This window comes from Colwellia sp. C2M11 (genome assembly GCF_018860915.1).
Taxonomy (GTDB): Bacteria; Pseudomonadota; Gammaproteobacteria; order Enterobacterales; family Alteromonadaceae; genus Colwellia.
Window position 1 is genome coordinate 1 of sequence record NZ_JAHKQD010000027.1, and the last position, 56868, is coordinate 56868.

Below are 56868 nucleotides of genomic sequence, written 5' to 3' on the forward strand. Positions count from 1 at the left end.
CGTGGCTTAGGCATAATAATCACCAAACTTAATCAAGGTAAATTAAGCTTAGTTTATGGATTGAATTTCATCCACGTTATTATGGGTGGCCTAATAAGTTCCATACCCTTGCTTTAATGCGTAGTAATATCACATAATTTCAATCTATTACAAACTAAAAGCTTTTTCATTAGAAAATATATGGCAAAAAAATAAATGATAAAGTCAGCAATGCGCACAAAGTGATCGTTAATATTTCAAAAGTGAATGACCGCTTTGGTGACATAGTTGTCTATCAGGATGAGGATCGGTTTACATCTTCTAAATAGCTGAAATAGTTATTTAAAAACTTTGCACTATCACGTTTTGGGGCACAAAGCGTGATAGTGTTTATATCTTACTTTAATCAAGAATTTGAATTTATAACGGCTGCTTGATCTGCAACTAAATCATTAAATTATCATCTTTTACTTTTGATAATTTGCTCGGCAATACCTTCCATAGTAGACGCTATTATGTCTGGTGTTATATATAAAGGATTATACGGTGCTCCAAACCTGTCAATAAAAGCAGCTTTTAAGCCAGCACTTAATGCCCCATGCGTATCCCAATCATGTGCGGCAACTAATCTAATATCCTTAGCAGGAACAGCCAGTTTATTTACAGCATACTGGTAAGCGTTATTAGACGGTTTGAACGTGCCAGCACTTTCAACAGAAATGGCATCATCAAAATATTCATTTAAGCCCGCATTGGTTAGTTGAGACGAAAGTAAACTTGATGAAGAGTTTGAAAAAGCAATAAGAGTAAAGCCAGCCGCACGTAATTTTACCAACGCTGGTTTTATATCACTATGTGCTGGCAGGCTCGCTAATGTATTAAGTATGTTAGCGTACTCTTCATCAGACAATGTTAGTGCTAATCGACCCGCTATCGATTTTAATGCGGCTAATGCCAAACTTTTAAAGTCTGTTTTAACATCAGTGACTAAACATACTGTTGAAGAATGCAGTAGCATTGAAAACCATCTATCCATATGGTTTTCATCACCAAAATATTGTTTAAATGTAGGTTTTAAAATACTTAGGTTTAATACAGTCTCGTTTATATCAAATAAAATCACTTGATGATTCATACCAACTCCACAAATTAGCTAAAGGAAAAATGACAACGGGTAGTGATTAAAAATATCGTCAATTTTGACCTTAAATAGGCGTTCAACACTACTCATTTTGGTAAAGATACGCAAGCCTGTAATTTGAATTTGTACATTAATCGTTAGGTATTTCGCGTTTTTATCTTTGTCTATAACACCTAATCTTTGAACTGCTTGTATTAATAACACAAACTCATTAGCAATCTCGCTTAAATGGTCTTTGGTGACATCGATTAGATCGTGAACATCTTAATAAGTCCTCAATAAGAGATGAGCAACAAACGCGATTTTTTAACATCTCGTGAAATAAAAAATGAGAATCAATAGCGATTTAACACGTTATTTACGGTTAAAGCCGGTATAAGCAATATGAAACTAACTCGTATATTAAATTTTATATCGACGCTAAAGAAATTAAATTTCCTTATTCAAATAGCCAATAATAGCCGTAAGCAGCGGTTAATGCAGGAATGGTAGAGTAAAGAGTTGCAACCAATGCAACTTGTGGTGATAACGCAATAGCAGGAAATAAGGCATCGCCATCGTTGCTAATAGCATTACCTATTTGTGCTGATAATGGGATAGCACCAGATAAATACAAAGAAGTTGTTATAATTTGAGGGCCACAACCAGGGATCACGCCAACTAAAACGCCAATTAATGGCGAGAGCGCACTGTATTCAATGAATATAGCGGCTAATTGCAAATCGCCATAGCGCATTGCCAATTCAAAAACGATAAACGCCACGACAACCCAACAAACAACAAAATTAGTATCTAAAGCGACTTTTTGAAAGACTTTATCATGCCTTGATTTTTTATCCTCAGCGACAATTGATTCAAAATTAGTGACTTCACTAGTAATAGCCCACAATATAATTAACACTAAGCATAAAGCTGCCCCTATCATTTGCAATGTTACATTATTCAGGCCAATTAACGAGGCAACATCAACCTGACCTGCAAATAAAAAACTAATGACGACACAAGGTATTAACAACCATTGCCATAAGAGGCCTTGTATTTTTAAGGCTTTAGGTAACTCTTTTCCTATAGGAGTGGCTTTTTCGGAAATTGTTAGTTCCTTTACCGTTTGACGTAAAAAGCTAGGAGCATGTATTGCATTAACAATAACACCAGATAAAATACCAACACATAAACATATAGCAACGACCATTAAACCTGTTACAGGCTTTGTTGCTAGTATAAGAAATGCGGCATCCCCCATTGTGGCAGTTAAAACCGCAACAACAGATCCAAAGCCCATTTGACCTTTTACAAATTGAGTAATGACAATAATGGCACCACCGCACCCAGGTAACACTCCCATGGCACTTGCGGTTAGCACTTCATAAATAGGCTTACGTTCACCCTTTTTACTAACGTATAAACAGCTAAGCTTATTGGCAAATAAATGATAAATAGCTAATGTAAAGGCGACAAAAACAGCTACTTGCCAAAAAGCATCAGCAAGTACGGTAAGCATAAGATCATGCGTTTTTGGCTGAAATAGCAGAATACAAAGAAAAACCGGTAATAGCATTCTACGATAACAAGGTAGCGATACCTTATTTGTTAAATTATAAGCTTTAGCTAATACAAAATTGAGTGAATGATTCATCATTGACTCTTTTTAAGTTTAGACATCCCTATAACTAGCCCAAAACATTGGGTTTTATTATCTGGTTTTAATTTTTCAGCAGATAAACTGCCACTCTTTTTATTTTTTACAGTTAACAATTTAAGCACAACCATTAAATCGACTTTAGTACTGGGTAGCTTAAAGATTCTGCTGGTGGATAAGGGCAAATAGCACGATAAACTTCAACGCCTTTAGTTTCCCAAAAGATTTCAACAAACTGATTTACTTTATCTAATAGTTTTACACTAGCTTCACGATTTATGCTTTGTTTCGCCTTAGAAGCTGCCAACATAATTTCATGTGTTAGTGCGTGCAAATTTTGATGACTATCTAATTGAGGTTGCTTTATATAATCTCCCCAAATAATAAGTATCTCTTCTTTTACTTTATTTCCATGTGCTTCTTTTTCATTAACTAAACGAATAAATGTCGCTTGTTGCTCGAGAGTTAACGATTCACAGTCTTTTAATTCATTTAACAAATCAACCATTCTGATCATTGTAAGCACTGCTAGTTGTGCTGTAATAGGATCATAAATTTTACAAGGTATATCACAATGCGCGACAGCTTGATCGAAGGGATATTTAGTATCAATTTTAGCTAATAGATCAAAAATCATTATAAGTACCTTACTTTTTCTTGTTAAAAAAACGGTGCTTTTTTGTAAATTGATAAATAATTAAACCAATACCAATAACGAGAGGAGCAACCCAGAGTAAATGAATGAGCCCTGCCATAGGATCACTATGATCATGACCTGAATGCGAAAAGCTTGGAGCAGAAACTGATAACAATAAAATGACGATATATAACCTAAACATCTAATTTTCCTTTTTAGTATTAATGAATAACGTTTTCTTGTTGCTGTAGTAATAATTTTAATGAGTCAAACCTGCCAATGCAGTTATCACAAATGACGTGCTTTTTGTTGAACAGTAGTATGGGAGATAGTGTTAATGAAAGGCCTTTAAAAGCAATTAACTTAATGTCTTCATCATCTACTTTAGCGTTAGTTACTTCTAACAGGTATTCGTGGGGAACCATCAAAAACCTTAATGCTAAACTGATGTTTCCTTGATGTTCATAAAGCGCAGACAAGTTATTACATGAACAAACCCAAGCCATTAACGTGTCAGCACACATAGGATTATTACGATAAGAAAAAGCTAATAAGTCATATGCTTCGCTATAAAAATATTCAGTTTTACTCCATTCCTTCTCATGAAAGCAATGATTACCAAGCTTTAGCAGCGACTGCCATTGTTGATGTTCCATTTATGCTACCTCACTGATTTATTATTTTTAAATGATCGCAGATCATTCGAAGCAATACTTTATTGCCCTATTTAATAGGAATATTTCACCCCTTAAAAAACAAATGATAATCACTCTCATTTGTATTTGCAAGTTTAATTTGATCTTTTATAACAAAATGGTAAATAAAAGCGTGCGCCAATAAAAGAATTGTTACTCAGTTAGACTGTTTGATTTAGTGATATTTATTTAATGGTTGTAGTATTAATCTCTATACACAAACTTTTCTTCATAATAAATTGAAGACCGGTAATCTTTAAAAGCCTAGTATTAATAATGTACACAGACAGTTGATTCAATAACCATTATTAATGATATTCATACTACTTGACTATATTAGGTACAACATTTAAATTAAAAATACGAATAATAAAAATATAACTATATTCATATAAAGAATACTAAATATGATATTAATAATAATAAATTGGGGTTAGTGGGGAGATTTAATGAAAATAGATTTAAACTTATTTGTGGTATTTGAAGCCATATATTGCGAAGGAAATATTACTAAGGCGGGCTCAGCACTTAACTTATCACAACCAGCAATTAGTCATTCATTAAGTAAACTGCGTGATCATTTTGGTGATCCTTTGTTTGTTCGCCAAGGTAATAAGATGCGCCCAACCGCAGTAGCCAATAATGTGATTGCTGATGTTCGAGAAGCCTTACGACAATTACAAGTATGTTTAGCACAATCTCGTCAATTTGAGCCTTCAATATCGCGTAAAAGTTTTAATATTTCATTACATGGCACCCTAGAAGCGTCTTATCTTCCGCCATTGATGCAGCGTTTAAAAAAAGAAGCACCATTAATTAAGCTTCAGAGTAGTAGACGGGTAAATCGTAGTAATATAGAAAATAAACTTGTTAGTGGTGATATTGACTTGGCGATAGATACACTTTTACCTGTTAGCGAAAACATTTCACATACCAAGTTAGAACAAAGTGAGCTAGTGGTTCTTGCTCGAAAAAATCACCCCGATATACAATCGACTCTAAGTTTGGACGAATATCTTGCCCAAGATCACGTGTTAGTATCATCTCGTTCAGTGGGTACAAGTATTGAAGACTTTGAACTCGCTCGATTAGGGCTCCAACGAAAAATAGGCTTAAGGTGTCAACATTCATTCTCAGCTTGCAGAGTTATTACAAATAACAATATGCTATTTACCATAACAAAAGTTACCGCAATGATGTACGCTCAATTACTTGATTTAGTTATTTTTCCTTTACCGGTGAGTTTACCTGATGTTGATGTTCATTTGTATTGGCACAATAAAGTAGATTTAGATCCTGCAAATAAATGGTTAAGAAATAAAATAATTTTATCTGTTTCCGAACTCTAAAATAATCTAGAGACAAGAAAGAGGCCTGCTATCGGCCTCTTTTTTACGTTTGTATTGCCTTTATCCATTAAATGAACAACGATTAACTTTATACTTTCTCTAATGAAATAGGAATAGATTTATAGGTTGGCGTGCCACAATCATCGGCAATACTTTCAAGGGGCACCAAAGGATTCGTTTCAGGGTAGTAAGCGGCTACGCAACCTTGTGGTATAGTATACTCAACCACTTTAAAGCTTTCGACTGAACGTTCAATATCATCGTTTGAAATTGTGGTAAGTTTAACATAATCCCCCTGCTCTAACGATAATGCTTTCATATCGTCAGCATTGACAAAAATAACTTTACGCTCGCCATAAACACCTCGGTAACGATCATCCATACCATAAATGGTTGTATTATATTGATCATGAGAACGTAGCGTTTGTAATGTCAGCACCATATTATCAGTTCTATCTTTCACCTTTTCATGCGCTAACTCTTCGGGTAATGAGGCTGTTGAGAACATCGCTTTTTTAGTTGGCGTGTTCCATTGACGCTTCGCTGCGGGGTTGGTTAAATAAAAACCTCGTCTCGCTTTTATTTGCTCATTATATTGTTCAAATCCAGGAATAACCTCGCTAATATCTTCACGGATATAAGCATAATCACTGGCTAACTTATGCCAATTCACGACTTTATCGCCCACAGAAGCTGCTGCTATTCCTGCAATAATTGCTGTTTCTGAACGTAAGTGCACAGAGGCTGGTTCATTTTGCCCTCGTGAACTATGTACCATACTCATAGAATCTTCTACGGTAATACATTGTTCACCGCTTTGTTGAGTATCTATTTCAGTTCGACCTAAACAAGGGAGAATCAGTGCTTTTTTTCCTGTCATCAGATGACTACGATTAAGTTTAGTACTAATTTGAACCGTTAAATCACATTGCGATAATGCCGTATATATACGTTTAGTATCAGGAGTAGCAGCAGCAAAATTGCCACCTAATGCAATAAAAACTTTAGCTTTATTGGCTAACATTGCGTGAATTGATTCAACGGTGTTAAAACCATCATCACGAGGAACGCTAAACGAATATTTTTGTGCTAATGCATCAAGAAAGTCCATAGACGGTTTTTCATTAATACCAACTGTACGGTTACCTTGTACATTTGAATGTCCACGCACAGGACATGCACCAGCTCCTGTTTTACCAATATTGCCTCTTAACATCAGTACATTAACAATTTCTCTTACTGTCGCCACTGAGTGACTATGTTGAGTAATTCCCATTGCCCATGTAAAAATTGCTTTCTTACTACTTACATAGATATCGGTTATTTGATCAATATCTTCTCTTGTTAAGCTACATTGGCTAATTATTTTATCCCATGAGCTTAATTCAACACTGCGTTTATATGCTTCAAAGTCTTGACAATGTTCATTAATAAATTCCATATCGAGTACTGATTTATCTTGTTCAAATCTTTCAAATAAACTTTTTGCTACACCACGTAATAAGGCCATATCACCACCTAATCGCGGTGTAAAATAATATTGGCTAATTTTAGTGCCTGTAAAAAGAATCATTTCTTTTGCACTTTGTGGATCTGAGAACTTTTCTAAGCCGCGCTCTTTTAAATTATTAATCGAAACAATCGTAGCACCGCGCTTACTTGCTTTACGTAATGTGCCCAACATACGCGGGTGATTAGTTCCTGGGTTTTGACCAAAAACAAAAATAGCATCCGCTTTATTAAAGTCTTCCATGGTAACGGTACCTTTACCAGTACCAAGGCTATTTGTCATGCCTACTCCCGATGCCTCATGACACATGTTAGAGCAATCAGGAAAATTATTAGTGCCAAGTACTCGACCAAATAATTGATACATATAGGCAACTTCATTACTTGCTCGACCCGATGTATATAATAATGCTTCATTAGGCGAAGACAAATCAGCAAGGCTATCGGCAACTATACTAAAGGCTTTATTCCAACTAACTGGTTGATAATGATCGCTCTCGCCATCATAAAACATTGGTTCAGTTAAGCGGCCACTTTTTTCAAGTGAGTGATCATCCCAGCTTTTTAATTCTGTTATTGAATGTTGCTTAAAAAAAGTAGCATCAACACGTTTACTAGTTGCTTCCCACGCAATTGCTTTTACACCGTTTTCACAAAAATCTATTTTGCCAGCCGTTGATGAATCCCCCCAAGCACAACCAGGGCAATCAAAGCCTCCTGGTTGATTTGCTCGAAGTAAGGCTTTTACGCCCTTCATAGCATTTTCACTTTGAATAATATGTTTAGCTGAACTTTTCAGTGCGCCCCAACCACCGGCAGCAGGAGAATAGGCTGGGTTATTTGAATTTGTTTTAGACATGTAATATCTCTTTTAAACGAATCGTGTTATTTCCCAGATTGAAAAAATAGCAGTTCGCTTGCGAGCAGAGCTAACAGTTAAATCAATTGGGTTTTCATAATGAAACTAAGGCTGATAAGCATACACAAGCGACGGTAGAAATTAAATAATGGCTGCATTGATTTGTAATAAGACGATAAATCAATTAACGATATAGTGCTGCTTATTGGTATCTTAGCTAAGTAATTTTAGTCGAATTTAATTGTGTTATATTTTAAAAAATAACTCAATTAAATTCGACTTTTGCTGCTTTAATTTAAACATTGATTTAATAAATTTTACTTATTAAATTTTTTATTGTTTAATTAGCTTTTGGAAATATATAAATGCAATAAGAACTGTACCTTTGTCAAGCATAAACTGGTATACACAGTGCTATTTTAGTATGAGGTTGTATCAATAATTTATTTTGTCGGTAACTCAGCAGTGAGTACCCAATAATAATTTAACTCCTTCATTTTCTTTGTAAAGTCTTCAAACTTTAACGGTTTAGTAACAAAACCACTAGCGCCTAAACCATAACATTCTTTTATTTCTGGTGACGTGTTTGACGTACTAATCATCACCACAGGAATATCTTTGAGCAGAGCGTCTTCTTTCATTATTTTTAAGGTAGCAATACCACTTTGTTTAGGCATTCTAATATCTAAAAATACAATATCAGGGCGAGTAAATTTATGAAGATCTTCAAATGGAGCTTCGTTTCTTAGGTAAGCAATAGCCTCCTCACCATCCATTACATGCGTTATTGAATTTTTAATATTAAATTCATTGAAAGCATCCATCATCAATTCTGCATGATCAATATTGTCTTCTACCATTAATGCCGACATTAGCTTAAGATTATCCACGTTACGTCCTCTAGTGGTTTAATTAATTTTAAAACAACCTTTTAATTACTAAAATGTGTAATCATTCTTTGTTAAATTTTAGGATAAATTGACTACCAACACCTAACTCTGAATGTGCCTCAATACTGCCATTATGATGCTCAATAATACGCTTAACGATACTTAACCCTAAACCTGAACCGCCAAATTTCATGCCATTGGCAAGGCGATTAAATGGTGAAAATATTTTTTGTACATGTTTTTGCTCGAAACCAATACCATTATCTTTCAAAATAACATCAACATGATTGCCATGCGCTCGCACAGATATATCAATAATAGGGTAACCATTATTAAACTTTATACTATTAACAATTAAATTTTGGAACAATATTTGAAGTAAAGTACTATTGCCTTGAATAGTCGTTAATTCATTAGGTATATTTAATTCGAAATCTACTTGCAGAGCACCTTTAAGGGAAGAAGTTACATTTTCAATCACTGACTTTACGCAAACGGACTCAAAAACCTGATCGGTATAACCTACAGACAGGTAACTATGCAAATTAGATACTAATTTATGTACTTCTGTTGTACTTTTTTCAATATACTCAAACCACTTCAATTCCGTTGGTGTGCAGCTAGTTCGTTCCATTAAGTCTGATTTTAATGATCTTGATACGCCCATTATACGGGTAATATGCCCGTTAAAATCATGAGATAAGCTAGCACAAAATACTTGCATATCTTGGTTGTATCCCGCCACTATTTTTTGATGACGGAATCGCTCAATAGCATATAAACATGTTTTATAAAGTAAAGCAGGAGTTAAAGAGTCTTTTGGTAAATAGTCTTGTATCCCTTTTTTCAGCAAATTTCGTGCAACATCACTACTGTTTAATGATGTTAATGTCACTATAGGTAATGGATTAGTTTGTGAACTTAGCCATTCTACGGTTTCAATTATAGTTGAATCGGGAAGTTGTAAATCACACAAGCATATATCAAAATTTTCTGATAATAGTAAACGCTTCCCTTTAGTTAAGGTATCAGCCCGAACTACCTCCACATCTATTTCCGTAATCGACATAAATGCATCGTCAATAATATCAAAATGATCAGTGTTATCTTCTATAATTATCACTCGCATGCTTTATGTAATCCGTTGTTATTTTTTTAAGAGTACATTTAATAGTTCAAAATTAGACAATATTAATATGTGCTGCTAGTGTAAAGGTACATAATAAAATGTATATTTATTAAGCATAGTCATATATTAATTTAAAGTACAAACTCTTAGTAAATAAAAACACTTTAGGGTGATTAAAATATTTTCGTGTATATATTTTTAACTTTTCCAACGACAGTTTTTTCATTTTTACTTAGAAAATAATTACTTAAAACGTCTAAAAGTTATGCTTAAAAGGATTTATTCTGCAATGAAAATACTGATTGTTGATGATAATGAAATTGATATCGCACTTGCAAAAAGAGCGCTAGGAACATCTTTAGAAAATAATTATGAAATCAAAGGAACTGATTGTGTAGCAAAAGCGCTTGTATTAATCGATGAAGAAGTATTCGATATTATATTACTTGACTATCATATGCCTGAAATTAATGGTATTGAAATGATTATTGAGATGCGTTCACGTCCCAATTTAGGTAATACAGCAATTATTGTTATTAGTGCCGCAGAAGATATATCAATCGCCCTCAATTGTATTGAAGCTGGTGCACAAGACTTTATTCCTAAAAGCGACATTTCACATATTAAGCTATCTCAAGCAATTATTCACTCTAAAAAGCGCTTTGAAATGGAACAAAGAATGCAGGAAAGTTATTTGGCCTTAAAGAATATGGCTGAAACTGATCAATTAACTGGCTTACATAATCGTCATTATTTCGATGAAACGTTAAACATTATGATTGCTAATAGTGATCGTTTAAAGCTTTCTGTTGGCATGCTCATTTTAGATCTAGATGATTTTAAGCATATTAATGATTCATTAGGTCATCACGCTGGAGACATACTTCTAGTTGAGTTAGTCGCTAGAGTCAAAAATTGCCTAAGAATCAACGATGGCTTTGCCCGACTAGGCGGTGACGAATTTGCAATAACCTTAGCGAATATAAACTCTGCAGAAGAAGTTAATATGATTGCTAGTCGTATTTTACAATCATTTCAACAGCCTTTCTTAATCGATGGTCAGAGAATGGACTGTACAGTGAGCATTGGTGCGGCGTTATACCCAGATGATGCAAATAGCCATGATCAACTAATGAAATATGCCGACGTCGCCATGTATAGAGCAAAAAAGAATGGTAAAAACACACTATGCTTTTATGAATTACATTATCAAAATGAATTTAACCGTCGTTTCTTTATCAGAAATGAAATGAATGAAATAATTAAGAACTCATCCTTTCGCTTATTTTATCAACCTATTTTTTGTGCCAACAGTGAAAACATTAAAGGCGTTGAAGCTCTTATTAGGTGGCCTGACACCCCAAACTCATATACCCCAGATGAGTTTATCCCTATTGCAGAAGAAACACGTTTAATTCATGACTTAGGCCAATGGGTCATCGACACAGCCTTAGCTAATTTAGCATCATGGCAGACTAAGTATGATAACAATTTTACCTTAGCAATTAACATTTCAGCAATCCAATTACAAAATGCTCAACTGACTCAAAAAATTAAATATGCAGCACAAAAATATGGAGTTAAACCTGACACTATCATATTAGAAATCACTGAAACCGCTTTACTTGACAACGATAATATTACTCGACAAACACTCAATTCCCTTTCATCTGCAGGCTTTAAAATTGCCTTGGATGATTTTGGTATGGGATTTTCCTCAATATCACATTTAAACAATTATCCCATTGATATCGTTAAATTAGATAAAACATTGCAAGAAGATGAATTAAATACTGATAAAAAGAATAGCTTATTAGAAGCCGTAACTCTTATGTTAAAGTTACTAAACTTTACCGTAGTTGCCGAAGGCATTGAAACGAAAAACCAGCTAAAGGTTTGCCGTAAACTTAAAATTGATAAATTTCAAGGATACCTCCTTGGCATGCCCATGCCTGCCGATTTATTAGAAGTAAAATTACAGGAACAAAGATAAATAGAAAAGTATTCTTTGTTATCAGATTTATAACAATCTATATAATTGATAAAGGAGCGTTTAGCAATGAAATCTGCACCAATTCTTGACAACGAATCCTCTCGACTGGCGGCTTTAAATGAATATCAGATATTAGATACGCTACCTGAACAAAACTATGACCAACTTACTGAGTTAGCATCAAGTGTTTGTAATATGCCTATTGCCCTTATCTCGTTAATTGATGAGAAACGGCAATGGTTCAAATCTCACCTCGGTGTTACAGTACAAGAAACCCCTCGAGATATTGCGTTTTGTGCGCACGCTATTCACCATGAACAAGTATTCGAAGTAAAAAATGCCGACAAAGATGAGAGATTTCACGATAACCCTTTAGTAACGGGGCCAACTAATATCAAGTTCTATGCTGGAGCACCACTAATAACACCTAACGGTCTTCGGTTAGGTACACTCTGTGTGCTCAACAATAAGCCATCAATATTAACTGATATTCAAAAAAAACAGCTGACAATAATCGCCCAGCAAGTTGTTTTGCAATTAGAGTTGAGAAAAGCTGTGCAAGTTCAAGATAACCTTTTATCTAAATCCAAGGCATTAGCAAAAACACTAAAATCAAAAAATAAAGAGCTAGAACAATTTGTATACGCTGTATCCCATGATTTAAAGTCGCCTTTAGTGACTATTAACGGTTTTACTTCAACATTAGCTAACGAGTTATCAACCTATACATCAGAAAAGCAAAAACATCGCTTCAAAAGAATTATTGAAAATGTAACACATATGGGGACATTACTGAGCAACTTGTTACAACTTTCAAAGATTATGAATACAGAAATAACGAAAACCTCACTTAATGTAACAAAACTCATTGAAAAAAATTGGCAAAGAGTACTGCCTGAATATAAAAAAACGGAATTTACATTAATTATATCCGAGCCTTTACACCTCTTATGGGCAAATAAAACCCTCCTGTCTCAATGTATTGATAATATCTTTAAAAATTCAATTAGATATCAAAGCCATAAACGAGATCTACAAGTAAAAGTATATACTAAAGAATGTAATACTTCTGTTTCACTATTTATCTGTGATAATGGTATTGGTATAGATAAATCAAACCATGAACGAGTGTTTCATATCTTTGAACAAATGAATAAAGATGCGAATACAGGTACAGGGGTTGGCTTGAATATCGTTAAAGCCGCAATGGAAAAGCAAAACGGTACGGTAACACTAATATCTGAATTGCATAAAGGAACGTGTATAGAGCTATGTTTTCCAAAAGCAGAATAACGAACAATTACAATAAGACAAAATAGGAATATAAATACATGAATTCAATAAAATATACACCTATAAAATTTAATAATCTTTCAACAGTTATATTGTTGGTTAGAGAGTTACGTTGTGATCACCCATGAAATCCAACAATATTATACTCGCGACACTACTACTTTTTTTTATTTCACTTGAAATATTTATAGCGTTAAATTTCGTTGCTAAACAAAAAGACATCAGACAGAGCAGAACTGAAATATATGCTTCTCTCATTGAACTTCAAAATCAAATTGGTTATGTCGGCCTAATACATAATTTTAAAAATGCTATTTTACGACCGAATGAGCCTAGCTATCGAGAAAATGCTTTTGAGAATTATCGTATTGCAAAACTTCTATTAAGTAAATTTGAGCGACAAGGCGCTTTAATACTTGGAGAGCTCAACATGCAAGATACAAGAAATATGTTATCTGCTTATAATGAGCATCTTTTATCACTTCCAGAACTCCTTGATAAAGAAATGACCACACATGAGTTAGACAAATTTCTTCGTTATAATGACGAGCCTTCTCACATTGAAATCACCTTGGCATACAATAAGATTACACTCACACTTGAAGCACTAATGACTGATTTAGTAGAGCGTAGTCTTAAATTAAGTCTTATTGTTTTGATTGCACTTCTCATAACATTAGTCGCTATTGTCAGATTCTTTTTTAAAGAACAACAACATAAGCTTAATAAAAGTAATGCATTAAATATTAAAATGGAAACTCAAAAAACAGAGATGACACGCTCACAAGCAACTTTAGTGAGCATCATGAAAGATCTTAAAAAAGAAAAACAACAAGCCAATACGTTAAATAAAAAGTTAATAAATAAAAATAAAGAAATGGAGCAATTTATTTATACTGTATCTCATGATCTTAAATCACCATTGGTTACTATTTCAGCATTCACTCAACAACTGAAATCAGAATTGTTATCAACATTAACCGAAAAGCAAGTGCATCGACTGACTCGCATCATTGAAAATGTTAAAAATATGGAAAGCCTTTTAACTGATTTACTCGATTTATCTCGTATTGTTCAACAAACTATTGCTATTTCTCAAGTTAATGTACAAACAATAATTGAAGAACAATGTCGAGTTCTTGAAGAAGCTATAAATGAGAGCAACGCTACAATAAACATTACCGATAATTTAAATACGGTAGATGCAAACCCACGATTATTCGGTGAAGCATTACTTAACTTATTAAGTAATGCTATCCGCTACCGTAACCCATCGGTCCCTTTAGTAATAGATATATACACACAACAGACCTTATCTTCCACTACCATTTGTGTAAAAGATAATGGTATTGGGATAGACCCTAAATATCACGAATTAGTATTCGCTATATTTGAGAGACTATCAACAACAGATGGAAGTGGTGTCGGCTTAACGATTGTTAAAACAATAATGGATAAGCATAAAGGAAAAGTATTAATTGAATCTACATTAGGCAGTGGCTCTTGTTTCTGTCTTGAGTTCCCCAACATCGACAACAATAAAAATGATGACAAGACAGTAAACAGCTAAAATCGTATATTGCGCTAGTAATATATAAAACATATAAGCACTTAATAATATAAACAATACCTAATGTTAACCGAGTTTTTATGGGAGAAATAACGTAAAATAAAAAGTTAATCGCTAGTAAAATAAACAAAGACCAAACGCACAATGGAATATAACCAAAATATTTTTTCACTCTTACCTATAGCCCTCCAAATCACCGCGCCAATATTTATCTTAATAACGTTAGGTACATGGTTATTTCATATAAAATTCATTAATAAAGAGTTTATTCGTATCTCGTCTAAATTCATTTTCAATATTGGTCTACCCATTATCTTATTTACCAGTACTGCATCTCATGATTTTAAACAACTTATTAATGTTTCCCATATTGCATTAATATTATTAACTACCGTTATTGTATTCATTATAAGCCATTATACGGCATTCAAGTTTGTTGGTGCTGACCGGGATAAAGGGGTTTTTGTTCAAGGAGCTTTTAGAGGTAATTTAATTATTGTAGGTTTAGCTTTATGTGCGAATGCTTATCCGGATAAAGGCATTGCTATCGCGACAATACCAACAGCAGCAACGATTATTGTATATAATTTACTGTCTATTTTTACCCTTAATAATAGCTTAAATCAGCAAAGTGGCTCTATTAAAAAAAATATTCAAGATATTATTAAAAACCCATTAATTATTGGAATAACCGCGGGTTTAGTTGCAAACTTAATAGGTTTCAAAACCCCTGCTCTAATTTTACAAAGTAACCAGTATATTGCACAAATGACTCTACCTTTAGCGTTAATCGCCATTGGTGGGTCATTAAATTTTCAACAATTAAAGCAAAACTTGAAGCCTGCCTTGATGGCAAGTTTTGGTAAGATTATTTTAAGCCCACTAATTTTGGTAATATTGCTATTTATTTTACCAATCGATCCTAAAGCAGCTGGTGTGTTATTTTTGTTAACAGCGTCACCCACAGCAACAGCTAGTTTAATTATGGTAGAAGCGATGGGCGGCAACGCTGATTTAGCAGCGAAAATAATCATACTATCAACATTAATCTCTCTTCTCACTGTAACTATTGGTTTTGCTCTATTGGTATCTACAGGTTTAATCGCTATTAGTTGATCTAAAATCATTTAATTTTAAAGTTAGTTAGTAGCGAACTATTAACTAACTTTAAAAGTTTCAACCAGTTGCTGTAATTTCTCAGCCATTATATCTACTTGCTTAGAGCTTTCAGTAAGCTCTTGAAGAAATTCAGCCATATGCTCAGTCACTTGTGTTACTTGACTTGCTGTTTCACCATTACGAGCACCTATCCTTTCAATAACACGAATAACCTCACACATTTATCAAAAAAATAAGCAATCTGCTATTACTGCAAAGTATCTCTGAGCTTAAACTTTTAAGGGATGCAGCTAAAAGTAACTACAAGAGTAAATTATGTTGTCAGTAATACCTGTTTCATTAATTAAGTGAACAATTTTATACGTAGAAAAATTGCCAAATACAAAGCATTTATTTCAATAACTAGTTGTTCTAATTATTAAATAAGGATGTAGTTGGTGATTTTAGCAAGTAGAAATAATCACATAGTTAGTGAGATTGGTATAAAGCAGTATGATGGGAGTATTAAATAAAATTATGTTAATAGAAAAATAAAGCTTATAGGTAACAATCAATAAAACTAGGTTAAGTTTGAAAATAAACGATGAATCGTTAAATAATCGAAAGTATTTAAATATAATATATGGGAAATCGGACCAAAAAAAAGAGCTTATATAAGCTCTTGATTTTAAATATAATCTAGTGGTGCGGATGGGGGGACTTGAACCCCCACGACCTAAGTCACCAGCCCCTCAAGCTGGCGCGTCTACCAATTCCGCCACATCCGCGCAAAACTAGGTTTATATTATAACTTGAAAAAGTTAACTCTGATGCTAGTTAGGTATATCGCCATCTTCTACTTTAGTAGCAACATCATCAGCAGTTGGAACGTCTGAGTTTTCACTCATCATAGCTTCCGCACTTTCGATATCGCTTGGAATAGCATCGGTAGGTATAGTTTGTTCGCTAACAGGAACACTTAAGTCATTCCATTCATCAATAGACTTAGTACGATTAGCCGTTAGGTTACCTAAAACTAAACTAATAACAAAAAAGCCAATAGCTAACCAGGTTGTTGTTTTAGTTAAAAAGTTACCTGAACCACCTGAGCCAAAAACTGTTGCTGATGAACCAGCACCAAAAGAGGCACCCATATCAGCACCTTTACCTTGTTGAATTAGCACTAAACCAATTAAGGCTAAGGCGATAAGTACGTAGGCTATAATTAAAACTTGATACAACATTTTTACTTTCCTTTAGCGGCTGAACAAATTATTTTAAATTGTTCAACTTGTAAACTAGCACCACCAATAAGACCACCGTCTATATCAGGTTGTGCGAATAATTCTTCACAGTTTGACGAGTTAACGCTTCCACCGTATAACAAAGGCACTTTATCCGCGACATCTTTATTAGCTTTAGCTAAAAATTGACGAATAAATTTATGTGTTTCTTGTGCCATCTCGTTTGATGCTGTTTTTCCTGTACCTATAGCCCAAACGGGTTCATAGGCAATAACAACATCAATAAATTTTTCTATACCTATTTCATCAATAACAGGCTGTAATTGTGAAGCAAGTACGGTTTCTGTTTGTTCAGTTGCTCGTTCAGCTTCGCTTTCACCAATGCATATAATAGGTGTTAAACCTGCATTGAGTACGGCATTTACTTTATGTGCAACTTGAGTAGAGGTTTCTTGATAATAACGTCTACGTTCAGAATGACCTATAATAACAAATTCTACTGATAATTCCTGCAACATTTTTGTAGAAATTTGACCAGTGTAAGCTCCACTTTGGTGTTCACTAACATTTTGAGCACCAACATGTATAACAGCACTTAAATTATTTGAATTTCTTTTAGCAACAAACTCAGATAAATAAGGGGAACTAGGACAAATAACCACACTAACATTATCTTGTAATTTCACGTTAGTTAAACCAGAAATCATAGTGTCAACTAATGCTAAATCACCATTCATCTTCCAGTTAGCAGCAACGATTGCACGTCTAGCCATATATTATCTCCTATCCACTTTCTAGTGCTTTGTAAATGAAGCCGCGAGATATTAACTAACCTGAGATTAACTTACAAGTACTAAGTTAAAATCAATGAATGATCAATTAAATTTATTGGACAATCGCTGCTTTTATCAGCAAATTTGCTAGCTTGCCAGTTTAACTGACTCTGCAATTTCATTTGCTAAGGCAGTAACTTCTTCAAGTTCGGGGCCTTCTACCATCACTCTAATTAAAGGCTCTGTTCCTGATTTACGTAATAATACTCGTCCACGGCCTGATAATCGAGCATTAACTTTATCAACAGCTGCTTGTACACTTGGTGAATTAATAGGATCACTATCACCGGTAAAGCGTACATTAACCAAAATTTGCGGTAACATAGTCATGCCTTGACGCAATTCAAATAATGATTTTTCTTGCTGTTTAAGTGCTGTTAAAACATTTAAAGCCGCAATAATACCATCACCAGTTGATGTATGACTTAAATTAATAATGTGTCCTGAGTTTTCAGCACCTAACTGCCAGCCTTTCTCTCTTAGTAATTCCATTACATATCGGTCACCTACGTTACTGCGGGCAAAAGGAATGCCTAATTCTTCTAAAGCAAGTTCAAGACCCATATTACTCATTAACGTACCAACAACACCGCCTTGTAAACTACCAGACTGCAAATCGTTACACGCAATAATATAAACGACTTCATCACCATCAATGACATAACCTGTATGGTCAACCATCATTAAGCGATCGCCATCACCATCAAGTGCAATACCAAGATCGGCTTTGTGTTCAACAACCGCCTCACTAACCATCTTCATTGATGTAGCACCACAACCATCATTAATATTAGTGCCATTAGGTGATGTGCCTACTTCAATGACAGTTGCACCTAATTCACGAAAAACATTAGGAGCAATGTGATAAGTAGCACCATGCGCACAATCGACAACAATTGTTAAATTTTCCAGCGAGAGTTGACTTGGAAAGTTACTCTTACAAAACTCAATATAGCGTCCTGCTGCATCTTCAATGCGGCTTGCTTTTCCTAAGTAAGCAGAATCAACACACCCCATAGGTTTATCAAGCTCTGCTTCGATTGCTAACTCAACCTCATCAGGGAGTTTTTCGCCATCTTGTGAGAAAAATTTAATGCCGTTATCATAATAAGGATTATGAGATGCACTAATAACAATCCCTGCCTCAGCACGAAAAGTTTTAGTCAAATAAGCAATACCGGGTGTCGGCATTGGGCCTAATAGGCCTATATCGATGCCTGCTGCTGAAAATCCGGCTTCTAAAGCTGATTCAAGCATATAACCTGAAATACGTGTATCTTTTCCAATAAGTACCTTCTTAGTACCTTGTGCAGCTAATACTTTACCTGCAGCATAGCCTAGTTTCATCACAAACTCAGGTGAAATTGGATACTGACCAACTAAACCACGTATTCCGTCAGTACCAAAATATTTACGACTAGCCATTATTTTTCCTTCTTATTAAATTCTCAATGTATTAGCTTATAACCAGTTAAGTTTTCAATTCATTGCATCCTACTAATGATGTTTTGCAACAGCATTTAAAATTTTGATTGCATCGACAGTTTCTGCTACATCATGTACACGTACTATATTAGCTCCTTGTTGAACGGCAAGAATCGCAGTAGCTAAGCTCCCAGCTAATCGCTGATCAACGTCACGATTAAGTAAGTTGCCTAGCATTGACTTACGCGAAGTTCCGGCAAGCAAGGGCAAGTTAAATTTTTTAAATAAAGAAAACTGAGCTAACATTTGATAATTATGTTCAAGTGTTTTACCAAAGCCAAAACCAGGATCTAAAATTAAACGTTCAGAGTTAATTCCTTTTTCTTTGCAACTTCTAATACGTTCTTCAAAGAAAGTAACAATATCATCAATGATACTCGTATATTGAGGGCTTTGTTGCATTGTTTTTGGCAAGCCTTTCATATGCATTAAACATACTGAAACATCACTTTGTGCAATAACATCAAGACAGCCTTCATTTTGCAACGCTCTAACATCATTAATCATATCTGCACCATAAGTTATGGCTTCATTCATGACGACAGCTTTACTCGTATCGATAGAGACGCAGATATTAAAACGGGATTTAATCGCTTTAAGCAAAGGGATAACCCGTGTTACTTCATCTGTTTCACTTACCTCAATTGCCCCAGGACGAGTTGATTCACCACCAATATCAATGATATCGACTCCGTTTTCGATCATCAATTCGACTTGTTTTAATGCTTGATCAAATTGAGCAAACTTTCCGCCATCAGAGAAGGAATCAGGAGTAACATTTACAATTCCCATCACTTGTACATTACTTAAGTCGGCTAATGCGGCTTGGTTTGATTGTTTATTTCTAGAATTTTCGGACATAATTTTAGGGTTAGCTTTAAAAAACAAAGCCTCGATAAATACTTTAATTAAGTAAATATCAAGGCTTATTAATTGGACCCACGATACTAATTATTTAGCAGGTGTATCACTACTTGGCTCTGATAGATCAGGCGTTACACTTTTTTCTGACTCTTCTGATTTTTTAGCTGAGCCACCTTCACTAGAATTTGAGCTAGAACTTGGAGAATCAGTATCATCCCAATCAGATGGTTTTCTAACATCAACTCGTGCCATTAAATCATCAATTTGCAACGCATCAATTGTTTCATATTTCATTAATGCATCTTTCATTGCATGTAAAATATCTAAATTGTTTTTAATTAAATTTTCTGCACGCTCATAGTTGCGAGAAATTAGTAACTTAATTTCTTCATCAATCAACTTCGCTGTTTCATCAGACATATGTAATGACTTCGACGATGTACGTCCTAAGAACACTTCGCCTTCTTCTTCAGCAAAAAGCATAGGGCCTAATTTTTCTGAAAGTCCCCATTGAGTAACCATTTTACGAGCAATACTTGTTGCGCGCTCAATATCGTTCGAAGCACCAGTAGACACTTTATCACTACCATAAATAACTTCTTCAGCAATACGTCCACCATACAAAGAAGAAATGTTACTTTCTAAATGTTGTTTAGAATGACTAAATCTGTCTTGCTCTGGCAAGTACATAGTTACCCCTAACGCTCGGCCACGAGGAATAATACTTACTTTATAAACAGGATCATGATCAGGGACTAAGCGACCAATAAGTGCATGACCAGCTTCATGATAAGCAGTCATTTCTTTTTCGGACTCACTCATTACCATGGACTTACGTTCCGAGCCCATCATAATTTTATCTTTAGCTTTATCGAACTCATGCATACTTACTGTACGTCGTGAAGTACGAGCAGCCCATAATGCAGCTTCATTTACTAAGTTTGCTAAATCTGCACCAGAGAAACCTGGCGTACCACGTGCAATAACAGCAGCTTTAACATCGTCTCCTAAAGGAACTTTACGCATGTGTACTTTTAAGATTTGTTCACGGCCACGAATATCAGGTAAACCAACAGTTACTTGGCGATCAAATCGGCCAGGACGTAATAAAGCCGGATCTAATACATCTGGACGGTTAGTTGCAGCAATAACAATAACGCCTTCATTACCTTCAAAACCATCCATTTCAACGAGCATTTGGTTTAGTGTTTGTTCACGTTCATCATGACCACCACCCATACCTGCGCCACGTTGGCGACCTACAGCATCAATTTCATCAATGAAAATTATACAAGGTGCTGCTTTTTTAGCTTGTTCAAACATATCACGAACACGTGATGCACCAACACCCACAAACATTTCAACAAAATCAGAACCTGAAATAGTAAAAAAAGGTACTTTCGCTTCACCGGCAATCGCTTTCGCTAATAATGTTTTACCTGTACCTGGTTGACCGACAAGTAAAATACCTGAAGGAATACGACCACCTAACTTTTGAAATTTTGTTGGTTCTCTTAAGTAATCAACTAATTCTGCAACATCTTCTTTAGCTTCATCACAACCAGCAACATCAGCAAATGTTGTTTTAATTTGTTCTTCACTTAGTTGACGTGCTTTTGATTTTCCAAAAGACATAGCGCCTTTACCGCCCCCACCTTGCATTTGGCGCATAAAGAAAATCCAAACACCAATTAATAAGATCATTGGAAACCATGAGACAAAAATAGTGGTTAAAAAGCTTGTTTCTTCTGGTAATTTACCTTGAGCACGAACCCCCTGCTTTACTAGGTCGTTGATTAAATCACGATCATATCCACCAGGAATAGTAGTAGTGTAGCTTTCACCGGTACGTTTTTCGCCAGTAATTACTCCGTTTCTGTCTACGCTAGCATCACGGATTTGTCCTTGACGAACATCAGTGATAAAACGCGTGTAGTCCATTTGTGCTTCATTTGCTGTATTAGGAGAAAAACTCTGAAAAACAGACATTAAAACAACGGCTATTACTAACCATAAAATAAGATTTTTTGCCATATCGCTCAACTTAATGACCTCATTGGGGGTGAAAATTTAATATAAATTGGTCAGAGTTAGTTCTAACCTAAATTATTATGTTGTGCCTAATTTACTACAATTCAAGCTTTGTCGCTAATTTACTTTAGTCGGTATTTACAACTAGTAACATATTAACGCACTTAGCTTGAATAAAGTAGAAACAAAATTAATTTTTACATCTAGCCAGTAAAACCCGTAGCGACAAGGTAAACTTCACGTGAACGCGCGCGTGAAGATTCTGGTTTACGTGTTTTAACTGTTTTAAATACCGCGCGAGCAGCTTTCATAAAGTCTTCAAAACCAGCCCCTTGGAACACTTTAACAACAAACGCACCGTTAGGCTTTAATACTTGATGACACATATCTAACGCGAGCTCGACTAAGTACATACTACGTGCTGAATCAGCACTTTCGTTACCAGTCATATTAGCGGCCATATCTGACATAACTACATCAATTGTCTTACCATTAATTCTTGTTAACAAAGCGTCAAGTACGGCTTCTTCTCGAAAATCACCTTGTAGAAAATCGACTCCGGCAATCGCGTCCATAGATAAAATATCACAAGCAATAACTTGTCCACTATCACCTACCGCTTTAACCGCATATTCAGACCAACCACCTGGCGCAGCGCCAAGGTCAACCACCTTCATGCCCTGCTTTATCAATTTATCTTTATTATTTATTTCTTCAATTTTGAAAACTGCACGAGAACGTAAACCCAATTTTTTCGCTTTTTTTACATATTCATCTTCAAAGTGTTCATCAAGCCAACGTTGCGAACTGTTAGTATGTTTTTTCTTTACTGGGGGTTTTGCCATATTTTTTTGCCATATTAAAAGTTTTTTCGACTATTAATAAAGATTATATCAAGTCTCATCAGTTATTTCCCCACCCAACAAGAATTAAAAAATTAGATTTGAACATAAATTGCAGGTAACTAATATTTCTATACTAGCTTAATGATAGTTAACCATAAGGTATTGAAATTGATTTCTAGTTATCAATTATCTGACTGTAAGAGAGGTACTCCATTAACAACTGAATTTTTTTTATTCAATTAATCATTCTCGCGCTAAATACAAGTAGCACATAGAATAATGATCGTTAACTAAACTTTTATTTGTTATAAGCTTACTAATGTTCTTTATCACTAGGAATAAATTGAATAGAATTGGTATTAAGTGTTAGATAAGGGTAAAATAGCATTAATTCAAGTTAACGATTATCGAAATTTTTTAATGACTATAAATAAGAAACAAATACAATATTTAAGAGGTGTTGCACACCCACTAAAACCTGTTGTTTTACTAGGTAATAATGGCTTAACAGAAGCTGTTGTTGCTGAAATTGATTATGCGCTTAATCATCATGAATTAATTAAAGTGAAAATACCAACTGACGACAGAGATACAAAGGGCTTAATAGTTGACGCTATTTGTCGTGAAACTCAAGCGATAAAAGTACAAGTAATTGGTAAAACACTAATTATTTACCGTCAAAGTGATGAGAAAAAAATTCGCATACCTAAGCTTTAACTGCATATAAAATCAATAAACAAGTAAGTTTTTATTTGTTTATATAAAAAGACCGTAGGTTACAGGTAATTAACTTGTAACCTACGGTCTTTTTTTGTGTTTATTAAAACTTTATAACAATAACTTCAATAACTTACTGAGCTATCTTAGCCCATGTATCACGTAAGCCTACAGTACGGTTAAAAATAAGTTCATCTGTATTTTCAATCTTATTATCTAAACAAAAGTAACCTTGGCGCTCAAATTGAAAAGCTTGTTCAGGCTTCGCTAACTTTAATGAAGGCTCTACTTTAGCTTTTTCAACTTTAATCAATGATTCAGGGTTCATCACTTTATAAAAATCATCTTCAGCTGCAGGATTTGGAACAGTAAATAAACGGTCATATAAACGTACTGTCGCATCAAGTGATTTATCAGCGTCAACCCAATGAATAACACCTTTGGGCTTAGTACCATCAGTCGGATTTTTACCTAAAGTATCGTCAAGGTAATTACAGTAAACCGTCGTAACATTACCTGCTTCATCTTTATCACAACGTGTTGCCGTAACAACATAAGCACCACGTAAACGCACAGCTTTATCGAGTACTAAACGTTTATATTTTTTATTGGCCTCTTCTCTAAAGTCTTCTGCTTCAATATAGAGTTCACCACTAAATGGCACAATGCGTGTACCTTGGCTATCGTCACTTGGATGATTCTTTACGACAAGCTCTTCAGTTTTACCTTCAGGGTAGTTTTCTATCACTAATTTTATAGGATCAAGCACTGCCATAGCACGAGGAGCATTATCATTTAAATCTTCACGAATACATGCTTCTAAAACACTCATTTCAACTGTGTTTTCCATTTTAGTAACGCCAATTCGCTTAGCAAACTCTCTAAGTGAAGCAGGTGTATAACCTCGACGCCTAAAAGCAGCAATCGTTGGCATACGAGGATCATCCCAGCCATCAACAAGCTTTTCTTCCACTAAAGTATTTAACTTACGTTTACTCATTAATGTATATTCAAGGTTTAAGCGTGAAAATTCATATTGTTGAGGCTTTACTGGTACAGAAACATTATCAATAACCCAGTCATATAAACGTCGGTTATCTTGAAACTCTAACGTACATAAAGAGTGAGTCACACCTTCAATAGCATCGGATAAACAGTGTGTAAAATCATACATTGGATAAATACACCATTTATCACCAGTTTGATGATGATGAGCAAATCGTACACGATAAATAATAGGATCACGCATACACATAAAGCTTGATGTCATATCTATTTTAGCACGTAAAGAACACTCACCTTCTTTGAATTCACCGTTACGCATCTTGGCAAATAACGCTAGATTTTCTTCAATAGACGTATCACGATACGGACTATTTTTACCTGGCTTGTTTAACGTACCACGATACTCACGCATTTCATCGCCATTTAAAAAACAAACAAACGCTAAGCCTTTGCTAATCAATTCAACCGCAAAATCATGTAATTGCTCAAAATAGTCTGATGAATAATGAACATCACCTGCCCATTCAAAACCTAACCATTGCACATCTTTTTGAATAGCGTGCACATAATCAATATCTTCTTTTTCCGGATTGGTGTCGTCGAAACGTAAGTTACACGCACCATTATAATCTTGAGCAATCCCAAAGCTTAAACAAATAGCTTTTGCATGACCAATATGCAAGAAACCATTTGGTTCTGGCGGAAAACGTGTTTGTATTGAACTATGTTTGCCACTAGCAAGATCAGCATCGATAATTTGACGAATAAAATTTGTTGGGCGGTTTTCAACTTCCGACATCCACAGAGCCTCTAAAGAAAATTAACGTAATTGATATTATTATATCAAGAGTTCTAATCAGCGAATAGCAAAAAGGCTCAACAGAGCCTTTAATTTATTTCACTGAAGTTATATATACTGATATTTATTTTTTCAAAATATCATCAACAGTACCTTGAGCTAAACCATGATAACCAGGGCGTGCTTTTTGATAAACCTTAAGCGCCCATGCTTTACCTTGCTCTGTTTGAGCTAATTCTTTATATAGTGGCACTATTAGCTTACGACGCCCGATAGCCACTAAATACTCAGACATTTCTGGATAAACAACATCGTAACCTGCTCTGATTGATAATAAAAACCAAGCATGTGCTATTTCAGCATTTTTACTCTGTGTTAAGTTAAAAGCTTTATCAATTGCAACCATACGTTCGATGTTAATATCTGTAGGCAAATTATTGATAAAGTGTAACCATTCATGCAATGTCCAATTTGTTGTAGGTAATTGGGTTAATGTTATACCTTCTGCTAGCCATTGTGATATTTGCTGATCAATCGTACTAAAAGCTGTTGAGGTAGGCTTAGGTACAAACGTAGGTAAACCTTGTCCATAAATCCATTCATTAACATCTTCATCGCTAACAATGTTTGGATATTTATGCGTTAAATTAGCTTTAAGATATTTAACAAAGTTATTCGTACCTAAGCTTTGAAATGCATGACTGTCAAAATATTCGAGTACGAAAGCATCAAAACGCTCACGACCAAACTTCTTCTCAAGATAAATTAAAAATAATTGTCCTTTAGTGTAAGGAACACCTGAAAAAGCATCATCAGGATCACGTCCCTTTAGATCGATATATAACTGAGTGTCACCAGCAGATAATTCAGCTATTTCATTATTCAAATTTTGAGCATCTAGCGATTGCTCCATAATAGCTCTGTTTTTACCAAACACAGCTTCCATAATGCGATTTTCAACATAACTGGTAAAACCTTCGTTTAACCATAAATCACGCCAGCTTTCATTGGTGACTAAATTACCAGACCATGAATGCGCTAGCTCATGTGCAATTAAGTTTACTAAGCTTTTATCCCCTGCGATAACAGTTGGTGTGATAAAAGATAAACGTGGATTTTCCATACCACCAAAAGGAAAGCTTGGTGGTAATATTAATAAATCATAACGACCCCAACGATATTTTCCATACATTTTTTCAGCTTTATCAATCATCGCCTGAGTATCATCAAACTCAGCTACTGCCGCATCTAAAATATTAGATTCAGCATAAATACCAGTTTGATGGCTCATTGATTTAAAATGTAAATCACCGACACCAATGGCAATTAAATAAGCAGGAATTGCTTGTGGCATAGAAAAGAAGTAATCGCCATCTCGCTCAGTATCTGGTTCATTATTAGCACTCATTACTGCTAATAAATCTTTATCTGTTGTAATTCTAGCGGTGTAAGTAACACGAACACTTGGTGTATCTTGAATAGGAATCCAAGAGCGAGCATGAATTGCTTGATTCTGGCTAAATAAGAATGGTTGTTTCTTACCTGCAGTTTGCTCAGCAGATAACCATTGTAAACCAGACGCTTTTTCGGTTGAATTATAATAAACACGTAATTTTTTAGCTTTGAATTTTGTATCGATCGTCAGTTTTGAACCTAAAACAGAATCTCGTTCAGCAAGTGTATAATTTACCTTTTGCCATTCATCTTGAGCATTTTGGGCAAGAACGTTATGAATAACCAGATCACGTGTATCTAAAATGATACTTTGTGGTGTATCACTAAGCCATTTTAATGATAGCTCAGCAAAGCCTGTTAATGCTTTTTCTTCGAAATTGACCGCTAGGTCTAAATAAAGGTGGGTTGTGATAACTTGATCATAATTTGAATAGGTATAAGCATCGTTTAATACTGGCTTATTATCCGCTGTTGCTAATTGCGATATAAATAATGTTGCTAACAACATAAACCGCTTAAAAATTTTCATTAAAATAATCCTAAAAAACTCACAAAAAAATAGACTTGTAGATTACTTTGAATCAACAAGTCTATTCAACTATTTTGTATTATTAATATATTCAGCAAATTGAAAGAGTATAAAGAAATATTTACAATCGGCTTTTGTATAAATAGGTCGACTTTAAAGTTTTTGCATTTGAATGACTACACGACGGTTTTTACCACGTCCGAGTGTTGAGGCATTAGAAGATATATGACGTTTTTCACCATAACCTTTGGCCTCAATACGGCTTGCATCTATTCCATTTTTGACAAAATAATCACGTATTTTAAGCGCTCTACGTTCAGATAGTTTAAGGTTAGGCCAACGGGCACCATAACTATCTGAATACGCATCTACCAATACTAGTTCTAATTTAGGATCTAAACTTAAATACTCTCTGATCATATCAACACGTCGTTGCGATGCTTTCGTAAATTGTTCACTATTTGATTGATAATTTAATACGGTAAAAGCGATGTCTTCAAAACTGTAATTTAATAAATTTCCGACACAAGCAACAAAATTTTTATATGCACCTTTAAAACGTGCGGTTGATAAGCCAACAGATATTTCATCGTCTTCACTATACCAATCATTATAATAAAAAGTTGGACTCATTCCTTGCTCTAACTCACTTAACATAGTCCAAGCAACCTTCTTAGGTAAACTAGGGTTGAATTGTTTCTGAAGCTTCATGTTCGCTAAAACTTTTCCGCCATAGCCAGGACGCCAGCTAGGTGACTCACTTCGTACTTGCGCAAGCGAATAGCTATCAGGTAGAAGCATCATATCAAGCTCAAATTCCATATTCAGTTTACGACTTGCTTTTGCTGAAAAACGTGCTTGTCCATAATTAGGAATTTGATGTGATAACGTACATTGTAAGCGAGAGTCATCAGCAAGTTGCCATTTTGAACTATTAAGATCAGCGCTGTATTGTCGAATATTAGCTTGCGCCTGTGTTACGAAAAACATGAAATACAAGGCGATAGAAGCTGTCATAAAAAATGATGAAGAGAAGAACAATTTATATGTATTTGGAGAGTATATTTTCATAATATTGATTACATAATTAATTAATGACATTAGTTATATCGTCTCAAACTAGAATTACTTTAACACTTTATCTCTATTTTTTCGTTATTTTAGTGTTTTATCACTAATTTATTATTTTTATACCTAATTAAATATTACTAAAAAACCAAACTAAATTCACATTTATATTATAAGCGACTCATAAATGTAATCAGGTAAGTATTACTATCGTGTTTACAATAATTTTCTGAGATAATTACTCATCCAAGTTTTCTCTTAAGCCAAATTTATAATATGTCAGATACTGTAGAAGTAAAAGAAGATAAAGAAATAAGTAAACCATTATTAGCACAACGATTTCGTGGTTATTTCCCTGTAGTTATTGATGTCGAAACAGGTGGCTTTAATGCCCAAACTGATGCCTTACTTGAAATTGCAGCCTCTGTATTATCATTAGATGAAGTTTCAGGTAAGTTATCAATTGATGAAACCATACAATTTAATGTTCATCCTTTTGAAGGGGCAAACCTAGAGCCTAAAGCACTTGAATTTACAGGGATTGATCCTACACACCCATTACGTGGTGCTGTTGACGAAGATGTGGCCTTAAAAACATTGTTTAAATTAGTCAGAAAAAAAATGAAGCTTGCAGGGTGCCAGCGCGCAATTATTGTGGCTCATAATGCAGCTTTTGATTTAGGGTTTTTAAATGCCGCAACAGCACGTTGTAACATTAAACGTAGCCCTTTCCATAGCTTTGTGAGTTTTGATACGACCACATTAGCCGGTCTAGCATTAGGTCAAACTGTACTAGCAAAAGCTTGTGAAGCTGCTGAAATTGATTTTAGCAATAGTGAGGCACATACCGCAATTTATGATACTGAGAAAACTGCCGAGCTATTTTGTCATATTGTTAATAAATGGCATGAATTAGGTGGCTGGCCTTTAGCTATACCAGCAGAGTAAATAGCAAATCATAAAAAAAGCTAGTGTCATAAACACTAGCTTTTTTATATAATTTTTAGTGACAATAATTAAAAAAAGTTGAAATAATTGTCAATTTAGTCGCTTAAAAACGATTAAAGTTTATCAGCGTTATCGGTAAGGTAAGCTGCAACACCATCTGGAGAAGCTGTCATACCTTTATCACCTTTATTCCAACCTGCAGGACATACTTCACCGTGCTCTTGGTGGAATTGTAATGCATCAACCATACGTAGCATTTCATCTACATCACGGCCAAGTGGCAAATCGTTGATTACTTGATGACGTACATTACCTTCTTCATCAATTAAGAATGAACCACGGAAAGCAACACCTGCTTCAGGATGTTCAACGTCATATGCTTTACAAATTTCATGTTTAGTATCTGCAACTAAAGTATATTGTACTGGACCAATACCACCTTCATTTACAGGTGTATTACGCCATGCATTATGAGAAAATTGTGAATCAATTGAAACACCAATAACTTCAACACCACGACTTTTGAACTCTTCCATACGGTGATCAAAAGCTAAAAGCTCTGACGGACATACAAAAGTAAAATCTAACGGGTAGAAAAACACAACAGCTTTTTTACCTTTAATTGCTTCACTTAACGTAAAAGTATCAACAATTTCACCACTACCTAACACTGCCGCTGCAGTAAAATCTGGTGCTGGACGACCAACTAATACACTCATTTTGTGCTCCTTTCTATTATTAATAATTAAGAATTTATATTGAAAATAATGAATAACAGCTCATTATCTTATCAATTTACTTCTTGATAAATTTATTCTGCGCTTGTTTCTTCAGAAGCATTTTTAGCTGATGCTTCCTTAATCAAAGTTTGCAACTCACCTTGTTGAAACATTTCCATGATAATATCACAACCGCCAACTAATTCACCTTCAACCCAAAGTTGTGGAAATGTAGGCCAGTCTGCATATTTTGGTAATTCAGCTCTGATATCAGGGTTTTGTAAAATATCAACATAGGCAAATTGTTCACCACATGAGATCAAGGCTTGAGATGCTTGTGAAGAAAAACCACAACTTGGAAGTTTTGGTGAGCCTTTCATATACAATAACACTGTATTCTCACTAATTTGTTCTTTAATACGTTCGATAGTTTCCATGATAACCCCTAAAATAATAACCTCTAAAAATAATACTCATTATACTGAGCTGAATTCTTAGTAAAACTGACACTAGAAATATAATGGAGACGAAGTTTCACTTTTCAATTCAATATAATAAATACTTGAAAATAAATTTATATACTTGAAAAATAGATAAAGAAACCTTATACACTCTATACACTAGTTATTCAAAATAGTATAAACTTAATACCTGAGTATTTTACTCAAGTTTTATTGGAAAATACACCCTTTATTCACGAATACACTGTAACTTTAAAACAAAGAACTTGGAGAGCACAATGGCTATTGAATTACCTGCATTACCTTACGAACAAGATGCCCTAGAACCACATATTTCTGCAGAAACTTTATCGTTTCATTATGGAAAACATCACAATACTTACGTAGTGAAATTAAATGGTTTAATTGAAGGCACTGAGTTTGCTAACAAATCATTAGAAGAAATAGTGAAAACTTCTTCAGCAGGCATTTTTAATAATGCAGCACAAATATGGAACCATACTTTTTACTGGAATAGTTTAAGCCCTAATGGCGGTGGTGAACCTACCGGTGCTTTAGCAGATGCTATTGTTACTAGCTTTGGATCTTTTGCTGAATTTCAAGCAAAATTTACTGACAGTGCAATTAATAACTTCGGCTCAAGCTGGACATGGTTAGTTAAAAATGCAGATGGTAGCTTAGCGATTGTTAACACTTCTAATGCTGCAACACCATTAACAGACGAAGGTGTTACCCCATTACTTACTGTTGATTTATGGGAACATGCATACTATATCGATTACCGCAATCTTCGTCCTAAGTACATGGAAGGTTTTTACGCACTAGCTAATTGGGATTTTGCTAACAAAAATTTCTCAGCGTAATAGCTATTAGCTGGAATTTTTAATAAAAAAACGAGCTAACTAAGCTCGTTTTTTTTAAACAACAGTACATTTAGACTATTAGGTTACAAGTAATTAAAAGGTTTTTAATACTTTCACTGATGCATCAACGCTCGCAGCATCAACATAACCAATAGCGCCGGCATTAGCAGCGATATGTTTTAATACCTCAGCATCTGACCCTAATTCTGTTGGTGGCTTACCTCGACCTGAGAAGATCAATTTAGACCAATAAGCCTTCATCTGACTTGAACTTTTATTTAATACTTTTTCTTCGAATTCACTGCGTACTGCACTACCTGAAACTGAATTAATCGGTTCAATGGATCCACCACTTGGAAATGCTTTCATTTTGCCCATAAAAATTCGCGCTATATCACTATCATCAATAATATCAGCGTTAGTTGAGTTAACAACAACCGCAACATCAGCTATAGAAGAGAAACTAAGAAAAAAAACAGATGTACATAATAAAAGTTTACTTTGAGTACTTTTTAAAAATTTCATTTTTCAACTCCTAAAATACAGTTACTAATGCTGTTCTAAACAAGCCTGAGTCACTATTACTATCGAGATCGTCGCTAAAAGAGGTATATTCAAATTTTAATGCCGCAGATTGGTGGAAATCCCAACGCAGACCTAATGTGATATAACTGGTGTCTTCATCTGTCGCGGTATCTAAACTTTCGGTACCATAAATCAAAGTTTGTAAGTCTACAGGTAAAGATTCAAATGCCGTGCCATCTGGTATACCTGGTATTTGATAGTTTAACGTAATAGGATCTTGGTCATCTTCATCAACCCCATAAGTTACATGTACCATCATATTATTAAATCGATAACCGGCCATCAAATAATAAGACTCTTGATCAGGTAAAGCTGTATCATCTAATGATAATGAAGAGTATTCACCTACTATAATAATTTGGTCAAAATCAAGTTGGAAACCAAGCTCAATAAACTCACTGGTATCTGATGCTATATCAATTTGACTAGCAATATGATTTTGGCCTAATCCATTCCAACCATCTACTAAAGGTTTAATAGCCAACAAATCAATATTCATTTCTGTTTGGAAATAAGCACCTCTAAGTGTTAGCCAATCACGTGTTAACGTTAACGAGGCACCTGCAAAATTTGTAAAATCAGCACTACTCTCATTATCGAACACTTCTATATCTGAATTATTACCACCATAAATAGCGTGTAGTGTTGTATCAAAATCACCAAGCTGCGTCGAATATATAGCGGCAATCCCATCGAAGGTATCAAAAGGTACGTCATAAACTCCTCTTGGCGGAGTAATCCAAGGGTAAGCATAAGACACATCTAAAAAATCAGAGTACATATAAAAAGGTATACGTTGACGACCAGCCAATATTTTCAAATTATCATTGACTTGATAACCAACATAAGCCCATTCAAATTTAGGATCCCAATCATCGGCACCTCGGGATAGTATTTGGGCGGTAATACTTAAACCTTCGCCTAAATCGCTTGATGCTTGTAAAGCAAATAGTGAATCAGGACTAAAATCGATTGAATCGTCATAGCCATATAAGCTTTCATCACTTGCTGTTGTAACACCAGCAACAATACTAGCAAAACCATTTAATGTGATTTCAGCATTGGCACTACCTGCTAATAAAATACCTGTTAGCGCAAGCGCTATTCTATTATGCTTCATTATAATATACCTATCATTATGTTGAGTTATGTTAAATCCGTTTACTGCTTTATTGAAACTACAGTTATTATTATTAAATATTACTTATTGTTCTTACTTTAAATAGCAATATAGCTAAAAATTAGACCTTAAATTGACGAGCTACAGACTCTAACGCTGAAGCCAAAATCGTTAGTTGCTCACTTACATCACCAATTTCACGTGATGCTTTAGAGGCTTCATCAGCACAAGATTGAATATCTTCAACATGACCAACCATCAATCCAGAAACTTGATGTTGCTCTTCTGTTGCAACAGCTATTGCTCCATTCATATCAGCGATAACATTAACTGTATCCGTTATAACAACTAAGCTATCACCGGCTTCAATAGCCGTTTTCACACTTTCTTCAACACTCGTGCGTGAGCTTTCCATCATAGTTACCGCTTTTTTAGCTGCACCTTGTAACTGCCCCAGCATTTGATTAATTTCTTCTGTAGATTCTTGTGTGCGTGATGCTAGATTTCTAACTTCATCTGCAACTACAGCAAAACCACGGCCTTGTTCACCTGCTCTTGCCGCTTCAATAGCAGCATTAAGTGCTAGCAAGTTGGTCTGGTCAGCAATACCACGTATGACTTCAAGCACAACATTTACCCTATCGGTATCTTCCTGTAATTGATTCACAGTTTCTGCTGCTTGCGTTACATTTTCGGCTAAAGTTCTAATACCTATTACCGTTTGCTCAACAACGTCCTTACCTTTTTCAGCTTCTATATTTGCATTTTTGGCTGCATCAGCTGCATCTGCTGCATTAGTCGTAATTTCAGCAACACTTTGGCTCATTTCTTCGACCGACTGTCTTGATTGAATAACACTATCTGATTGGCGGTTAAACGAGCTGATGGTACTACTCGATAGTTGCGAAATTGTATTTGCGGTTTCAGCTAATGGTAAAGCGGTATCTACTACATTTTTAATAACACCTTGTAGTTTTTCAATAAAGCTATTGAACCATAGAACTAACTCACCTATTTCGTCTTTACTGTTAGTGGTAAGCCTAACAGTTAAATCTCCATTCTCTTGGGCAATACCTTTCATTGACTGAATAATATTTTGTAAACTTGAACTAATTGTTCTCGCAACAGGAATAGCAACAGCAAACAACGATAAGATAGTAATAGCGCCAACTATCATACCTGTGGTGGTATTTGACTCTGCCTTTTCATTAACAGACTCAAACGCTTGAGTAAAAGATTGATATCGCTCTGCGCGAAAGGTATTTAATTTATTTTGCAAATTAGTAAGCTTTTCGGACATTGCTTGACTTCGCTTCCCTAACGTAGAAAAGTCAGCAGAACCATCTACCATCTCACTTGAAAGTGCAAAAGCTAATTGATAATATTCATTAAAATCATTGAGTAACGAGCGTAAATAATTCGCATTCTCTGCATCTGACTGAATATTATTTTGAAGTTTATCACGAGTTTCTTGTGCATAAGTATTAGCAGCATCAAGTAAATCGGTTTCTCCCATAGTTGCAGCATTACCTAACGTTTCTTTCAACTTATCCAGCCTAACAAGGCTATATTCAGATGTTTGTAATAACTGATATTCGATACGATATGCCTTATCTAATTGTGTCACTATGTGAGACATAGCCATAAGTGTTATAGCTAAATACACACAGAACCCAATAGCCCCAACAAATGGAATTAAAAGTATTTTATAGCGAATCGATAATGTTTTAAATAAATCCATATTTGCCTTCTAGTTATTGTTAATCAACAATTTTTTTATACATAATAAAGTGAGTGTAGTAAAAAAATCATATTACGCAAATTTTAAAATCAAGAGTTTGAAGTAAACAACTCAAACGAATAATTAATGAGCAATCCATTGTTCTAATGCATGTTTATAGATAATAAAGACCTAATTTGAATAACTATATTAGTAATGGAAGGGGGTGATTCTTTTATAATTTAAACTGTGTATTCATAATAAAAGCAAATAGTATAACTAAATTGTCTATTTGCTTAAATGTGTGTAAATAAAATGATTAATCTACAGTAAGCTCTTTAAGCACATCATCCTTTAATTCAGCCCAAAGTTTTCCAGATTCTATGCCGTACTTACGAACTTCAAAAATAGAATCATCAAAACGTCCTTCGTTCGCTAGTTCAATAAGCTTTTGGTAATAAGCCCTTGATATTTCACGTCCTGTTGGGTGCGCAAAATACAAACTACCAATGCGCGAATACAATCCTTTAAAACCATTTAATATTAGTAAATAAATAGAATTTTCTGAGGCTATTGCCAATTCTTTATTTAGTTGATAATCAAACTCAGCAAATGCTTCACCATTATCTTCAATATCAGTATAAGCACTCAACAATTCAATAGTCTTCTTAGGATTGTTTTTTATAGCACCACGAATATAAATAGCACTGATATTAGTACGAGCTGATAAGAGATTATCCACTAAATCAGGAACACCTTCTTGGTCAAGATGCGCTAGCGTTTCTAAAATATTTAAACTTGACGTGTCCCAAAAGTTATTCACTTTTGTTGGTTTTCCATGTTTAATAGTCAACCAACCATCTCTAGCCAAGCGCTGTAGTACTTCTCTAAGGGTTGTTCTAGTTACACCAATTAGCTCTGATAATTCACGCTCTGCTGGTAAAATTGAACCAGGAGGAAAACCACCATTCCAAATTGATTCAACAATATATTGCTCGGCAAATCCGGCAGGGCTTTGAGCTTTTATAACCATATTCGTAAACGACCTAAAAAAGATAAATTAATAAAACTGATTGTACCAGAAGATTGAATTGGTACAAGCGTAATAGAAAAGACTGGTCTAACCAAGCTCATGACATTATAAAAGATAAAGGTTAAGCAGCTAATTATTCTCTGTAATGTACCATTAAAGCACCAGAAACTTTACCAACAGTTAAATCTTTAATAAATTTATAATTTGCATCTTCAAAAAAAGTTCTAAACTTTCCTGATGTTGCATAAACTGCAACACCTTCACTATCACTATGCTCTTCAAGAACAGTATTTACTGCTGCCATTAGATAATGACCAAAGCCATGATGTTGATGCAAAGGGTGAATAGCAATAAAGGATAACATGTGAAATTTTTTTAATGGGATAGAGGCAAGGACAACTTTTTCTTTTTCTATCATCTGTTTAGTGCTTAAATATCCAGCACTTAGCAACATTTTTAAACGCCAATGCCAGAATCTTTCCGTACCTACACTATCATCTGGACTATTCAAACAAGCAACACCTACCATCGACTCGCCCAAATACAAACCTACCATGGGTTGCTTAGCTTGCCAGAAAGCGTTTAACTCTTCTCTGATTGATGCTCTTAATCTTTGCTCATAACCTTCTTTGTCACTGTTGAATATATCTAAAAAAACAGGGTCATCATGATAGGATTGAAAAAGGAGCGAAGCCGCTACTTTAAGGTTCTCTGCACTAAGGTAAGTTGCCTTTATATCAAGTTCACTATCTACCGAAACAGTCGCTGACATACAAGTTCTCCAATCCAACAATTATATTTATTTTTTTATCCTATATTCACCATACCAGTTTTTTTAATAATAGGTAAATAAAATTCAACTGTCATAATTATAGTGCAGGGTTATAAATATAAAATAACTTGGTATAACATCATGTCATACCAATATTATTTCATTTAATATACTGCTCGGTGTATTGCTATTTTTAATTATAGTAATTTTTTATATTCGTCACCGTTACCTGTTTGAGTTAATGTACCGTCAACAAATTCTAAATAAGTACATTCATCCTTAGTCGTTAACCCATCTTTATGCTTGCGTTGACTTCTATAATATAAAACACGAATAGTTTTTTCATTGTAAGTGTAAGTTTCAGAAAAATCAGCAACACCTAACTTTTCTTGCATATCGACAACACTTGTACCGAGTTGAACTTGTGCTATAACTTTACGGTTTTTATAACTTCTGTCTTCACTATCCCCCATAATTGAATGATCTACTTGACCATCTTTTACTGAGATAACACAGCCAGTTAACGTTGTTGTTAACGGTAAAACAATAAGTAATGCCAACAATGATTTTTTCATATTTACTCCTAATAGAATTATACTTTCATGCGTAATAAAGCAAAAAACAAACCAACAACACAAAAAAACATAACCAACTGATTATATTGAATAAAATAGAACAACTAAAAATAACAACTGACATAAATAGTAACATTGGCTAAAATATAGTGAATATTACAAAGACAATTAATCAAAATGACAATAAATGATGAAATTTCAATCGTTGCTAATAAAATAGCAAATGAAGGCAATAAACCAAGCGTTGCACTAATTAAAACCAAGTTAAATAAAAAAGTTCCTTTACCTACCATAATATCAGTATTAAAAAATTGGCAGCATGAACCAAGCTTTATCTCGTTACCTGAAGAAAAGCATACTGATGTTGAATGTAAAACGGATAATCCACCAACAGAAAAAAGATCTTTTGAGAAAGACGTCCGTGATGAATTAACAAGTTTAAAAGAAGAAGTATTAGAATTAAAAACCCTTATAAAACAACTACTTAAATAATTACTTAAGTGGTAAATTAATAACATGTGCTTTTAACCTTAATATTACTCATTATATTAAGGTCGCGCTATTACTATTGAGGCACTATAGGGGTCAGTGTGTTTATAAACTCAGCAAGTGAATCAGCTAGCTTTTTATGAGGCTTACATCCAACACGCTCAACCCACACTGTTCCAGTGTCATTTTCAACTGAGATGATCATATCTTCTTCATCCGTGACAGCAACAAAAACAGTTTCAGCTTGTTTCAACCTCTGCTTCATTAAAATATGGCCAATCAAGTTCTCTTGTAAGCGCTGAAAGTCATCCCGATTCCACGCAAATAACAAAGATAAATTACCTTCCTCACAGGTAGCATCAAGATTTTCACTGTATAAAGTCGTAAAGTATGTTTTGATATCTGGGTGCAAAGTCATTTCTAAAGCGGTTTCAACATTATCAAAGTTTAACTCTTGCACCTTTTCTATATTAACCGGTCGCCAATAGACTTCCCCCGAAGATAGCGCTTTGTATTCAGTGGACATGTCAGTGTATGCATCTTCACAAGGTGAAAGCCATTGCTCGTCTTGCTCTACTTTCGGAGGGTGAGAATAGGTGTTTTGATAATTTTTTACATACTGCTTAGAAAATTGTTGCAAAATGTCTACTAAATTGAGTTTAGTTTGATTTGATGATGTCATCTAATTCAGAGATCCTTTAAAATAGTCTATGAAGTTTCATATAAAATAAGAAAATTATGGCAACCTACCAAAATTCAAAAGAATTAAAAAATTTAACGCTTGGTAAAGCAACCGAATATTGTAGTGAATATAACCCAAATCTATTACAAGGTGTACCAAGAAGCTTAAATAGAGATGATTTATCACTTGTTTCAAATACATTACCTTTTATAGGTGAAGATGTTTGGTACGGATATGAATTATCTTGGTTAAATAATAAAGGCAAACCTATTGTCGCTGTCGCAGAATTTCGTTTTCCTTGCACAAGCCCAAATTTAGTCGAGTCAAAATCATTTAAATTATATTTGAATAGCTTTAACCAAAGTAAATTCTCTAGTTTTGACGAAGTTAAAAATATATTGATTAAAGATTTATCTGCAACCGCAGGTGCTCAAGCACTAGTAACTTTATTCCCAGTTGAGCAATGCCCTGCTCTGGCCATTAAAGTGAGTGATAAAGACGTTATTTGTATTGATGAAGCTGATATCACCGTAGATAATTATCAATATACAGCTGAGCTACTAAAATATGCGCAAACAGACATAACTTCAGAAGCCTCTTCTGCCAAAACAGAAAGCGAAAACCTTGTTAGCCATTTATTAAAGTCTAATTGTTTAATTACCAATCAACCTGATTGGGCAAGTGTTTATATTAGTTATGAAGGCGCTCCGATAGATCACAGTATTTTATTACAATACTTAATATCATTTCGTCAACATAATGAATTTCATGAACAATGTGTTGAACGAATATTTTGTGATTTACAAGAATATTGTCAATTATCAAAATTAACGGTATTTGCTCGTTATACTCGTCGTGGCGGATTAGATATAAACCCTTTTAGAAGCACACATATAGCTTGTGCTCCAACAGCAAGGACCTTAAGGCAGTAACACTCACAATATTAATTATCAGTGTTAAATTAAGTTTCTATTACATGATCTGTTACATATTTTTATAAGGTTGCATATTGCCAGCTCCATTGAGATAAATAAAAGGTAGCTTGATTGGTATTAAATCTGTCAAAATTAATATCAAAATTGACATAGCTATATTACGTTTGGCTAACCATTATATCGATCGCTACCTCATTAGCCTGTACCAATACTGTATAAAACGTAAGCTTGTTATCGATACTTTAAAAAGGTAATAATCAATAATAAAACCGTTCAAAATAACAGGGATATTTTAATAATTTTCAACTAAACTTCTTATAAAGTAGAAAGTAGTAAATAATATTATTGTAATTTAACGGCTTAATTTACGTTAAGCAAACGTGAATCTGATTAAGTCAGTATAGTCATGTGTTTACACATAATTTATAATAAATTTATTGATAATGTTGTTGTTACTGTAAATTATTAATAATTAAGGGCATAATCAAATTGCTTAGTAAAAAAAGATAAAATAGAAGGATTAACTAAGGATATGAATACTAAAACTGTTGCTGTTAATGAATCAAAAGTGTTACAAAAAAAACTTAATGCAGCAATAGCATCTAGAGCTTCACTTGAAGAAGACTTTAAAGCGCAATCTAGTATGCTAATAGAGTTTATTAATAAACTATCTCAAGTATCCAAAGGCGTCGATATAAAATTAGATAATCGACTCGCTCAACTTCGAATATTGTTGACAAAATCAGCGCCAGTATCTGATATTGAATTAAAAATTAATGAAATATCAACGTTATTACAACAACAAACGACAACCAATAAAAAAAATATTTCTCAATTGCATACTCAGTTTAATAGCGCTGGACAGAGTTTACAAAAAGTACAGGGATTACCGAGTGACTTGCGGAGAAAATTACGAACCTTGTTACAAGAAAGTCAGTCAACCAAAGAAAGTATCACTCAATATGCTCCTCTTGTAAGTAAGCTTTTAGCTTTTTATAGTATTGCTCTACAATCAAAATCAAGTGTTTCATCATCAAATACCGCCAAAGAATTAACACAAGATATTAGCACTACAACAAACGCAACACCGGCTATTAATAGCGTGCTTATTGGTAAAATATCCAGTTGCTTAAGTAAATTACAGCTCTCTACTCAGTACAGTAAAGAATTATTGGAAATTAATAAAAATTTGCTAAAAGACACAACTCATGATGATGTGTTATTACGATTTATTGAAATATTTGATGTAATATTTGCCGATTTACAGCATGAACGAAATAGTGCAAAACACTTTTTAAATACCTTAAGTGAAACATTAACGACAGTACAGCATGCGGTAAAAGAAACACTTTCGACATGTAAGACCGCACAAGACACTAACCTTAAAATTAATCAAAAATTGCAAGGTCAATTATTAGATATGGCTGGCTCGGTCAAAACAGCACTTTCGTTAGAACAAGTTAAAGTTGATATCAATGGTAAGATAATTAGTATAGCAAAAACATTAGAGAAAAAAACAAAGCTAGAGCTACAAAACCAGGAAGAACTGGCTAGCCAATTAAGTAAAATGGTTAAAAAAGTAGAAGCTTTTGAAGAAAAAAGTAAAGAATATGAAAGTAAATTAGCCGAACAAAAGCGTAAAAGTATGCAAGATGCTTTAACCAAATTAAGTAATCGTGCCGCTTTTGATGAATATTTTACTCAAGCGATGGTTGCTTTCCATCATAAACCTTTTAATTTAGCACTTGCTGTTATCGATATAGATGACTTTAAAAGTATCAATGATAATTATGGCCACACAGCTGGTGATAAAACCTTGCAGGTTATCGCCAATACGATACAAAAGAAGGCTGATAAAGATGCCTTTATTGCACGTTATGGTGGAGAAGAGTTTGTATTGATTTATAAAAATCATAAAGAAGATGAATTAGTTAAAGAATTAAACTTTTTAAATAAGAATATTTCCATTTTACCTTTCAAATTTAAAGATAATAAAGTAAGCATCACCTTATCTATAGGGGCTACCCATATATCTCAAGAGGATAATATACATACCGCATTTGAGCGCGCCGATGAAGCCATGTACAAAGCTAAAACCCAAGGTAAAAACCAAGTTATTTACGCTTAATTAAAAGCACAACTCATACAGTCTTGGTCGTTCCAAAGCCGAAGAGAAACAAAGGAATTTTACATGCATACTCAGCTTAACCCTGTCGGAAACATGAATATACTGTCGCAAGCAGAAGTGGATCAACTTCAACAGTCTTCAACTAGCGAACTTTACAATCTTTATCGAAGTTGCTCACTCGCAGTACTTAATGCGGGGAGTCATACCGATGATGCAGAAGTGATTTATCAGCAACATAAAGATTTTACGATAGAAGTACTCAGGCGTGAGCGAGGTGTTAAAATTGACCTTAAAAACCCACCTGCAAATGCCTTTGTTGATGGTAAAATAATTAGAGGTATTCGCGAACATTTATCTGCTGTTCTCCGTGATATTTTATATATACACAATCCTTACCAAAATATGCATTGTGCACCTGACTCTCTAACTGACGCGACTTTTGGTATATTGAGAAACGCCAATACTATTTTACCTGAGACCGAAGCTCGTTTAATTACTTGTTGGGGTGGTCATTCAATTAAAAATGATGAGTATAGATATACTAAATCTGTCGGCTATCAGCTAGGGTTGCGTGACTTTAATATTTGTACTGGTTGTGGGCCAGGTGCCATGAAAGGTCCAATGAAAGGTGCAACAATTGGGCATGCTAAGCAACGAAATAAAGCTGGTCGATATATTGGTTTAACAGAGCCAAGCATTATCGCAGCAGAGCCACCTAATGCTATCGTAAATGAACTTGTCATTATGCCAGATATAGAAAAACGTTTAGAAGCATTTGTACGAATGTCACATGGTCTCATTATTTTTCCAGGTGGCGCAGGAACCGCTGAAGAGCTCCTTTACATATTAGGTATTTTGTTAAATGAAGAAAATAAAAATCAAATATTACCTATTATCTTAACTGGCCCAGAAAGTGCCCGTGAATATTTTAAAGAAATTGATGAGTTCATCGGCGCTACATTAGGTAAAAAAGCACAAAACCTTTATCAAATAATTATTGATGATGCAGAAAAAGTAGCACAAGTTATGTCAATCAAATTAAAAGAAGTGCTTGCCTATCGCACAAAAACAGGAGATGCTTTTCACTTCAATTGGTCTTTAGTTATCGAGCATGATTTTCAACAACCATTTGAAGCAAATCATAAAAACATGTCTGAGTTGAATATTAGTCATGACTTACCTACTGCTGAGCTTGCTGCAAATTTACGTCGTGTATTTTCTGGTATTGTAGCCGGAAATGTAAAATCGGATGGTATAAAAGCGATTAGAGAGCATGGGCCTTTTCAAATATCAGGAGACAAAAAAATTATGACATTAATGGATAAATTGCTCTCTTCATTTGTTGACCAAGAACGAATGAAATTACCCGGCAGTAAATATATACCTTGTTATAAAGTATTAGAGGGGTAAACGTGTCAGCTCATTTAGTATTAATTGATGCCCTTAACTTAATCCGACGAATTTATGCCGTTCAAGAGCGCCCATTTGTCCAAAGTAAAAATCAACTTGATGGTGAATTAGCAGAAAAAACACAGCAACAAGTATTATTTAACACCCAACAAGCCTGTAACAAAGCATTGGAAAACATCTTGAGCTCTCATCAAGCTAGTCACGCGCTAGCGGTATTTGATAGTCAAAACCCTTGTTGGCGTTACAAGCTATACCCTGACTATAAAAAAGGCCGGAAGAAAATGTCTCGCCACTTAGCTGATGAGCTTCCCAATATCCAGGATGCCTTCCTTAACTTAGGTGTTGATTCATTACTGTCTGAAGAAGATGAAGCAGATGATCTGATCGCAACATTGGCAACTAAAATGGCATTACATGGACAAAATGCCACGATTGTTTCTACCGATAAAGGCTTTCTCCCATTATTAAGTCCGAACATTAATATTTATGATTATTTCAATCGTCGTTACTTAGACGAAACCTATGTTAAAGAAAAGTTTGATATAAAACCAACACAGTTAGTTGATCTTTGGACATTAACAGGTGATAACACAAATAAGATCCCTGGCGTTGCAGGTATTGGTCAAATTACCGCGGCTAACTTACTCAATGAATATAGCTCCCTTAATGCCATTCTGACCAGTAATGATCTTAAACCCTCTATCAAAGAGAAACTCGATGCAAGTGAAGAACAAATTACATTAAGTAGAAAGTTACTCACACTTAAACGAAGTATTCCCCTAGGCTTTAACCTTAAAGATATTAGGTTAAAAAAAACTAACCCCGAATATGGCAATAAACTAAATAAACAAGAAGCACTTTAAACTAAATCAATAACTAGTTATCATTTCAATAACAATTTATAAAAAATAATAAGACAAGAGGCACAATGAATAAAAAGGTTATTACTCGTATATTTCTTGCATTAGCCGCATACGGAATTTTCGTTTTACTCGTTGTTTCATTTTATGATGATAGTCCTGATAAGATGCAATGGGAAGACAGGGAAGCTTATAACAAACAATTTATAGCAAAATTACAACTTGAACAGTTCACTTTTGAGCAAGCAATAGAACAACTTGGTAGCCCAGATATTACCGAAGCTAAAAAAGTTGCAGCAGATAAATTTCAAGTAATGTTTTATCGTACACAGCATGTAAAGTCTGATGGCATTACCACGCAAGATGAGTGTACTTTCTTATTATTTGTCAACGGCGCCCTTAAAGAAATTGGTTTAGGAGATAATTATCCTAAAAACTGGGGAATTATTGAAAGTTATCAATAGTTTTTATCGTTTTTTTGAAATATTAACACTGTGTTTAATTAAATTTTTTAATAAAAACATAATCTAATATATTCATCCAATATGCTATAATAAATCGTTAAATGTAGACTAACGTAAACTTGATACACTCTGGATTACCTTTTAGAGTCGTTTTATTTAGCTCTATATATGACCACTTTACTGGTCATTCATCGCATGAATATTGCAAATAGAAATATCGAATACGTATCACAAATACTTACATGATATAAAGCACACCATAGACGTATTAATTAGATAATTATCTCTAGTTAATACGTTATGAACAATAAATAACATTATTTATTAAATACTTAAAGCTTAGTATCTCCCTTTTATCACAAGGCAAAAAAAATGACCAAACGAACTATTACAGTAATCCCTGGCGACGGGATTGGCCCAAGCATTATAGAAGCAACAATTAAAGTTTTAGATAAAGCTGGTTGTGACTTTACCTATGAATTTGCCGATGCGGGCCTAACTGCATTAGAAAACCATGGCGAATTGGTGCCACAAGAAACCATGGATCTTATCGAAAAAAACAAAATAACATTAAAGGGTCCATTAACTACACCAGTTGGTGAAGGATTTACTTCAATTAATGTTACTTTACGTAAACAATTTAAGCTTTACGCAAACTTACGTCCAGTTTTGTCTTTTAAAGGCACAAAAGCACGTTATGAAAACATTGATATTTTAACTGTACGTGAAAATACTCAAGGTATGTATTCTGGTGCAGGTCAAACGGTTTCTGAAGATGGAACACAAGCAGAAGCTATGAGTATCGTTACTCGTGACGGTGCTGAAAAAATCTTAACCTTCGCTTATGAAACAGCTCGCAAAGAAGGTCGTAAAAAAGTAACAGCGGTACATAAAGCTAACATTTTAAAGTCAACATCAGGACTATTTTTAAAAGTAGCTCGTGAAGTAGCAGCACGCTACCCTGACATTGAATCAACTGAAATGATAGTTGATAACTGTTGTATGCAGTTAGTAATGAATCCAGAACAATTTGACGTTATTGTTACTACTAACCTGTTCGGTGATATATTATCTGATCTATGTGCTGGTTTAGTTGGTGGTTTAGGTATGGCTCCTGGTGCAAACATTGGTGAAGATTGTGCAATCTTTGAAGCTGTTCATGGTAGTGCTCCGGATATTGCAGGTAAAAACCTAGCTAACCCAACTTCTGTTATTTTAGCTGCATTACAAATGCTTGAATATTTAGAAATGAGCGATAAAGCAGAAAAAATCAGAAACGCGTTAACTGATGTTATTGCTACTGGCGATCGTACTACACGTGATTTAGGTGGTACGCATGGTACAACTGATTTCACTGAAGCTTTATTAGAAAGACTATAGATAAAAGCTTAAAGTAAAAATAAGTTGCGAGTATATATTACTCGCAACTTTCAACTAGATTACTAGATTAGTCTTGCATGCACCGTGACTTCTTCACGATCATAATACAAATGTTTTGCATATAATTCATACTTCACTTGATGCTTAGCAAACGCATCTTTAATTGTTTGTAAATCTTCATTGACTTGCTGGTAACGACCTTTCATAGGTAACTTCAAATTAAACATAGCTTCTTTACAATGACCATCTAATAGCCATTCACTCATTAATTTAGCAACCTTTTGTGGTTTCTCAATCATATCACAAACAAGCCAATAAACATTTTTCTTCATTGGAAGGTATTTAAAACCATCCATCATTTTATGCTTTACTTGCCCTGTTTCCATTAATGATTCAGCCATAGGACCATTATCAATAGCAGTAACCATCATGCCTCGACGCACAAGTTGGTAGGTCCATCCTCCAGGCGCAGAGCCTAAATCAACAGCATTCATTCCTGAAGTTAAACGAGTATCCCATTCTTCTCGCGGAATGAAGTATAGAAAGGCCTCATCAAGTTTTAAGGTCGAGCGACTAGGGGCTTGGCTTGGAAATTTAAGACGCGGAATTCCCATAACATGCGGCGAACTATTATCTGCCAATGAAAACCCTAAAATAACTTCTTGGCCAGATAAAAACAAAGCATGTAATACCGCACCGCCTTCCTCTGCTTTAAAGTCAGTTTTTTTATTCGTTAATATCTTTGCTTTACGAAGTCCTTGTCGTAATGGTACCGCCAATTTCCGACAAAATTTACTTAATTCTTTACCATCATTCGTGTCTGGCATTTCCATGCGCAGATCATCATACTGCCATTCATTTCCTAATGACTCAACAATAGCTTCAACGCGATTATAATCCGGTAAGTCAATCTTTTCAGTTAAGGTCACAAACCATTGACGCGTAAAAATAAGACGTTTAAGTGGCAATTTTTTTAATAAAGCTTCACCATGCTCTGATACTTGTAGATGAAAAAAGACTAAGCCTTGATTCTTTTTTAATTCTAAATAGCCATACATTTCATTCCATGCGGCTTTTTCTTGAATTTCAGCGCCACACTCTTTTTCAAAGCCTGGTCGACAATATAATACGATAGAAGTCATAAGTTGTTTTTACCTTCAATTGACAAGAGTAACCAAGCAACTGCCAATGATATTCCGCCAAATGGCGTTAGTTTACCAATAATGGGAAAACTGAAAAATGTTTTAATATAAATGCCACCGCTAAAAAACATAATACCAATCACAAAACCGGCACAAGCAGCTAACAATATATTAGAGGGTTTTCTAATGGGTAAGTTAGTTATAGCCCAAATTAATGCTGCTAAAAGAGCTAAAGTGTGAAATAACTGATATTGTAATGCTGTTTTTAATGTTGATTGCACGTTAACAGATAACGCCTGTCCTGCGTGAGCAAGCCAAGCGCCGAATAGTACAGAAAAGCAGCCACTAACGCCAACAAAAATCATTAAATATTTTATTATACTCGTCTTATGATGTCCTATTTGCGCCTCTTTATTCATTTTGGGTATTTTCCTGAATAAACTGTTTGATAATGTCAACTGAACTTTGCATATGTTGAGCGTGGGTAAATCCTGATTTCACTCTTGGTTTTAAACTATGATCGCCGTCGTTTAAGAAAACGCACTGACACAAGTTAGATAACTCATAATTCATAATTTCATCTTCAGAGCCTAAGGCATCACGTTCACCTTGTACTATTAGCACTTTTTTTTGTGTCTCTTTTAATGGCTCCAATCGCAATTTTTCAGTATTTTTAGCTGGATGAAACGGATAGCCTAAACAAAAGACACCTTGTATTTTATGTAAAATATCATCATCACTTGCTAAGGTTGCTGCAACACGAGAACCCATTGATTTACCGCCAATAAATAAAGGTAACGGTTTAACGCTCTTAGTTGTAGTGACTAAGTCATTAATAACGTCTTTATAACACTCAATTAGCTTTGGCATTCTATCAGGCGGGTAGCGCTTTCCAAGCGCAATACGTTTATCCATAAAAGGAAAATTGAATCTTAATACATTAATGTTAACCTGATTAAATAAATCAGTTATTTGCTGCATAAAATCATGATGCATATCTGCGCCAGCACCATGAGCAAATATAATTTGTGCGATAGGATTATCAACATTATTTTCTAGCTTACTTATCATTGTCGCCTGTTACTCCGGTGGATAAAATTTTTCACTAAGGAAAATTGAGTTGAATACCTTACGTAATTTGACCATTTTTAACTTGCTCTTGCTCTGATTCAACCATATCAAGTAACCAATCCCTAAACGCTTCTATTTTACCTATATCTTTTTGAGATTCGCGACAGACAACAAAATATGAATTTTTACTAACTAATACATCATTAAAGGGACAAATTAAGCGCCCAGAATCAATATCCGGTTTCGCTAATACACTATAGGCTAATGCTACACCTTGACCATATAAAGCAGCTTGAACTACCATAGCAGAGTGACTAAAAATAGGACCATGATTCACATTAGTTCCCTTAACACCTACTTGCTTAAACCAACGCTTCCAATCTCTACGCGACGTATCATGCAATAAGGTATGATGTTGTAAGTCATCTAACGATAATAATGGCGGTTTACCACTCGCCGCCCCTTCTTGCAGTAGTAAAGGAGAACAAACAGGAATTAAATACTCAGTATGTAATTTATCGGCATGAATATTCGGCCAACGACCGCGACCATAATAAATAGCGACATCAACATCTTCAGTGAGTGAGTTTTCAGCTTGATCTACCGCTTTTATTCGCACATCAATATCGGGGTGTAAGGCGTTAAAAGCACTAAGACGTGGCACAAGCCATTGTATGGCAAAACTTGCTTGTGAACTAACCGTAATAGCCCCTTTAGCGCCACGAGCAAGTAACCTTTCAGTTGCATCATAGAGTGAATTAAAAATATCTTTTATATCTAAATAATATGACTGCCCTTCTTCCGTCAACAATAAAGAGCGGTTTTTTCGCATAAACAATTTAATGCCTAAATACTCTTCTAGCGCTTTAATTTGGTGACTTACAGCGGCTTGCGTGACAAATAACTCCTCAGCTGCTCGCGTGAAACTTAACTGCCTAGCCGATGCTTCAAATGCACGCAATGCGTTTAATGGTGGTAATCTACTAGCCAAGTTACACCTGATTCCATATTAATATAAAAGTGAATTTACACATAAATTATTTAGAACACAGCATACCAACTATTCATTAGTTTTTCTAATGAATAACATGATTATTTGTCGTTTTAAATTCTATGCTTTTTTAAGTATTATAGCGCCAATAGATGAAGGACATCATCTCAAGGTTCTAACAAAAAGTGTGAGCAGTGCTATTTTATCTCTGCTTGCATATTGCGAAAAAGAGCAAGCGCGAGGAAAGTCCTAATAAATCTATCAGCCGAAAGATGGCACCAACGAAAAATTTATTATTAGGTCAAATAGGAATAAGACATGAAAAGTATTAACATATATAAACTAGCTATTGTAGCTACATCAGCCGTAATGGTTTATTTTGCTTCTGGATTAGCATCAATTGCCCAAGCCTCTGACTTAATTAAAGCAGAGCCGATTAAACAAGAAAGCTTGATTAACCAAGCACAAGCTAACTTAGCCGTAACATTTTCAACTATTACTATCACCCCTAGCACTATACAAGATAATGCTAGTGAGATGATAGCGAAAGAAAGAGTTGTTGTGAATCAAAGCGAAGTAATAACGCTAAGCAAAAATAATATTATGAGTGAGTAAGTACGACTTACTGATAAAATAACCGATAAATGCTCGCACATTTAAATAAAAAAGGGCGTAATACGCATTGTATTACGCCCTTTCTTTATCTGCTAACTTATTGAGTAGGTTAATACCAATCTCGCTAACGATATGATCATTGCTACTTGTTAAAGTCAGCAACATGTAGGAGTCAGTCGCTCAAAGTGTTGGTAGGACACAATGAAGTATTAACAGATTACTGTGAGCACAAAGGTTTGAAGCGACGAACCAATATTAATTACTGTAATAAGCTTTTGGCGTAGCAACTTCTAAAAACTAAATCCTGAACACTTACAGTGCATTAGTCGACAAAAGTGTTCTCTGTTGGGGCAAAGCCTACCTTTTTCTTTTGTGATTGCAGCTCTAAAAATGTCTCTTGTATAACTCTGGCATCCCAGCTTGCACGGTGTCGACCTGCGCCAATTTTCTCACGAACCATTGCTTTGGTTTTGTCCCAACTCAAGAAGTCTTCCTCTTTTAGTACCATTTCCAATGCACTTACTCTGAAAGTAATATCTTCTCGACCAGCTTGAAATAAAGTACGTATCCAGGGGTAGTCGACAGTCCAACCGTCAGAGTAAAGTGTTTCCCCTTTTAGTAGCGCGTTCAAGCTCTGGCACACTTCTTTGGGGCTTTTTCCATTTGTAATTAGTTTGTCTCTACTCAGGCCGTGAAGAGCTTCAGCTTCAGGATCCCAATGCAGCCATGTAGGATCTGGGGCAATCAGTGAACAGTATCGCTCACCATTAGGTAAGGCTATGCCTATTTCGACGGGATAACTTAAAGAACCGAATCCAGAGGCTTCAACATCAACAATAATTGGTACGTATGGTTTCATCTGTCTGATTCCTGTTTGATATAGCATAAAAATAAAAAAAGCTAAAATCGTGCCATTATTGGATTTAATGGTTTTAGGTTATCAATTTCATTATAACTTTAATTTTTGAACCTAAATTTAAGGGGAGTCGTTTAGCCAATTTACAATAATAAGACTTTCTCGTAATGAAAAAATAATTTAACCTAAGCATATAAATTACTAGTAAATTTTTTACCTTATGAGCCTTTTTTTATCTCTTGCGTTATCAACCCTTCCCCCTTTATCTGAACCCGTTACCAATAATGCTGTTGCCAAAGTTACCTCACAAAACCACACCTATTTTTTAAGCTTTATGGGATTAAGTAAAAATAAACAATATAACGATGTACACAATAAAGTATGGGCACTAAGAATAGGTGATGAACAATGGCAAGCAAAAGCTAACGTGCCTTCAAGTTTAACAATAAAAGGACGTTTAGCGAGCACTGCTGTTGGGTTAGGAGAATATGCCTACATATTTGGTGGCTATACCGTAGCGAGCGATCACTATGAAGTTTCAAGCCCTGATGTTTATAAATACGACGTAATAAAAAACACATATACACAGCTAGCAAGTATGCCTGTTCCAGTAGATGATAGCGTAGCACTAAGCTATAAAGCTCGTTACATATATTTAATTAGTGGCTGGCATAATGATGGGAACGTAAATTTAGTACAAATTTATGATATTCAAACCAATACATGGCAACAAGCTTCGCCATTTTTAGGTGAACCTGTATTTGGGCAGGCAGCTGCCATTAGTGGCAATACTATTGTTGTTTGTGATGGTGTAAAAACTCAAGCAAATCCTGATTCTCGGCGTTCATTTAAAGGTTTAGCACAGTGTTTAAAAGGTACAATTGACCCCGTTAATCCCCAAAAAATAGACTGGCGCACCTTGCCGCACCCAACTGGCAGCGCACATTACCGCATGGCTGCAACTAATTACAACAATGACATTTACATGCTAGCCGGCTCTAATACGCCTTATAACTATAATGGCATTGGTTATAATGGTAAACCTGCCCCCGCAAGCAATCATGTATGGCGTTTTAATATAGAAAAAAATGAATGGAAAACATTATCACCTACTAAGATACCCAGTATGGATCACCGTGGATTGCTTGAACACAACGGTATTTTATATCGTATTGGTGGTATGAATGACAAACAACAAGTAACAGCTGACGTACTAGGTTATGAGGTAGAAAAGTGAATACACTATACATTACAGGTGCAGGAGTAAGTGCAGCGAGTGGAATTCCCACTTTTAGAGGCGAAGATGGCTATTGGACTATAGGTAGTAAAAATTATACTCCGATGGAAATGGCGACTAGAGCAATGTATGAAAATTCACCAAAAGAGTTTTTAGCTTGGTATTATCATCGCTTTGCAACTTACCGCAATCATGGCCCAAATGATGTTCACCATTGGCTAAGTGATAAAAACGTAATAACACAAAATATTGATGGGCTTGACGGTAAAGCTGGTAATAAAAACTACATTGCTATTCATGGCAGACTCGACCAAATGACGCTATTTCATGAGCAAAGCGAAGATGTAACACCACTCAATGCACCATGGGAAAGTGTTGATGAAAGCCGTTTACATGCCTCTTTATTTGACATATTTAATATTCAAGAAAAAGCGCCTGTACTTAATCAATCTTATAAGCCCTTTGTACTTTTATTTGATGAATACTACACCGAACTTTACAGAATAAGTGAAGCGCAAAAACGAATGAGAGACGCCGATAAAATAGTATTTATGGGGACATCATTTAGTGTGAATATTACGCAAATGGCTTTAGATATTGCGCGTAATTACAATATAGCCGTTGAAGTTGTTGATCCAAACCCTGTTCATATTTTGCACTCAAATGTTAATTATAAAAAAATGAGTGCACTTGAGTATATTCAAAACTCTTAACTTACTTATTTACTTAAACCACTTATCAGAAAATATTTTACAGAGTATAAATTCAACAAGTGGTTTTAGTTAACCTAATTATGAGCACTTTTTATGCTGAAACTTAAATTCATCGTTTTAGATTTGCAAGTCTATAAATAAGTAATGCTGTTTTTTTTATGTTTTTGTCAAGGCTGGTTAAATCAGCCTTTTCGTTCTTAGTATGTGCACCACTCCCCATTAGCCCTAGTCCATCAAGTGCCATATCAACATGGTTGGCAGCAAACGAAATATCGGCTGCGCCAGCATTTCTAGGGTTAGCTGCGACCACCTTGTTGTAGCCTAAATTTTGACTAGCTTCGCTGTATAATGCTAATAGTTTTTTATTTCCTTCAGTCAACGCCATTGGCGGATAACCGTCTTCAAAAACCAGTTCAGCTTTACTACCATTTAAATTTTTAGCCACAATTTGCTGCATTACTTTTTTGGTTTTTTCGACTTGCTCAGGTGAAAGCGCGCGTAAATCGCCAGCGACATGTACCGTTTGAGCTATCACATTACTTTTACCGAATGCTGTCGCTGATGAATTAACGCTATCGTAGTCAGCGTTAGTGCCACCTACAATTAACCCTGGATTAAAGGTTAAATTAGGTTGTGTTGCAAGTTGCTCTCTAAAGCTATTTAAAATGCGTGATGCTTCGTAAATAGCACCATACCCGACATTTTCACTAAAAATTTGTGATGAATGTGCCGCAGCTGCACTTATATTTAGTCTCCAGCCAACATAACCTCGTCGAGCAGCCATTGCGGTTTTAATATTATTATCGCCATTTTCATAACCAAGCGCTACATCGGCCCACTCAGCCGCGTCAACAATTGCTTTTTTAGATAAATTTAATGGGCGACCACTACTTTCTTCATCACCCGTCAGTAATACTTTTATGCTAACGTTCTCAAGTAAATTAAGGGCTTGTAAACTTTTAAGCGCGGTAATTATTATGGTATTACCGCCTTTCATATCAGCAATGCCTGGACCGCTAGCTTGATTAGCTCCAAGTTGTTTATAAGTAGTAAAATCATCATGTTTTGCAAAAACTGTATCAAGATGGCCGATCATCAGTATTTTTATTGCGCTGGGATTTCTACTTTCATGTGTTGCAAGTACATGCCCTGCTCGCTTGAATGCACTGCCATCAAGCCATTCTACTTTAAATCCAATTGCAGCTAACTGTTCGCTTGCAAGCTTACCTACTTTTTTAACACCTTCAATATTCAGTGAACCACTATTAATATTTACAGCTTGTTCTATTTGTTGGATCGCTTGGGGAACATTGATTTCAACCTGCTTGACTATTTGTTTTTCGTTTTCATCAAGTTCAGCGTAACTTGTCAGTGGTAACGTACATGCAAGCGTAATAATGAGTCTGTGGCTAAATTTTAAAAATGACATAACAGCATAATATAGAAGTAAAAAGTGTATTAAATATGAAGCAAAAGTACATAGTATTCAATAGAAATTATGCATCGGTGATACAACAGTAAAACATAAAATAGTTTAACAAAACACATTGACATAATATGTCATAATAGCTATCTTGACATATTATGTCGCACTAGTGAGTTATTAAAATGGATATTTGGAATATATTTATAGCGTTTATTGTACAGTCTATCGAGTTTGTTACTTATGAAGCAGGTATTAGTGAGGCGATAGCAATCATTTGTGTGACGCTTATAGGCCGCTTAATATTAATGCCTGTTAATATTTTCGCTATGGCAAATATGTATAAAAACAAGAAAGCCATGGCGGCGATAAAACCTGAATTAGAAAAAATAAAAGCGACACATAAAGATAGCCCGAATGAAATAGCTAAACGTACCATGGCATTATATAAAAAACACAATATTAAATTTTTAGATAAAAATAGTGTGATGAATATAGCAAGCCAAGGTGTATTTGGATTAGGTATGTTTCAAGCTCTTCAACAAGTAATCTTTAATAGTAAGTTTGCTTGGATTGTTAATATTGCAAAACCTGACGTAGCATTGGCATTACTTGTTGGAGTAATTACTTATTTTTCTATGATTATGATGCCCGGTAGCGCAGAACAAACTAGCACCTTGTTATTTGTTATTCCCGCAATTATTTGTATTATTACCTTAATCAATTTTCCATCTGCTATCGGTTTATATTGGGCAACCTCAAGCGTTACCAGTTTACTGCAATCATTGGCACTTAATCGCTACTTTCATCAACAGGAAGCAGGCAACACTATTTAACATTTATAAGCTCATTGTTAGGCTAAGCTAACAATGTCACTTTAATACGGTCGATCATTAAATAGGATAAATAAACATGAATAACGATGTAATTAATTTTAAGGATAAGTTCACGAAGTTTACCGAACATTGGTCACCACGTGTGGTAGCCGAAATGAATGACTATCAATTTAAGTTAGTAAAAGTTGAAGGTGAGTTTGTTTGGCACGACCACCCTGACACAGATGAAGTATTTATTGTTATAGAAGGTACACTTAACATCGAATTTCGCGATGGTATTGTCACATTAAATTCGGGAGAAATGTTTGTGATCCCTAAAGGTGTTGAACATAAGCCGTTTGCCAACAATGAATGCAAAATTATGATTGTTGAACCCAAAGGTGTTGTAAATACAGGAGACTCTGACAGTACACTTACTGCCCAAAATGATGTTTGGATATAATGATTACGTAGCAGAAAAATAGATGGTAAACGTTTAATTAACCCCGACCTTATGACGCGACTAAGTCAATCTTTAAATACTAAAGCGCATATCTCGGATTTATAATTGGCCATGATATTTTGCTATCAGTGAATAATATCTATTAGATCACAGCGAGAAACTTGCTTTAAGCTTAAAAAACAAACAATTGAAGAAATATAAAAAAGACGTAAATCCGTCTTTTTGAAGAAATTCTACAGCCTCAACGCCCCGCACATGCGCGCGAACTCGTGAGCGTCGCAGGGGCCGAAGACCCGAATGACAAGGATTGTTAGGCTAGACTACTGCGGTTGCGCCCTAATAACTCGAAAAACTAATGGCTTTATACATACATGAGAAAACCATGAAATCCCCGCTATTACCAATATACCTATGAGCGGAATTATTGCGCCAGTAAAAACTATTGAGCCAAATACATAACCAAAAATACACTCCGCTCTATATATAGGCAGGAATAAACCAACTACTACCAAACCTAAAGACAAGTAAATTGCAACGCTCTCGTAGCCGACACTAAAGCTGAATGACTGCACAAAACTTAAAATCAGCATGCCGAAAAAACCAATAAGTATTCCTCTTGAAATTTTTTCTTTTACTGGTGAATCACCAGATTGAAAAATTGTACGTTTTTCTATGCGCGCTATAGAAAGCCACGCTAAGAATGGGAGAATTAATAGCCCCCACCAGTTTGATATTGCAGGATAATCAGAATGGTGTATTAAGTGATGGCTCAATATTCCACCATTTAAATGCTCCCACCACAGGTGTCCAGCTATGAATAATACGGTAATTGCAATCACGTAGTATTTCAATTTTTTTAACTGATTTTCAGTCATGTTTATCCTCGGAGTAAGATGGTCGAAATATATAGCCTAACAGGCTAATGGTGGTTGACTATAATCCAAAGCACAGCGTAGGAGCTAACCACCATCTGTCCTTGTTGAAGTGCTTATAGTTCGACCAAGCCAATTTTTAACGGGTTTAACCCACTCTATAATAGGAGTGAAGAATGCACCATGTTCTTTACCTGTACTAATAGATATTTCTCTAAATGAATTTACACCAGGGCTTTGATTGATCAAAAATTGGCAAGAACCAACCATATCAGATGTTTCATAAATAGAATAAATATTACCGTAAACTTCAAAGTTTTCATTATTCTTCATGAAATTAGCACAACTAGCTAAAAGAATAATATTGATATCTGGGTTCTGGATGTGACGTGAAGCTAAAATAGTAATCTCCCCGCCACGAGAGAAACCTAAAAGTGTAATGTTTTGAGGTTTAACACCAAGAGTAATTAATTTTTTAACGTCGTTTGTTAGTTTAAGGGCAAACGTTTTTGGATTAGTGTTTTGAACTCTGTGATATGCAATGAGATTGTAGTTGTTGCTTGAAATAGCATCTTTAACTTCTGGGAAGTCATATTCTCCCCAACGGGGGCTGACAGGATTAGTATTTTCTCCCTCAACTATTTTCCCATGGGAATAAAAAACATATTTTCCGTTTGGATCTACGTTATCAGGAAATTGTTCATATATTTCAGCCGCATTTACAAAAACAGGAGAAAATAATAATAAAAATGCTAGAAGTTTGATATGTACGTTCCTTGTATAGCTAACGAGCCTGTAGAATTACTCGTTTTTATATTATTTATTAATTTAAATACTCTAACTGGATTGGTTTCTTTTAACAATCAAAAA

55 protein-coding genes and 1 tRNA gene are annotated in these 56868 nt (G+C 34.9%); 20 read left to right on the forward strand and 36 right to left on the reverse strand.

Features of this window, described 5'->3' with window-relative positions:
* Positions 1 to 439: 439 nt before the first annotated feature.
* The 5 genes from KO509_RS07755 to KO509_RS07775 form a co-directional block, all read right to left on the reverse strand.
* On the reverse strand, positions 440 to 1114 hold the full coding sequence (locus tag KO509_RS07755) for a haloacid dehalogenase type II (RefSeq protein ID WP_215972714.1): 675 nt from the start codon (positions 1112 to 1114) through the stop codon (positions 440 to 442).
* A 445-nt stretch (positions 1115 to 1559) separates the two neighbouring features.
* Positions 1560 to 2756 (reverse strand): putative manganese transporter, encoded by a 1197-nt coding sequence (locus KO509_RS07760; protein WP_252727444.1) that lies wholly within the window; start codon positions 2754 to 2756, stop codon positions 1560 to 1562.
* A gap of 133 nt (positions 2757 to 2889) precedes the next feature.
* Complete coding sequence (sodN, locus tag KO509_RS07765) at positions 2890 to 3396, reverse strand: superoxide dismutase, Ni (RefSeq protein WP_215972716.1); 507 nt, start codon at positions 3394 to 3396, stop codon at positions 2890 to 2892.
* 10 nt (positions 3397 to 3406) lie between these two features.
* The gene (locus KO509_RS07770; RefSeq protein ID WP_215972717.1) at positions 3407 to 3598 is read right to left on the reverse strand and encodes a hypothetical protein; all 192 of its coding nucleotides are present in this window, start codon (positions 3596 to 3598) and stop codon (positions 3407 to 3409) included.
* A 19-nt stretch (positions 3599 to 3617) separates the two neighbouring features.
* Entirely contained in the window at positions 3618 to 4052 is a 435-nt protein-coding gene (locus tag KO509_RS07775; protein ID WP_215972718.1) for a hypothetical protein, read from the reverse strand.
* Positions 4053 to 4540: 488 nt separating this feature from the next.
* On the opposite strand from KO509_RS07775, the gene KO509_RS07780 reads away from it, so the two are divergent.
* Entirely contained in the window at positions 4541 to 5440 is a 900-nt protein-coding gene (locus tag KO509_RS07780; protein WP_215972719.1) for a LysR family transcriptional regulator, read from the forward strand.
* Between the two features lie 88 nt (positions 5441 to 5528).
* On the opposite strand, the gene KO509_RS07785 is transcribed toward KO509_RS07780, so the two are convergent.
* From KO509_RS07785 to KO509_RS07795, 3 genes are all read right to left on the reverse strand, one after another.
* Positions 5529 to 7808, reverse strand: a complete 2280-nt coding sequence (locus KO509_RS07785; RefSeq protein WP_215972720.1) for an FdhF/YdeP family oxidoreductase — start codon at positions 7806 to 7808, stop codon at positions 5529 to 5531.
* A gap of 443 nt (positions 7809 to 8251) precedes the next feature.
* Complete coding sequence (locus KO509_RS07790; protein WP_215972721.1) at positions 8252 to 8698, reverse strand: response regulator; 447 nt, start codon at positions 8696 to 8698, stop codon at positions 8252 to 8254.
* Between the two features lie 61 nt (positions 8699 to 8759).
* Positions 8760 to 9827, reverse strand: a complete 1068-nt coding sequence (locus KO509_RS07795; protein WP_215972722.1) for a hybrid sensor histidine kinase/response regulator — start codon at positions 9825 to 9827, stop codon at positions 8760 to 8762.
* Between the two features lie 289 nt (positions 9828 to 10116).
* Here KO509_RS07795 and KO509_RS07800 point away from each other — a divergent pair, with 289 nt between their 5' ends.
* The 4 genes from KO509_RS07800 (at position 10117) to KO509_RS07815 (ending at position 15799) form a co-directional block, all read left to right on the forward strand.
* Entirely contained in the window at positions 10117 to 11820 is a 1704-nt protein-coding gene (locus KO509_RS07800) for an EAL domain-containing protein (RefSeq protein WP_215972723.1), read from the forward strand.
* A gap of 66 nt (positions 11821 to 11886) precedes the next feature.
* Positions 11887 to 13113 (forward strand): GAF domain-containing sensor histidine kinase, encoded by a 1227-nt coding sequence (locus KO509_RS07805; RefSeq protein WP_215972724.1) that lies wholly within the window; start codon positions 11887 to 11889, stop codon positions 13111 to 13113.
* A 124-nt stretch (positions 13114 to 13237) separates the two neighbouring features.
* Positions 13238 to 14683, forward strand: a complete 1446-nt coding sequence (locus KO509_RS07810; protein WP_215972725.1) for an ATP-binding protein — start codon at positions 13238 to 13240, stop codon at positions 14681 to 14683.
* 144 nt (positions 14684 to 14827) lie between these two features.
* The gene (locus KO509_RS07815; RefSeq protein WP_215972726.1) at positions 14828 to 15799 is read left to right on the forward strand and encodes an AEC family transporter; all 972 of its coding nucleotides are present in this window, start codon (positions 14828 to 14830) and stop codon (positions 15797 to 15799) included.
* Between the two features lie 41 nt (positions 15800 to 15840).
* On the opposite strand, the gene KO509_RS07820 is transcribed toward KO509_RS07815, so the two are convergent.
* From KO509_RS07820 to rlmE, 8 genes are all read right to left on the reverse strand, one after another.
* On the reverse strand, positions 15841 to 16023 hold the full coding sequence (locus tag KO509_RS07820) for a hypothetical protein (RefSeq protein ID WP_215972727.1): 183 nt from the start codon (positions 16021 to 16023) through the stop codon (positions 15841 to 15843).
* Positions 16024 to 16484: 461 nt separating this feature from the next.
* A tRNA-Leu gene (locus tag KO509_RS07825) sits at positions 16485 to 16569 on the reverse strand.
* 45 nt (positions 16570 to 16614) lie between these two features.
* Positions 16615 to 17025, reverse strand: a complete 411-nt coding sequence (gene secG, locus KO509_RS07830; protein WP_215972728.1) for a preprotein translocase subunit SecG — start codon at positions 17023 to 17025, stop codon at positions 16615 to 16617.
* A gap of 2 nt (positions 17026 to 17027) precedes the next feature.
* Positions 17028 to 17798, reverse strand: coding sequence for a triose-phosphate isomerase (gene tpiA, locus KO509_RS07835; RefSeq protein WP_215972729.1), 771 nt, complete (start codon positions 17796 to 17798; stop codon positions 17028 to 17030).
* A gap of 147 nt (positions 17799 to 17945) precedes the next feature.
* Positions 17946 to 19283: a phosphoglucosamine mutase gene (gene glmM / locus KO509_RS07840; protein WP_215972730.1), complete on the reverse strand. Its 1338-nt coding sequence runs from the start codon at positions 19281 to 19283 to the stop codon at positions 17946 to 17948.
* A 72-nt stretch (positions 19284 to 19355) separates the two neighbouring features.
* Entirely contained in the window at positions 19356 to 20204 is an 849-nt protein-coding gene (gene folP, locus KO509_RS07845) for a dihydropteroate synthase (protein WP_215972731.1), read from the reverse strand.
* A gap of 90 nt (positions 20205 to 20294) precedes the next feature.
* Positions 20295 to 22250, reverse strand: coding sequence for an ATP-dependent zinc metalloprotease FtsH (gene ftsH / locus KO509_RS07850; protein ID WP_215972732.1), 1956 nt, complete (start codon positions 22248 to 22250; stop codon positions 20295 to 20297).
* Between the two features lie 191 nt (positions 22251 to 22441).
* Positions 22442 to 23083, reverse strand: a complete 642-nt coding sequence (gene rlmE, locus KO509_RS07855) for a 23S rRNA (uridine(2552)-2'-O)-methyltransferase RlmE (RefSeq protein ID WP_215972733.1) — start codon at positions 23081 to 23083, stop codon at positions 22442 to 22444.
* 420 nt (positions 23084 to 23503) lie between these two features.
* On the opposite strand from rlmE, the gene yhbY reads away from it, so the two are divergent.
* On the forward strand, positions 23504 to 23800 hold the full coding sequence (gene yhbY / locus KO509_RS07860) for a ribosome assembly RNA-binding protein YhbY (protein WP_215972764.1): 297 nt from the start codon (positions 23504 to 23506) through the stop codon (positions 23798 to 23800).
* 133 nt (positions 23801 to 23933) lie between these two features.
* Here the strand turns inward: yhbY and glnS are convergent, their stop codons facing one another.
* From glnS to KO509_RS07875, 3 genes are all read right to left on the reverse strand, one after another.
* Positions 23934 to 25604, reverse strand: a complete 1671-nt coding sequence (gene glnS / locus KO509_RS07865) for a glutamine--tRNA ligase (protein ID WP_215972734.1) — start codon at positions 25602 to 25604, stop codon at positions 23934 to 23936.
* 124 nt (positions 25605 to 25728) lie between these two features.
* Positions 25729 to 27588 carry a M1 family metallopeptidase gene (locus tag KO509_RS07870; RefSeq protein WP_215972735.1) on the reverse strand — a complete coding sequence of 620 codons (1860 nt, stop codon included), beginning with the start codon at positions 27586 to 27588 and terminating at the stop codon, positions 25729 to 25731.
* 153 nt (positions 27589 to 27741) lie between these two features.
* A complete protein-coding gene (locus KO509_RS07875; protein WP_215972765.1) occupies positions 27742 to 28605 on the reverse strand; it encodes an OmpA family protein in 864 nt (287 codons plus the stop codon).
* A 327-nt stretch (positions 28606 to 28932) separates the two neighbouring features.
* On the opposite strand from KO509_RS07875, the gene rnt reads away from it, so the two are divergent.
* On the forward strand, positions 28933 to 29604 hold the full coding sequence (gene rnt / locus KO509_RS07880; protein ID WP_215972736.1) for a ribonuclease T: 672 nt from the start codon (positions 28933 to 28935) through the stop codon (positions 29602 to 29604).
* A 113-nt stretch (positions 29605 to 29717) separates the two neighbouring features.
* On the opposite strand, the gene KO509_RS07885 is transcribed toward rnt, so the two are convergent.
* A complete protein-coding gene (locus KO509_RS07885) occupies positions 29718 to 30323 on the reverse strand; it encodes a peroxiredoxin C (RefSeq protein WP_215972737.1) in 606 nt (201 codons plus the stop codon).
* Positions 30324 to 30415: 92 nt separating this feature from the next.
* Positions 30416 to 30760, reverse strand: a complete 345-nt coding sequence (locus KO509_RS07890) for a Grx4 family monothiol glutaredoxin (protein ID WP_252727445.1) — start codon at positions 30758 to 30760, stop codon at positions 30416 to 30418.
* Between the two features lie 302 nt (positions 30761 to 31062).
* On the opposite strand from KO509_RS07890, the gene sodB reads away from it, so the two are divergent.
* Positions 31063 to 31647, forward strand: coding sequence for a superoxide dismutase [Fe] (gene sodB, locus KO509_RS07895; protein WP_215972738.1), 585 nt, complete (start codon positions 31063 to 31065; stop codon positions 31645 to 31647).
* Positions 31648 to 31740: 93 nt separating this feature from the next.
* On the opposite strand, the gene KO509_RS07900 is transcribed toward sodB, so the two are convergent.
* The 6 genes from KO509_RS07900 to KO509_RS07925 form a co-directional block, all read right to left on the reverse strand.
* The gene (locus KO509_RS07900; protein WP_252727446.1) at positions 31741 to 32172 is read right to left on the reverse strand and encodes a phosphate ABC transporter substrate-binding protein; all 432 of its coding nucleotides are present in this window, start codon (positions 32170 to 32172) and stop codon (positions 31741 to 31743) included.
* 10 nt (positions 32173 to 32182) lie between these two features.
* Positions 32183 to 33352: a porin gene (locus KO509_RS07905; protein WP_215972739.1), complete on the reverse strand. Its 1170-nt coding sequence runs from the start codon at positions 33350 to 33352 to the stop codon at positions 32183 to 32185.
* 121 nt (positions 33353 to 33473) lie between these two features.
* Positions 33474 to 35093: a methyl-accepting chemotaxis protein gene (locus KO509_RS07910; protein WP_215972740.1), complete on the reverse strand. Its 1620-nt coding sequence runs from the start codon at positions 35091 to 35093 to the stop codon at positions 33474 to 33476.
* A 298-nt stretch (positions 35094 to 35391) separates the two neighbouring features.
* The gene (gene fadR, locus KO509_RS07915) at positions 35392 to 36105 is read right to left on the reverse strand and encodes a fatty acid metabolism transcriptional regulator FadR (RefSeq protein ID WP_215972741.1); all 714 of its coding nucleotides are present in this window, start codon (positions 36103 to 36105) and stop codon (positions 35392 to 35394) included.
* A 133-nt stretch (positions 36106 to 36238) separates the two neighbouring features.
* The gene (locus tag KO509_RS07920; RefSeq protein ID WP_215972742.1) at positions 36239 to 36877 is read right to left on the reverse strand and encodes a GNAT family N-acetyltransferase; all 639 of its coding nucleotides are present in this window, start codon (positions 36875 to 36877) and stop codon (positions 36239 to 36241) included.
* Between the two features lie 197 nt (positions 36878 to 37074).
* On the reverse strand, positions 37075 to 37452 hold the full coding sequence (locus KO509_RS07925) for a DUF3192 domain-containing protein (protein ID WP_215972743.1): 378 nt from the start codon (positions 37450 to 37452) through the stop codon (positions 37075 to 37077).
* Between the two features lie 177 nt (positions 37453 to 37629).
* Here KO509_RS07925 and KO509_RS07930 point away from each other — a divergent pair, with 177 nt between their 5' ends.
* On the forward strand, positions 37630 to 37944 hold the full coding sequence (locus KO509_RS07930) for a hypothetical protein (protein ID WP_215972744.1): 315 nt from the start codon (positions 37630 to 37632) through the stop codon (positions 37942 to 37944).
* 73 nt (positions 37945 to 38017) lie between these two features.
* Here KO509_RS07930 and syd read toward each other — a convergent pair whose 3' ends face one another.
* Positions 38018 to 38623 (reverse strand): SecY-interacting protein, encoded by a 606-nt coding sequence (gene syd, locus KO509_RS07935; RefSeq protein ID WP_215972745.1) that lies wholly within the window; start codon positions 38621 to 38623, stop codon positions 38018 to 38020.
* A 56-nt stretch (positions 38624 to 38679) separates the two neighbouring features.
* Between syd and queF the strand changes: the two genes are divergently transcribed.
* The 6 genes from queF (at position 38680) to KO509_RS07965 (ending at position 45800) form a co-directional block, all read left to right on the forward strand.
* Positions 38680 to 39555, forward strand: a complete 876-nt coding sequence (gene queF / locus KO509_RS07940; RefSeq protein WP_215972746.1) for an NADPH-dependent 7-cyano-7-deazaguanine reductase QueF — start codon at positions 38680 to 38682, stop codon at positions 39553 to 39555.
* Positions 39556 to 40090: 535 nt separating this feature from the next.
* Complete coding sequence (locus tag KO509_RS07945) at positions 40091 to 41686, forward strand: diguanylate cyclase (RefSeq protein WP_215972747.1); 1596 nt, start codon at positions 40091 to 40093, stop codon at positions 41684 to 41686.
* 63 nt (positions 41687 to 41749) lie between these two features.
* Positions 41750 to 43096, forward strand: a complete 1347-nt coding sequence (gene ppnN / locus KO509_RS07950) for a nucleotide 5'-monophosphate nucleosidase PpnN (RefSeq protein ID WP_215972748.1) — start codon at positions 41750 to 41752, stop codon at positions 43094 to 43096.
* Between the two features lie 2 nt (positions 43097 to 43098).
* Positions 43099 to 43959, forward strand: coding sequence for a flap endonuclease Xni (gene xni, locus KO509_RS07955; protein ID WP_215972749.1), 861 nt, complete (start codon positions 43099 to 43101; stop codon positions 43957 to 43959).
* 65 nt (positions 43960 to 44024) lie between these two features.
* Positions 44025 to 44420, forward strand: a complete 396-nt coding sequence (locus KO509_RS07960; RefSeq protein WP_215972750.1) for a DUF3192 domain-containing protein — start codon at positions 44025 to 44027, stop codon at positions 44418 to 44420.
* Between the two features lie 372 nt (positions 44421 to 44792).
* The gene (locus KO509_RS07965; protein ID WP_215972751.1) at positions 44793 to 45800 is read left to right on the forward strand and encodes an isocitrate dehydrogenase; all 1008 of its coding nucleotides are present in this window, start codon (positions 44793 to 44795) and stop codon (positions 45798 to 45800) included.
* Positions 45801 to 45862: 62 nt separating this feature from the next.
* On the opposite strand, the gene rlmM is transcribed toward KO509_RS07965, so the two are convergent.
* Genes rlmM through KO509_RS07985 form a run of 4 tightly spaced genes read right to left on the reverse strand, consistent with a single transcriptional unit; the run spans position 45863 to position 49004 of the window.
* Entirely contained in the window at positions 45863 to 46942 is a 1080-nt protein-coding gene (gene rlmM, locus KO509_RS07970; RefSeq protein WP_215972752.1) for a 23S rRNA (cytidine(2498)-2'-O)-methyltransferase RlmM, read from the reverse strand.
* Positions 46939 to 47361, reverse strand: a complete 423-nt coding sequence (locus tag KO509_RS07975) for a DUF423 domain-containing protein (protein WP_215972753.1) — start codon at positions 47359 to 47361, stop codon at positions 46939 to 46941. The genes rlmM and KO509_RS07975 overlap by 4 nt, the downstream gene beginning before the upstream one ends.
* On the reverse strand, positions 47354 to 48013 hold the full coding sequence (locus tag KO509_RS07980) for an alpha/beta family hydrolase (protein ID WP_215972754.1): 660 nt from the start codon (positions 48011 to 48013) through the stop codon (positions 47354 to 47356). The genes KO509_RS07975 and KO509_RS07980 overlap by 8 nt, the downstream gene beginning before the upstream one ends.
* Before the next feature lie 58 nt (positions 48014 to 48071).
* Positions 48072 to 49004 (reverse strand): transcriptional regulator GcvA, encoded by a 933-nt coding sequence (locus tag KO509_RS07985; RefSeq protein WP_215972755.1) that lies wholly within the window; start codon positions 49002 to 49004, stop codon positions 48072 to 48074.
* Positions 49005 to 49322: 318 nt separating this feature from the next.
* Between KO509_RS07985 and KO509_RS07990 the strand changes: the two genes are divergently transcribed.
* Positions 49323 to 49619 (forward strand): hypothetical protein, encoded by a 297-nt coding sequence (locus KO509_RS07990; protein ID WP_215972756.1) that lies wholly within the window; start codon positions 49323 to 49325, stop codon positions 49617 to 49619.
* 322 nt (positions 49620 to 49941) lie between these two features.
* Here KO509_RS07990 and KO509_RS17995 read toward each other — a convergent pair whose 3' ends face one another.
* Positions 49942 to 50250, reverse strand: a complete 309-nt coding sequence (locus KO509_RS17995; RefSeq protein ID WP_252727447.1) for a hypothetical protein — start codon at positions 50248 to 50250, stop codon at positions 49942 to 49944.
* Positions 50251 to 50695: 445 nt separating this feature from the next.
* On the opposite strand from KO509_RS17995, the gene KO509_RS08000 reads away from it, so the two are divergent.
* Both KO509_RS08000 and KO509_RS08005 read left to right on the forward strand, forming a co-directional pair.
* Positions 50696 to 51712 carry a kelch repeat-containing protein gene (locus tag KO509_RS08000; RefSeq protein WP_215972758.1) on the forward strand — a complete coding sequence of 339 codons (1017 nt, stop codon included), beginning with the start codon at positions 50696 to 50698 and terminating at the stop codon, positions 51710 to 51712.
* On the forward strand, positions 51709 to 52425 hold the full coding sequence (locus KO509_RS08005) for a Sir2 family NAD-dependent protein deacetylase (protein ID WP_215972759.1): 717 nt from the start codon (positions 51709 to 51711) through the stop codon (positions 52423 to 52425). Before KO509_RS08000 ends, KO509_RS08005 begins: the two co-directional genes overlap by 4 nt.
* A gap of 109 nt (positions 52426 to 52534) precedes the next feature.
* Here KO509_RS08005 and KO509_RS08010 read toward each other — a convergent pair whose 3' ends face one another.
* Positions 52535 to 53854, reverse strand: coding sequence for a M20/M25/M40 family metallo-hydrolase (locus KO509_RS08010; protein ID WP_215972760.1), 1320 nt, complete (start codon positions 53852 to 53854; stop codon positions 52535 to 52537).
* A gap of 179 nt (positions 53855 to 54033) precedes the next feature.
* On the opposite strand from KO509_RS08010, the gene KO509_RS08015 reads away from it, so the two are divergent.
* The gene (locus tag KO509_RS08015) at positions 54034 to 54684 is read left to right on the forward strand and encodes a YidC/Oxa1 family membrane protein insertase (RefSeq protein ID WP_215972761.1); all 651 of its coding nucleotides are present in this window, start codon (positions 54034 to 54036) and stop codon (positions 54682 to 54684) included.
* 76 nt (positions 54685 to 54760) lie between these two features.
* Entirely contained in the window at positions 54761 to 55126 is a 366-nt protein-coding gene (locus KO509_RS08020; RefSeq protein ID WP_215972762.1) for a cupin domain-containing protein, read from the forward strand.
* A gap of 320 nt (positions 55127 to 55446) precedes the next feature.
* Here the strand turns inward: KO509_RS08020 and KO509_RS08025 are convergent, their stop codons facing one another.
* Positions 55447 to 56001 (reverse strand): hypothetical protein, encoded by a 555-nt coding sequence (locus KO509_RS08025; protein ID WP_215972763.1) that lies wholly within the window; start codon positions 55999 to 56001, stop codon positions 55447 to 55449.
* An 84-nt stretch (positions 56002 to 56085) separates the two neighbouring features.
* Positions 56086 to 56331, reverse strand: a complete 246-nt coding sequence (locus tag KO509_RS18000) for a hypothetical protein (RefSeq protein ID WP_252727448.1) — start codon at positions 56329 to 56331, stop codon at positions 56086 to 56088.
* Positions 56332 to 56868 lie beyond the last annotated feature (537 nt).

Coding starts and splice junctions, on each gene's coding strand:
- KO509_RS07755 (WP_215972714.1), bottom strand. CDS start 1,114: ATGAATCATCAAGTGATTTTATTTGATATAAACGAGACTGTATTAAAC.
- KO509_RS07760 (WP_252727444.1), bottom strand. CDS start 2,756: ATGAATCATTCACTCAATTTTGTATTAGCTAAAGCTTATAATTTAACA.
- sodN (WP_215972716.1), bottom strand. CDS start 3,396: ATGATTTTTGATCTATTAGCTAAAATTGATACTAAATATCCCTTCGAT.
- KO509_RS07770 (WP_215972717.1), bottom strand. CDS start 3,598: ATGTTTAGGTTATATATCGTCATTTTATTGTTATCAGTTTCTGCTCCA.
- KO509_RS07775 (WP_215972718.1), bottom strand. CDS start 4,052: ATGGAACATCAACAATGGCAGTCGCTGCTAAAGCTTGGTAATCATTGC.
- KO509_RS07780 (WP_215972719.1), top strand. CDS start 4,541: ATGAAAATAGATTTAAACTTATTTGTGGTATTTGAAGCCATATATTGC.
- KO509_RS07785 (WP_215972720.1), bottom strand. CDS start 7,808: ATGTCTAAAACAAATTCAAATAACCCAGCCTATTCTCCTGCTGCCGGT.
- KO509_RS07795 (WP_215972722.1), bottom strand. CDS start 9,827: ATGCGAGTGATAATTATAGAAGATAACACTGATCATTTTGATATTATT.
- KO509_RS07800 (WP_215972723.1), top strand. CDS start 10,117: ATGAAAATACTGATTGTTGATGATAATGAAATTGATATCGCACTTGCA.
- KO509_RS07805 (WP_215972724.1), top strand. CDS start 11,887: ATGAAATCTGCACCAATTCTTGACAACGAATCCTCTCGACTGGCGGCT.
- KO509_RS07810 (WP_215972725.1), top strand. CDS start 13,238: ATGAAATCCAACAATATTATACTCGCGACACTACTACTTTTTTTTATT.
- KO509_RS07815 (WP_215972726.1), top strand. CDS start 14,828: ATGGAATATAACCAAAATATTTTTTCACTCTTACCTATAGCCCTCCAA.
- KO509_RS07820 (WP_215972727.1), bottom strand. CDS start 16,023: ATGTGTGAGGTTATTCGTGTTATTGAAAGGATAGGTGCTCGTAATGGT.
- secG (WP_215972728.1), bottom strand. CDS start 17,025: ATGTTGTATCAAGTTTTAATTATAGCCTACGTACTTATCGCCTTAGCC.
- tpiA (WP_215972729.1), bottom strand. CDS start 17,798: ATGGCTAGACGTGCAATCGTTGCTGCTAACTGGAAGATGAATGGTGAT.
- glmM (WP_215972730.1), bottom strand. CDS start 19,283: ATGGCTAGTCGTAAATATTTTGGTACTGACGGAATACGTGGTTTAGTT.
- folP (WP_215972731.1), bottom strand. CDS start 20,204: ATGTCCGAAAATTCTAGAAATAAACAATCAAACCAAGCCGCATTAGCC.
- rlmE (WP_215972733.1), bottom strand. CDS start 23,083: ATGGCAAAACCCCCAGTAAAGAAAAAACATACTAACAGTTCGCAACGT.
- yhbY (WP_215972764.1), top strand. CDS start 23,504: ATGACTATAAATAAGAAACAAATACAATATTTAAGAGGTGTTGCACAC.
- glnS (WP_215972734.1), bottom strand. CDS start 25,604: ATGTCGGAAGTTGAAAACCGCCCAACAAATTTTATTCGTCAAATTATC.
- KO509_RS07870 (WP_215972735.1), bottom strand. CDS start 27,588: ATGAAAATTTTTAAGCGGTTTATGTTGTTAGCAACATTATTTATATCG.
- KO509_RS07875 (WP_215972765.1), bottom strand. CDS start 28,605: ATGACAGCTTCTATCGCCTTGTATTTCATGTTTTTCGTAACACAGGCG.
- rnt (WP_215972736.1), top strand. CDS start 28,933: ATGTCAGATACTGTAGAAGTAAAAGAAGATAAAGAAATAAGTAAACCA.
- KO509_RS07885 (WP_215972737.1), bottom strand. CDS start 30,323: ATGAGTGTATTAGTTGGTCGTCCAGCACCAGATTTTACTGCAGCGGCA.
- KO509_RS07890 (WP_252727445.1), bottom strand. CDS start 30,760: ATGGAAACTATCGAACGTATTAAAGAACAAATTAGTGAGAATACAGTG.
- sodB (WP_215972738.1), top strand. CDS start 31,063: ATGGCTATTGAATTACCTGCATTACCTTACGAACAAGATGCCCTAGAA.
- KO509_RS07900 (WP_252727446.1), bottom strand. CDS start 32,172: ATGAAATTTTTAAAAAGTACTCAAAGTAAACTTTTATTATGTACATCT.
- KO509_RS07905 (WP_215972739.1), bottom strand. CDS start 33,352: ATGAAGCATAATAGAATAGCGCTTGCGCTAACAGGTATTTTATTAGCA.
- KO509_RS07910 (WP_215972740.1), bottom strand. CDS start 35,093: ATGGATTTATTTAAAACATTATCGATTCGCTATAAAATACTTTTAATT.
- fadR (WP_215972741.1), bottom strand. CDS start 36,105: ATGGTTATAAAAGCTCAAAGCCCTGCCGGATTTGCCGAGCAATATATT.
- KO509_RS07920 (WP_215972742.1), bottom strand. CDS start 36,877: ATGTCAGCGACTGTTTCGGTAGATAGTGAACTTGATATAAAGGCAACT.
- KO509_RS07925 (WP_215972743.1), bottom strand. CDS start 37,452: ATGAAAAAATCATTGTTGGCATTACTTATTGTTTTACCGTTAACAACA.
- KO509_RS07930 (WP_215972744.1), top strand. CDS start 37,630: ATGACAATAAATGATGAAATTTCAATCGTTGCTAATAAAATAGCAAAT.
- syd (WP_215972745.1), bottom strand. CDS start 38,623: ATGACATCATCAAATCAAACTAAACTCAATTTAGTAGACATTTTGCAA.
- queF (WP_215972746.1), top strand. CDS start 38,680: ATGGCAACCTACCAAAATTCAAAAGAATTAAAAAATTTAACGCTTGGT.
- KO509_RS07945 (WP_215972747.1), top strand. CDS start 40,091: ATGAATACTAAAACTGTTGCTGTTAATGAATCAAAAGTGTTACAAAAA.
- ppnN (WP_215972748.1), top strand. CDS start 41,750: ATGCATACTCAGCTTAACCCTGTCGGAAACATGAATATACTGTCGCAA.
- KO509_RS07960 (WP_215972750.1), top strand. CDS start 44,025: ATGAATAAAAAGGTTATTACTCGTATATTTCTTGCATTAGCCGCATAC.
- KO509_RS07965 (WP_215972751.1), top strand. CDS start 44,793: ATGACCAAACGAACTATTACAGTAATCCCTGGCGACGGGATTGGCCCA.
- rlmM (WP_215972752.1), bottom strand. CDS start 46,942: ATGACTTCTATCGTATTATATTGTCGACCAGGCTTTGAAAAAGAGTGT.
- KO509_RS07975 (WP_215972753.1), bottom strand. CDS start 47,361: ATGAATAAAGAGGCGCAAATAGGACATCATAAGACGAGTATAATAAAA.
- KO509_RS07980 (WP_215972754.1), bottom strand. CDS start 48,013: ATGATAAGTAAGCTAGAAAATAATGTTGATAATCCTATCGCACAAATT.
- KO509_RS07990 (WP_215972756.1), top strand. CDS start 49,323: ATGAAAAGTATTAACATATATAAACTAGCTATTGTAGCTACATCAGCC.
- KO509_RS08000 (WP_215972758.1), top strand. CDS start 50,696: ATGAGCCTTTTTTTATCTCTTGCGTTATCAACCCTTCCCCCTTTATCT.
- KO509_RS08010 (WP_215972760.1), bottom strand. CDS start 53,854: ATGTCATTTTTAAAATTTAGCCACAGACTCATTATTACGCTTGCATGT.
- KO509_RS08015 (WP_215972761.1), top strand. CDS start 54,034: ATGGATATTTGGAATATATTTATAGCGTTTATTGTACAGTCTATCGAG.
- KO509_RS08020 (WP_215972762.1), top strand. CDS start 54,761: ATGAATAACGATGTAATTAATTTTAAGGATAAGTTCACGAAGTTTACC.
- KO509_RS08025 (WP_215972763.1), bottom strand. CDS start 56,001: ATGACTGAAAATCAGTTAAAAAAATTGAAATACTACGTGATTGCAATT.
- KO509_RS18000 (WP_252727448.1), bottom strand. CDS start 56,331: ATGAAGAATAATGAAAACTTTGAAGTTTACGGTAATATTTATTCTATT.